The following is a 57,671-nucleotide window of genomic DNA, read 5'->3' as shown; positions in this document are numbered from 1 at the left end:
TGCACCGGTTCCTCATTGGTTAGAATCATGGGGAGATTTAAATCCGGCAACAGGGGTTTACTTATTATCACAACCAACCATCCAAAGAATTTTTGATACTCGTCAATTTCAAGATTCATTATTGGTTTGGAGGAATGCAGGATTACAAACAAATGCGGTTAAAGAAAATACCACAGTTGCTCCCGTTGGTTCGACTCCATCGGTTGATTCTTTAGCTACACAATCTAAAAAAGATACGGTTCAAGATGCAACCACTCCGTTTAATTCTACCTATACTACGACAGCAACGCCCCAGCAAACCAATGCTTATTATAATTATTTAAAACAATATTGGCAAACGCAGTTAGGAACTAAATTAGGTTATAGTTTTAATCAGGCTTTATATAATGGATACAATGAAACATCTGAAATTACAGAATTAAATGTAATCGGAGGAAATGCGGAACAGGCATTATCTAACTTAGCAGTTATTAAAGCGGGAACTTTTGAATTAAACTTATATCTTAAAACAGCTATTGGAGACGGAGTTCAAGCGAATAATCCTTGGTTGCAAGAGTTGCCGGACCCTATCTCTCGTCTAGCATGGGATAACTATATTACAATTTCATTAGAAGATGCTAAACAATTAGGAATTAAGAATGAGACCAATGGCAGAATGCAATTAAATGGTTCCTTAGTAGATTTAACGGTTAATGGAAAAGTAATAAAAAGTGTTCCTGCATTAATTCAACCGGGACAAGCTAAAGGATCAATTGGATTAGCCTTAGGATACGGCCAATCAAAATCAGGAAAAGTAGGTCAAACCGGAATAAATGCCTATCCTTTTTATCTTAACTCTAATTTAATTCAATATAACATAACTATTAAACCGACTCAAGGAATGCATGAATTTGCGTCAATGCAAATGCAAGGCACCTTAATGGGCAGGTATGAAATAGCAAGAGAGGTTTCCTTAGATACTTTCTTAAACGAGGATCCTAAAAAATGGAATGAGCCGTTAAAAATGGATTCATACGTAGGAGAAGTTCCTATGAATAAAGTAGATCTATGGAGAGATTATGACAGTACAGACGGTCCACATTTTAACCTTTCGGTTGATTTAAATGCATGTACCGGATGTGGTGCTTGTATTATAGCATGTCAAGCCGAAAATAATGTTCCCGTAGTTGGAAAAGAAGAAATAAGGATGTCAAGAGACATGTATTGGTTACGGATAGACAGATATTATTCTTCTAAAAAGCAAATAGAGCAAAAAGAAGAAATCTTGGAAAATTTGGATCAAGTTCCTATGTATAAGGAATTAATTGAACCGAATCCAACTAATCCGGATGTAATTTTCCAACCGGTGATGTGTCAACATTGTAATCATGCACCTTGTGAAACGGTTTGCCCGGTAGCGGCTACTTCTCATGGAAAACAAGGACAAAATCATATGGCTTATAATCGATGTGTAGGAACCCGTTATTGTGCCAATAACTGTCCGTATAAAGTACGTCGTTTCAATTGGTTCAACTACGCGCTTAACAATAAGTTTGACTATAATATGAATAATGATTTAGGAAGAATGGTATTAAATCCTGATGTCGTTGTTCGTTCCAGAGGAGTCATGGAAAAATGTTCCATGTGTATACAAATGACTCAGGCTACCATTTTAGAGGCTAAAAAACAAGGCAGAAAAGTGGAAGATGGAGAATTTCAGGTAGCATGTTCACTGGCTTGTTCTAGTGGAGCAATTAAATTTGGAGATATTAATGATTCTTCATCAGAAATTGCAAGGCTATCAAAAGATAAAAGGAAATATGTATTGTTAGAAGAAGTAGGGACAAAACCTAATGTATTCTATCAGCACAAAATTAGGAATAGAAAAGAATCATAAAAATTTTAAGAAAGTTACTATGTCAGGACATTACGAAGCACCTATTCGCGAGCCGTTAATTTTAGGGGATAAAACCTATCATGACATTACGGAAGATATAGCCCGTCCTATTGAAACCAAAGCCGGGAAACTTTGGTGGTTTGCTTTTTATATTGCTTTAGTAGCCTTTATCTATGGAGTAGGGTGTATCGCTTATACGATAGGTACCGGAATAGGGGTATGGGGACTAAACAGAACGATAAATTGGGGATGGGATATTACTAATTTCGTTTGGTGGGTAGGAATAGGTCATGCAGGAACATTGATTTCTGCTGTATTATTGCTTTTCCGTCAAAAATGGAGACTTTCCATAAACCGTTCGGCGGAAGCCATGACTATTTTTGCGGTGGTTCAGGCAGCCATGTTCCCATGTATTCATATGGGACGTATATGGTTAGCTTATTTTGTATTTCCTATAACTAACCAGTTCGGAACTTTATGGCCCAATTTCAACTCCCCCTTATTATGGGACGTATTTGCCATCAGTACCTATTTTTCGGTATCTGTGGTTTTTTGGTATATCGGACTAATTCCTGATTTTGCCATGGTTAGAGATCGAGCGGTTAAACCGGTAACTAAAAAGATTTATACTATATTGAGTTTTGGGTGGGGAGGCAAAGCAAAGCATTGGCAACGATTTGAGGAAGTGTCATTAGTTTTGGCAGGTCTTGCAACTCCTTTAGTTTTTTCTGTTCATACCATTGTTTCCTTTGACTTTGCAACTTCAGTTATTAAAGGATGGCATTCAACAGTATATCCGCCGTATTTTGTTGCGGGTGCTATATTTTCCGGTTTTGCTATGGTTCAAACCTTGCTTAGCGTGGTTAGAAAAGTATGTCATTTAGAGGATTATATCACTCAAAAGCATATCGAATATATGAATATTGTAATAGTTGTGACAGGAGGAATGGTAACAGTAGCTTATATTACGGAATTCTTTATCGGATGGTATTCAGGAAGCAGATATGAAGATTTTACTTATTTCTCAGTTGGAGCTGCCACAGGACCATATTGGTGGGCATTTTGGTTATTAATTCTTTGTAATGTATTAATTCCTGCCTCTCTTTGGATAAAAAAATTAAGAAGAAACTTTCTATGGACCTTCATTGTTTCCATTGTTATAAATATCGGTATGTGGTTTGAAAGATTTGATATTATTGTTATCAATCTGTCACGAGATTATTTACCAAGTTCATGGACAATGTTCCAACCTTCTTTTGTAGACGTTGGAATATTCATCGGAACGATAGGTTTCTTTTCAGTATTATATCTGTTGTATGCTAGAACTTTCCCGGTTATAGCTCAGGCAGAATTGAAGACAATTATAAAAACATCAAGTGAAGGGTATAAAAAACATCATTTAGAAAATGAGCACCACTAAGACAATTATTTACGGTTTATACGGAGATGATGATCTTCTTATAGATGGGGTTAAGCAACTTCGTGATAGAGGAATTGAAATTAATGAAGTTTATACACCTTTTCCGGTACATGGATTAGATAAGGCAATGGGATTAAAAGAATCGAGAATGTCTGAATTTGCTTTTTTCTATGGAGCTATGGGGTTAGCTGTTGCTTCTGTGCTTACTTGGTATACGATGAATTATGATTGGCAGCAAAATATAGGAGGAAAACCGAGTTTTACTTGGACAGAAAATATGCCGGCTTTTATTCCAATTATGTTTGAGCTGACTGTATTTTTTGCCGCTCACCTCATGTCCATTACATACCTTATTTTAAACAAGCATTATCCGGGACAAAAAGCTCAAAATCCTGATCCAAGGACTACCGATGATAAATTTTTAGTTGAAATTTATAATCAAAATTACGACCAAGTAAAGGAAATTTTGATAGCTACAGGTGTTGAGGAAATAACTGTAAAAATAATTGAAGATGAAAAAAATAACTAAATATATTCTTTTTGCTATAACAGGAAGTTTGTTTATAATTTCTTGTAGTAAGAAAAAACCCAGTTTGGTTTATTTTCCAGATATGTACTATCCGGTAGCCTATGATCCTTATCAAGAGGCAGTAATTGCTTATGGAGAACAAGGAACGACGGTTCCTTTATTTTCAAAGCAAGGAGGAGCAACCGCGTTAGCGCCTGTACCCGGAACCATAGCTCAAAATCCCGAAGGAATTTTACCTATGGATTTACCAAATACCCCTGAAGGATATGATGCTTCTAAAAAAATAACGGTTTCACCGCTAAACCCTTTAAACAAAGATAAGGACTTAGCCAGAGGAAAAGATTTATATATAAAAACATGTTCGGCTTGTCATGGTACAGCCGGAGACGGACAAGGTGATATTGTTCAATCCGGAGCATTTTCGGGAGTACCTAATTATAAAGATAGGGATATAACAGTCGGATCTGTACATTATGTTATGGAACATGGAAGAAATGCCATGGGATCTTATGCGGGGCAACTTTTACCCGGAGATATGTGGAGAGTTGCAGAATATGTAATTAACGAATTTAAACCTTCTGCAACATCAAACTCTGCAGAACAGACACAAACAACAGAACAATAATACAGCTATGAGATATACATTTTCATCAAGTCTTAAATTAACGTCCATAGTATTAATCGTAGTAGGATTGATAGCCTTTGGTATAGGGTATTATCAGAATTCACGTATAGATGAACATGCTGTTAAGGAAATTTTACATCATAATGAAGAATTAGCGGGAGCTCAACCCATGAATTCAGTTTATAAAGGAGATGTTGCGCACTCTAAAGAACATATTGAACATGCTGAACATCAAATTCATAACAGGCCGTGGTCTGCATTTTTTGTGTCTTTGATGTTATTTTTCGGTATTTCAGCTACCGCCTTGTTTTTTGCTGCTGTCCAACATGCAGGTAATGCCGGTTGGTCTATTGTTGTTATCAGAGTAATGGAAGGTATTGCTTCGTTTCTACCTGTAGGCGGCTTATTAATGGTTGTATTTATTTTTCTTTCATCATATGGTGGTGAACACGGAGGACTGAATCATTTATATCATTGGATGGATCCCTCTTTAACCGATCCTAATTCTTCGCATTTCGATTTACTTATAAAATCTAAGGAACCGTTTTTAAATAGACCGTTTTTTGTTATTAGAACGCTGATTTATGTGGCCGGATGTATTTTCTTTTTATGGAAAATAAAATCTCTAACGAGAAAGTTGGATGAAACTAAAGATGTTTCCGATTATAAAAAAGTTTATAACTGGAGCGTAGGTGCTATTGTTTTCTTTGCTTTAGCATCCGCTTGCTGGGCATGGGATTGGTTAATGTCCATTGATCCTCATTGGTATTCCACTTTATATATGTGGTATGTATTAATCAGCTGTTTGGTTTCTTCCGTTGGAGTGATGTTGATTATTTCCATATATCTGAAAAAGAAAGGTTTTTTACCGGCATTTAACGATAACCATATGCATGATCTTGCTAAATTTTTGTTTGGGTTTAGCCTTTTATGGTCTTACCTGTGGTTTGCGCAATTCATGTTGTATTGGTATGCTGATATTCCTGAGGAAACGGTATATTTCTTTGGAAGATACAAGTTATATGGACCTACTTACTTTACCATGTTGATCCCGAATTTAGTTTTACCGTTTTTGATATTAGTTAGCAGTAAAGTGAAGAGGAATTATGTCATTGTTCCTATTATGGCTTGTGTAGTACTATTCGGTCATTATTTGGATATGTTTAATATTATTATGCCGGGAACTGTTGGTGCTTTCTGGGGTATAGGATTATTAGAAATCGGGGCTTTTATTTTTATGTTGGGACTATTTATATTTACTGTAATGTATTCTATAAGTAAGCTTAATTTAGAAGCTAAAGGTAATCCATACTATCATGAAAGTGAATTATTTGAATATCCTTTCTAATCATTAAAAGAATTTATTATAAAAAAAAGCATCTCTATCATGAGATGCTTTTTATTTATTATGGAATTTATTTTTGTCTGAAATATATTTCAATCGGAACACCTGTCAATTCAAAATTTTGACGTAATTTATTTTCAATAAATCGTTTATAGGGTTCTTTGATATATTGCGGTAAATTTGCAAAAAATGCAAATTGTGGAGTTCTGGTGGGAAGCTGAGTACAGTATTTAATTTTTATATATTTACCTTTAATACTTGGCGGGGGTGTAGATTCAATTATAGGAAGCATGACTTCATTTAATTTACTGGTTTTGATCCTGCGTGAACGATTTTCATAAACTTTCATGGCAGTTTCTACCGTTTTATACACACGCTGTTTAGTAATAGCCGAGGTGAAAATGATGGGTACATCCGTAAATGGAGCAATCTTTTCTTTTATAAAATTTTCAAATTGTTTTAACGTATTGGTTTCTTTTTCAACTAAATCCCATTTGTTAACGACGATAACAACACCTTTTCGGTATTTTTGGGCTAAAAATAAGATGTTCATATCTTGTTTTTCCCAACCTAAGGTTGCATCTATCATTAAGATTACAACATCTGAATCCTCAATTGAACGTATGGAACGCATTACGGAATAAAACTCAAGGTTTTCATTTACTTTAGTTTTTTTCCGCATACCGGCAGTGTCTATCAATACAAACTTATATCCGAATTTTTCATATAAGGTTTCTATACTGTCTCTGGTAGTACCGGCTATATCTGTAACGATGTTACGCTCGTTTTCCAATAAGGCATTGGTAAATGTTGATTTTCCCACATTAGGTCTTCCTGCAATGGTTATTCTCGGCAAGCCTTCAAAAGGGGCTACGTAATCTTCTTCTTTAAATGTGGCAACTATATCATCCAGCAGATCTCCTGTACCGCTACCTGTCATTCCTGATATAGTATAATATTTCTCCATTCCCAATGAATAAAACTCCATGGCTTCCGTTTCCAACATAGCATTGTCCACTTTGTTAACAACTAAAAAGACTGGTTTGTCAGTCTTTCTTAAAAGATTGGAAACCTCTTTATCCATGTCGGTGATGCCTTCTGTTACGTCAACTAAAAATATAATCGCAGAAGCTTCATCTACGGCAAGTTCAACTTGTTTTCTTATTTCTTCTTCGAAAATATCTTCTGATCCAACAACATAACCTCCGGTATCAATAACAGTAAAATCGACTCCGTTCCAGTCACTTTTTCCATAATGCCGATCACGAGTAACCCCGGCCACACTATCAACAATTGCTTCCCTCTTTTGTAGTAATCGATTAAAAAGAGTAGATTTTCCTACATTAGGCCTTCCTACAAGCGCTATAATATTTGACATATCATATTTTTTGCAAAGGTAAATAAAAATAAGTAGCAGATTTATATTTGGTGTATGTAAACGTTATCGTAGCTATTATAATTGTTTTAAATGTTTGTATTCAATAAATTATGCTCTAAATATAAAATTATTTGTATTCTTTGTGAGAATTATAAATTTTGTTATATTTTTGATTTTTAAATTTTAATAATTAAAGGCGTTTTTTGATTTTGGAAAAAAGAATTAATGTAACTAAGGTATTTTTACCTCCTTTATCTGAATATAATACATATTTAGATAAAGTTTGGGAAAACCAATGGCTGACCAATAGAGGTGAATTAGTTTTAAAACTTGAAGAGAAACTCAAGAAGTATTTAAATATTACTAATATATTAGTTACTAATAACGGTACCGTCCCTATTCAAATAGCATTGAAAAATATTGCTGAGGGAGGAGAAGTTATTACTACACCTTTTAGCTTTGTGGCCACTACTTCCGCCATTATATGGGAAAGCTGTAAACCGGTGTTTGTGGATATTGATCCGGATCATCTGACTATAGATGAAAATAAGATTGAAGAAGCAATTACAGATAAAACTACGGCAATATTAGCAACCCATGTGTTTGGTAATCCTTGCAATGTGAAAATAATAGAAAAAATTGCAAAGAAATATCAGATAAAGGTTATTTATGATGCAGCGCATTGTTTTGGAGTGGAGCATGACAGCAAATCCATATTTGAATATGGTGATATAAGTACCTGTAGTTTTCATGCTACCAAATTATTTCATACGGGAGAAGGAGGAGCTTTATTTTGCAAAGATTCCGAACTGATGAAAAGGTTAAATTATAGTCATAATTTTGGTTACACTGAAACCAATGATATTTGTGGTGTAGGAATTAATGCTAAAATATCTGAACTACAAGCTGCGATGGGCTTGTCTGTATTACATTATATTGATTATATAATTGCTGAAAGGAAAAAAGTAGTAGATTTTTACAATGAATCGCTAGATTTTAGTAAATTAAAATCACTCCAAATAAGAGAAAATACTAAGTGGAATTACAGCTACTATCCCATTATATTTAATTCTGAAAAGATACTTCTAAAGGTACAACAAAAATTAGCAGAACAAAATATTGTCCCCAGACGATATTTTCACCCTTCTTTAAATACAATAAATTATGTTAAAGGTTGTAAAATGCCAGTATCAGAATACATATCAGAAAAAATTTTATGTCTGCCATTATATGTAGGTTTAGAAAATAGTGATTTAAATAAGATTGTCAGTATTATTAATACATATAATGTGTAATAAATTTTTTTAACTTCTATAAAAAATTTTAATAATTATTTATAATTGGTAACTTTTTTTTATTATTGTAGAAAAAATGATTTTATTTAATAATTAGAAAAATAAATCATAAAATTTACAAAATGAAAATTAAAGAACCGGAATCTACATATAGAGTAAGATTTGCAGATTGTGATCCTATAGGTCATCTTTCTAATCTTCGATATTTTGATTATATGCTTAATGCAAGAGAAGATCATTGTTTAGATAATTATCAATTGGATAATTTTGAACAGTCTAAAAAAACGGGATGTCTATGGGTTGCTTTGCAAAATCAAATTGCTTATATAAAAGAAGTAAGATATAATAAAGACATTGTAATTACAAGTAAAATTATAAAATATACAGATAGAACTAATACTGTAGAAGTACTAATGTTGAGTAAGGATAAGAGTATAACACATGCTTCCTTATGGGTAACTTTAATATATTTTAATTTAGCAACTCGAAAATCTGAAGTTCAGCCTGAACAATTTATGAAATTATTTGAAGAAATTTGTGTAACTATACCTGAAAATTTATTTGAAGAGAGAGTTGAAATTTTGAGAAAGAAAAATAAAAAAATTATTTAAAAAAATAAATGATTGTAACTGAAACCAAACTCAAAGGATGTTATGTTGTTGAACCAAAGGTTTTTGAGGATTCTCGTGGTTATTTTATGGAAACGTATAATTTTAAACAATTTGAAAAACAATTAGGTTATAAACCTAATTTTGTTCAAGATAACGTTTCAATGTCTTCTTATGGGGTTATAAGAGGTTTACATCAACAACTACCTCCGTTTGCCCAAGCTAAACTGGTATACGTTTTACAAGGGAAAGTAATCGATGTGGCAGTGGATACACGAAAAAATTCTCCAACTTTCGGGCAATATGTTTCTGTTGAATTATCTTCAAAAAATAAAAAACAATTATTTATTCCCCAAGGATTCTTACATGGTTTTTCTGTTTTATCAGAAACAGTATTATTTGCATATAAATGTGAAGGATATTATAATAAAAAAAACGAAATTAATGTTAATCCCTTGGATAAAGATTTAAACATCGATTGGGGAATTGAGAACGGCAAAGAAATTCTTTCTAATAAAGATTTAAATGGTATTTCATTTAAAGATTTTAAACCAATTGAAATATAAATTATGAAAAAAATTTTAATTACTGGAGGGGATGGGCAATTAGGGAGATCGTTAAAGCAACGAATAAAAGATAAACCTCTTGTTAATTATAGTTTTGTTTTTACAGATATTCAGGAATTGGATGTGTTGGATGAAATGTTTGTAAAAACATATTTTTTTTCAAATAGATTTGATTATGTCATTAATTGTGCGGCCTACACGGCGGTCGATAAAGCAGAATCGGATATTGAGATGGCCGAAAAATTAAATGCAGATGCAGTAAAATATTTGGCTAGAGCTAGTGCATCGCAAAAAGCAACTTTTATACATATTTCTACTGATTATGTATTTTCAGGAGAAGAATCTACACCACGCAAAGAAGATGATCCGGTAGCTCCATTAGGTATATATGGTCAAACAAAATTGAATGGTGAAGTGTTTGCACAATATTATAATCCTAAAACATATATTATAAGAACTTCATGGTTATATTCTCCCTATGGAGTTAATTTCGTGAAAACGATGTTAAAATTATTTAAGGAAAAAGATGAAATAAATGTCATAAAAGATCAGATAGGATCGCCTACGAACGCTTTGGATTTAGCAGATGCTATCCTAACTATTATTGAAAATGATATAGGGGCTTATGGTATTTATAATTACTCTAATGAAGGAGAATGTTCATGGTATCAATTCAGTGAAGAGATAAAAAAAATAAATAAATCTAAAATAAAAATCAATCCTATACTAACTACGGATTATCTAACTTCGGCAAAACGTCCTAGATACAGTTTATTAGATAAAACTAAAATTAAAAATACATTTGGTATTTCCATTCCTGATTGGAAAGATAGTTTAAAAGGGATGTTTATTCATTAATTTATATTATTATTTGATCGCTCATTTTATTTAATTTATTATTTGAAATTTATGTTATTTATTTATTTCATTTAATAAATTATAATTTAATTTTTCTTAGAAAAGAATATTATATAGGGTTAAATATAAAATCTCTCAAAAAATTATCTTATCATATAATAAATAAGGAGTAATATTAGTAAATAAAATAATTATAATTGTTGTTTAATTTATCTTAAATGAATATTTTTGCGTATTATGTCTATTCATAAAATATTTAAAAATATAAAGCGATGAACAATATAAATTTGATTTTAATTAATCTTAAATTAGAAATTGATTATAAAGATAGAGTTACAAATTTTGTTACTATTTTTAATATCTAACTTTTGGCAAATATAAATATTAATTATATTAGTTTTGATTAACAAAATCTGTTAAAATGATGATATTTTAGGTTATTTTTTTATATAATCATAATAAATTTAAGTGACGATCACCTTAATTACTAAAAAATAACATGAAAATTATTATAAAATACTTACTTCATCAGTTGAAAATTTTTTATTTGAATTTATGGTATAAAATATTTATTGATATTGATATTATTTTAATTCTTTAATAAATTATTTTTTTATGTTTTTAAAAGTATTATAGAAATGAATATTAATAATTTAACATTAATTTTTTATAATCTGGAAAAGGAACATTTGGGTAAAGATGTATTTCTGGTACCTTATTATTTAGGGAAAAAATTAAAATGCGAAACAACAATAGTTTATCAAAATAAATTCACAAATAGATTCTTTAAAGATAAATTTAGAAATATCAATTTAATTCCGCTTAAAAATATTTTCTTACTAAAAGGTATTGAAAAAATCTCTTTTTTTATATCATCTTTGTTTTATGTGATTTTTAAAGGAAAAAAAATTGATTTATTGATGACTTTTCATTTTCGTACGACAAGTGCCATTTTGTGTATGTTATATAAACTTGTTAATCCAAATGGTAAGTTTTATTTAAAAGTTGATGGAGGAAAAGATATAATAGAAGTAAGAAAAAATGCCTCTTTCGTTAAAAATAGGATTTACAATATCTTACTTAAACAAAGTGATTATATTTCATTGGAAACTGATTTAGCATATCAATTATGGAAAAAGAATTTAAATATACCTGAAAAAATTTTTTTTATTGAAAATGGTTTTGATGAAGAAGAATTAAATAAAATGTCATTAAAAATTAGGTCTTTTAATGAGAAAGAGGATATATTTATAACAGTTGGGCGTTTAGGAGCATTTGAAAAAAACTCACAAATGTTTTTATCTGCTATAGATAAATTGTCTAATGTAAATAATTGGTTATTTTATTTTATAGGGCCTTACGATGATGATTTTAAAAAAGAGATAAAACAATTTTTTGCAATTAACACTCATTTAAAAGATAAAGTAATTTTTACAGGTCCTATTTATGATAAGAGTGTTTTATGGGAATATTATAATCGGGCTAAAGTTTTTGTGCTAACTTCTAGAAGTGAAGGCTATCCAATAGTTTTTTCTGAAGCTTATAGATTTCAAAATTATATAATAACAACACGAATTGGTGGTGCGGAAGATATTCTTCTTAAAAATAATAATTTTGGAAAAATAATTGATCAAGATAATAGTGAGCAATTAAAATCCGTTATAGAAAAAATAATTTCTGATAATAATTATTTTATTAAATATCAGAATAGCAATTACACAGATAATTCTTGGAATAAGAATTTAAGTTCTTTAACAAAAAATATTAGATTAAGTTGATATATAAGATTTCTATTGTAAATCATAATAGATATTCAGATACATTGGAATGTTTGGAGTCTATACTTAAATCAACTGAACAAAATTTTCAGTTGTTCGTCGTGGATAATTCTACTAGAGAAAAGGACTATGAAATGTTTAAAAAATGGAGTTTAAACGTTCCTTTGAATTTAAATACAAAATTTCCAGATCTTGTTTATCCAATTTCTTATAAAAATAATAATGATATATTATTTATTAATGAAGATGAAATTGAAATTAAGAAAATAATTGAACAAAAAATTGTATTTATAAAAGCAAAAGAAAATAAAGGATTCTCAGCGGCAAATAATATAGTTTTAAAGTTTCTTAAAAAGCAGGATAAATATGACTATATTTGGATTCTAAATAATGATACGGTAATTCCTACTGATTTTTTACGCAATATCTCTATTAAAATGAGTAAAGAAAAAAATAATGTTGGAATAGTTGGTAATTCATTGTGTTATTATGATTTTCCTAAAAAATTACAGTGTGTTGGTAATAAATTTAATCCTTGGCTAGCTCATACCTTTCCTTTATATGAAAATAAGCTATATTCTGATATCTCAAAATCCGATATAAATAACCTAATACCAGTCGGTGCTTCTATGTTTATAAAAAAAGAATGTTTTAATGATGTAGGTTTTTTAGATGAAGATTACTTTTTATATTTTGAAGAATGGGATTATACAAGCAGAGCAAAGAAGAGAAAGTGGAAATCGCTAATCATAACAAAATTTCATATTTATCATAAGCATGGAACTACTATAAATTGTGGAAAAAATGGAAAAAAAAGAAAAACATTATTTGCAGATTATTATTTTTTAAAAAATAAAATATTATTTGCTAAGAAAAATTTAAAATTTTATAACTTGCCGATAATATATTTAAGTTTTATACCTATAATAATAAATAGAATAAAGCATAGGCAATGGGATAGGTTAGCTTTGATACTTAAGATAATGTTGAGATAAATTTAAAAATATGAAAAATAAAATAATGATTTTGTCTTTCGGGAGAACAGGAAGTTTACCGTTATATTCAGATAGTATAGTTTTACATTTTCCTAAAGAGTCTTATGATTATTATAAATCTAAATATGCTATAGAAGGTATTTCAATATCTAATCAAAAATCATTAGTAACCTATAAATCAGCTTTTTCATTTATTTTAAATACTCTTTTTATACTCCCATTTTATAGTATAGTTCTTTTACCCAAAATAGTGAAAAATTATAGAATACTATATTTACCATATTTTCATTTATGGAATTTACCTTTTATTTTGCTCTTTAGAATATTAGGGCGCGAGGTAATATTGACTGTACATGATGGTGTTTTACATAAAGGAGAAAATGGTTTTTTGATTCAGCAATATTCTAATTTAAATATTAGATTAAGTTCTAAATTAATTTTTTTGACAAACTACGTTAAAGATAATGTAGAGAAAAAATTAAAACTAATTAAACCAAGTATTATAGTTCCTCATGGATTAATTGAAACAATATCGTTAGTGGATTCTCCATCGAAAATAAATAGGGGGAAAAATATACTTTTTATAGGTAGGATTAGTCCTTATAAAGGTGTAGAGCTTTTAGCTGAAGTTATTGAAGATATAGGGGATAAGATAGATAAATGTATAATTGCTGGAAAAAGCATTTATGAATTAAAAATTAATGATACAGAAAAATTAAAGATACAGGATAAATATCTATCAGATGTAGAAGTAGGTAAACTTTTAAATTGGGCTGATATTTTAGTATTACCATATTTGGAAGCGACACAATCGGGAGTTATTACTCTTGGGATTAGTTCAGCATTACCTATGGTTTGTACCAATGTTGGTGGTTTTCATGAACAATTAGATCAAGATGAATGTATTTGGGTTGAGCCTAATAAAGATTCATTAAAGAAAGGTTTAGTATATCTAATTGAAAATCAATTTCAAAGAGATTATTTAATTAAACAAATGCATAAAAAGAAAACATCTCTTAATTGGAGTAGTATTTCATTACAAATATTTAAATTTTTAAATACTAATGAATAATCTAACCATTACAAAAAGTAAATTCATATTTTTCAGTTTTGCTTTTTTAGGATTAATAACTGCAATTTGCAGTAGCTATGTATTACCTAAAAAATATTTTTCAGATGCATTAACGATCATTCATAATCCATGGAATTTAAAAGGGATAGTAGGAAGTTTCCAGCTTTCAATTTTTTTTTATTCCGTTACAGGTATGAGATGGATGCCTTTTCCTATGGTAGCTATATTACAATATCCTATTATCATTTATATATTGGTTAAAATGGGAATTCCTTCCAATTTTGATAAAATAAGAGTTAATAACTGTCTTATGTATTTTGCCTTTTTCCTTTTAGGAATTTATATATCTATGCAAACTAAGGAATTTATAACATTTTTATTCTGTACCTTAATTGTTCTAATATGTAAAATGAAAAATCATATTATAACAAACAGAATTATTGTTTGCATACTCCTTATAATTTTTTCTTTGATATTTAGATCTTATTATTTTTTGGTATTAATCATAACACTTTTATTTAGTGTTTTACATCTAATAAGAATAACTAATAATGTATATATTCTTTTTTTATATGGTTTATTATTAATAATCCTTATTAGTCTAGCGTATGGATATGTAAAAGGAGACTACATGTCATACCAAACAAGAACAGAATTAAATCAAGTACGTCTTGATGATCCAAAAATTAGAGAAGAAGCGAAATCGGTTATAATGTCTCCTGTCTCCTCTGATACATGGTATGGAGAAGCAGTATCAATATTATATGGGTTTATGGTAGTAAATATACCATTTAACTCCATTTTTTCTTTGGCACCACAAGTTGTAGTATTTGCAATATGGCAGATATTTTTATTTTGTTGTTTATCATTGAGGTTTAAAAAAAGGTTGAAATTAAAGAAGACTGATAACATTAGGTGGATTTATTATATCGTGTTTTCTTTTTTCATAGTTCAAGGTTTGTTTGAACCAGATTTAGGGTCTTCTATAAGACATAAAGCTGGAATTTTTCCTCTTATTTATTTTATTTTATTTGATGATGTTTACAAATCAAAAGCTTGAAAAAATAAATTTTATATTTATTTTATTAATATTAAGTAGTATTATATTTAGATCAGTATGTTCAATTTTGATTTTAATTTATTTTCTATTCTTAGTATTTAGTTTTTTTAAATTAAAATATAAAATTAAATTTCATTTTTTGATAATATTGATATCTATTCCATTTCTAATTGAAATATTATTTTTTTGGAATAATGATAGTTTTTATTATGGTATAAAATCATTAGAAAAAAAAATGATATATTTATTTTTTCCTTTTTTTACTTTAACTTCTCCATTTAAAATAGAAATATTCAGAATAATTAATTATTGGACAAAAATTATGTGTTTAACACTAATTTTTTTCTTAGTAAGATATATTGTACTATTTAGGGAAAATGTTGTAAAATATTTAAATGGAATAGACGTGTGGGATATGGGGTATAGTTTTTCAAGGAGTATTGATAATAATCACGCACCTGCGCTTAATTTAATTGTTTCATTTTGCTGTATATGTGCATTATATACTTATTATAATAATATTCATAAAAATCGTTTAATCCGTATATTTAATTTGATTATATATATAATATTATTGAATTTAGTTTTTATAATAAATACGAGAATAGCTGTATGTTGTGCAATATTAGGATCTATTTATTTAACTATACATAAATATAAATCCATTTTTACATTAAAAAAAACTGTTTTAATAACAACTTTATTAGCAATATTTATATTTCTATTTATAAATTTTTTCCCCTATATAATAAAAAAATATACTACAGTTTCTTTTAATAATCTGGATAAAGTAGGAAAGCTAGATGAATTTAAAGATCCTGAAAGTGAGATTTATAATTCAATGGTTACGAGATTGACTATTTGGAAATCCACAATAGACCTATCCAAAAGAAACTTATGGATAGGTGTAGGCTCATCTGATGGAAAAAGAAAATTATTTGAATATTATCGTGAAACTAATCAAAAATTTTTGTTTAAGCATAAATTTCCTGTTCATAATCAATATTTAGACTATTTATTAAGATTTGGAGTAATGGGATTAATCTTATTAATTCTATTTATGCTCATACCTTTTTATATAGGATGTAAATTGCACAATTCTTTAATAATTTATTTTTCATTATTTTTCATAATATCAAATATGACTGATGACTTTTTAATTCGTTTTGATGGTATAGTTTTTAGCTGTATATTTTTTAGTTTGTTTGGTTATTTTTATTTAAACAGTTTAAATAAATATTCTTCAAATTATTAAAGTTATTCTTTAAATTGAATACTTCTTTACAGCGAGTAAGTCCATTTTTACCCATTTCTTCTCGAATGTCTTTATCTTTTAAAATTTCTACATATTGTTGGATATCGTTTTCATTATGAAATAAGAATCCGGTTTTTCCATGAACTACAATATCCTTATTTCCCATAATATTCGTAGCAAGAACTGGTTTTTGAAAAGTCATTGCCTCAAGAGGCGCTATAGGTAGCCCTTCCCACAATGATGTTTGTATATAAATATCTAATTGATTTAAATAGTAAAATATATTATCATGATTTAACCAACCGGTTATAGTTATATTTTGAGAAGTAATTTCATCTCGTAATTCACCATCTCCGATCCATAAAAAATCTATATCGGGGTTATTCTTAGCAATATTATTAAATAACCATGGATTTTTAATATATGATATTCTACCGATAATACCTATAACTAACCGTTTATTATTAATTTTTTCTAATTTATATTTATCTGATATAGTTTCAATATTAATCCCATTTCTCACCAATAATGTTTTGCCGAATTTTTTTCCATATTCATATTCACTATCTCCGCATGCAATTGTCGTTCCCCCAAAAATTTTGGATGTATACTTTTCTATGTAATAATAAAATTCTTTTTTTAAATAAGAAATATCTTTACGTAAAAAAGAATAAGCATGAGGAGTATAAAATACAACCGCTTTTTTGTAAAATAAAGATACAAATCTGCCAATTACTCCCGCTTTAGATGAATGAAGATGTATAATGTCAGGTTTTAATAATTTACATATATTTAATAATTCATATATACTTTTAAAATCTTTTAAAGAAATTTCTTTATTAATATCTAATTCAATTAATGAAACCCCGTTAGATAATTCCTTTTTAATATTTATATTAGCAACTTCACGACGTTTTCCACTATATGCAATAGTAGTATCAAACAAGTTAGATTGTTTGCCAAAAAAAATCGTTAAGTCTTTGATATATGTATAAATACCTCCACCAAGGGCCTCAACAACATGTAAAACTTTTATTTTATCCATAATTTTGAGAAATTAATAATTTTTATGTAAATATTATGTTCATATTAAATCAGATTAAAATACTAAAATAAAAAAAAATATTTTAGAAAATTTATTTTTTATTGAATATTAATTTATTATTTATAAATATAATAATGTATGAAATATACTCGATATTTAAAGAATAGTTTTTTCTTCAATTAATACTTGATTAAGTTATAATTTTATCTTTTTTTATTTTATAAATTCAAATATTATAATTTAGATATTTACTTTATACATGTAAAAGATTTATTCCATTCCCATTATAAAGTTCTGATATTCTTATTCATGAGATAGTGTTTTATTTCATAAAAAAAATCGATTGTATGTCGTAGATAGAGTTACTAATATTATATCAATATTTGAAAATAATTTTTATCAAATAATATTATTTAGCATAATAATATTCTCTATATCGGATTAAAAAAAGATGATTTATTTTCAAATAAAGTAACAATTTCTTTTTTAATTTATCTGTTTATATTAACCTTTATAATTAGAGCTTTTTTATTTTTGAAAATTTATAGAAGTTTAGGTGGAAATTACATAAGGGCCATTTTTATAGATGAGAATAAAAACACTCATTCTTTTATTAATTTTCTATCTATAAGAAAAGATTATGGATATATTATTTGTGGTACTTTTTTTTATCAAGTGTAAATGATAATAAAAAAAGAATTTGTATCAATTTGATTTATCTAGGTTAAAATATTATATAGTTGATGAGAAAATCCAAATCATATTTTTTTTATTAAATGGAAAACTTTCAAACAAAGTGCATGATGAACTGATAATTCTAGCACAAAAACTTCATTTAGAAATTAGATTTATTCCAAGCACAGTATATGATTCATTTTATAGTTTAAATTTAAAATATTATGATGCATTTCCAATACTGTTATTTAAAAAATTTCCTTTAGATGATTTTTGGAATCAATTTATCAAAAGGCTATTTGATATTCTATTTTCATTGTTTGTTATAATTTTTATTTTAAGTTGGCTATATCCGCTTATTGCAATAGCAATTTTACTAGAATCTGGCAAACCTGTAATCTATGCTCAAAAAAGAGTGGGATTAGGAGGGAATATATTTTATTGCTATAAATTCAGAACGATGAAAAACAGTAAAGATAATGACATTAAAGCCACTGTAAAAGGTGATTCAAGAGTGACTAAATTAGGTCGTATATTGCGTAAGTCAAGTTTGGATGAAATGCCTCAGTTTTTCAATGTGTTAAAAGGAAATATGTCTGTTGTAGGGCCTAGGCCACATATGGTTCTTCAAGATAATTATTATAATGATCTATTAATAAAATATAGCCTAAGACAGTATGTTAAACCTGGTATTACCGGATTAGCTCAAGTAAAAGGTTTCAGAGGAGAAATAAATTCCAGGGAAGATATGCAAAAAAGAATAATTGCAGACATTTATTATGTTAGAAAATGGTCTTTCCTATTAGATATGGTCATAATTTTAGGTACCGTATTTAAAACGGTTGGAGGAGATAAGAAAGCAATTTAGAGTTATTGTTGTAAAATAATATATAAAATATTTAATTTATTTTAATAAAATATATATTTTTGTAATGTTTGAAAATAATAAGTAAAATATTCATATATTTTGCTACGTTACTAATTGTAGCACATTCCTTTGTTCCTCATCAACACAAGGTTAAATTTGAAATTGTTCTTCACGAATGTTTTTTATCTGAGGCTAAAAATAATCATTCTGTAAACTTATTCGAGAAACTCGAAGATATAATCAAACATATAAATTTAGGAGAAAAAAATTTAGACGATTTTAAATTATCTATCTCTAATTATGAATTTTCTCAACAACTCATTTATATTATACCGGATTCTTTTTTTGGGGTTAATTTTCAATTAATAAATTCTTCGAATAAAGATTTTAATTTCTACTATTCATATACAAAAACCACTTCTAAAAAATTTTTAGGAAGAGGTTTGAGAGCTCCCCCATTTTTAAATTCTTAAAATTCCAATTGATTTAAGTAATCGGAGATAATAAATATATAATTGATTCTTATTCTCCGTAACTAAAGTTTCTATTCAAAAAATTAAGTAACAGTTAATTTTAACATAAAAAATAGTATAAATGAATTACAACTCATTATTTAAACTATTGTTTAAATAATGAGAATAATGATCCATTTCAATTCATAATTCAAACAATTTAATCATGTTTCAAACCATAATTGATTTATCAATAAAATATAAATTATTGGTTGCTTTAGGAGTAGTAGCATTAATGGTATGGGGTCTTTATTCTCTTAAACATATACCCATAGATGCTACTCCTGACATAACCAATAATCAAGTGCAGGTAGTAACTACCTCACCTACCTTAGCTCCACAAGAAGTGGAACAATTATTAACCATACCCCTTGAATCAGAATTAAGAAATATTCCCGGAGCTATAGAAGTACGATCTATTTCAAGATTTGGTTTATCCATAATTACCGTTGTATTTAAAGAAGACATTCCCATAATACAAGCCAGACAGCTGGTTAAAGAACAAATAGATATCGCTATAAGTGAAATTCCCGATGGAATAGGAGAACCGCAATTAATGCCTATTACTACAGGATTAGGAGAAATTTGCCAATATATAATTAAAGTTAATCCCGGATATGAATCTACTTATAATCTTGAAGAGTTAAGGACCATTCAAGAGTGGATTATTAAAAAGCAACTCAACGGAATCGAAGGAATAATAGAAATCTCAAGTTTTGGAGGAAAAGTAAAAGAATATGAAGTAGCTATAGATCCTATCTTATTACAAAGTTACAATATCACTTTAGAAGAAGTTAATAATGCACTAGAGAAAAATAATCAAAATTCCGGATCCGGTTACATTCAACAAAAGCATAATTTGTTCTACATACGAACAGAAGGGAGACTAAAAAATTTTCAAGATATTGAAAATACGGTTATAACAGTAAAAGATCAAGTACCCATTAAAATTTCAGATATAGCGATAGTAAAATATGCTTCTGCCCAAAGATTTGGAGCCATGACAATGGATGGAAAGGGAGAAGTGGTTGGAGGAATCACGTTGATGTTAAAAGGAGAAAACTCTTATAAAACAGTTAATAAGGTAAAAGAAAGAATCAATCAAATTAAAAAAACATTACCCGAAGGCTTAGATATTTATATTTATTTAGATAGAGCAAATCTTATAGAAAAGACTATTTCAACCGTTAAAAAAAATTTACTAGAAGGTGGAATAATAGTAATGTTAGTTGTAATTATCTTAATAGGCGATATAAGAGCGGGGCTAATTGTAGCATCCATTATTCCACTTTCATTATTATTTGCTCTGATACTGATGAATTTATTCGGAGTTTCAGCAAATTTACTTTCCTTAGGAGCTATAGATTTTGGAATAGTTGTAGACGGGGCAATTATAATTATAGAATCGGTCATTTCAGTTTTACATGCAAACTATTTAGGAAAAAAGCTTACTCAAAAAGTATTAGATAACGTAGTATCTAAAACAGCAGGAGAAATATATAAATCAGCAGCTTTCGGAATTCTTATTATCATTTTAGTGTTTATTCCCATTATGACTTTACAGGGAATAGAGGGTAAAATGTTTAGGCCCATGGCCTTCACTGTTAGTTTTGCCATAGTTGGAGCTTTTATATTATCATTAACCTATGTACCCGTATTGTCAACATTTGTCCTTAAAAAAAATATTGAAAACAAAGTAACCTTTGCAGATAAAATCATGAATAAATTAAAATCAATTTATTTGCCTGTTTTAGAAAAAGTGTTGCAATTACCCTATATTCTCATAGGTAGCATTTTTGTAATCTGGCTTTTTTTTCTCTTGGTTTTCGCTAATATGGGAGCCGAATTTGTTCCCACCTTACAAGAAGGAAATATAGCGATGCAAATGAGCATACAGCCCGGAAGTTCATTAGAAGAGAGTATACGCACTACTTCAAAAGTTGAAAAGATAATTAAAGACAATTTTCCGGAGGTAGTACATGTAATTTCAAAAATAGGAACGGCCGAAATACCAACGGATCCAATGGGTATAGAAGATTCAGATATTATGATTGTTTTAAAAGAAAAAAAACAATGGGTTTCAGCCAAAACACAAGATGAATTAGTGGAAAAAATAAAAGAAAAGCTGTCGACAATATTAGGAGCTTCTTTTGAATTTTCTCAACCAATACAATTAAGATTTAATGAGCTTATGACAGGAGCAAAATCAGACATAGTAATTAAAATTTATGGAGAGGATGCAAGAGAATTAAAAAAGGTGGCAGATCAAACGGCTCAGATTATAAATAAAATAGAAGGAGCAGCCGATGTAAAAGTAGAACAAACCGAAGGACTAAAACAAATGAAAATAAGTTATGATAGAAATAAATTAGCACAATATGGATTGGATATAACTACCTTAAATGAAGTTATCCGATCTTGGGTAGCAGGAGTAAAATCAGGAGTTATAATGGAAGGAGAACGGCGTTTTGATTTAGTAATGCGACTGGATGAAAAATATAGAAAAGATTTAAATTTAGATCAATTACCAATACGTACAGCTACCCAAAATTTAATTCCCGTTTCCGAAGTGGCAACCGTGAATTATGAATCCGGACCTATGATGATTTCAAGGGAACAAGCGCAAAGAAAAATTAATATAGGAGTAAATGTGCGTAATTCCGATATAAATTCCCTAGTACAAAAAATTCAATCAAGAGTAGAAGAAAACATCAAATTACCACCGGGATATTCCATTGAATATGGTGGAGCATTTAAAAATTTACAAGAAGCAACTTCGAGACTGAGCATTGCTATTCCCATAGCTTTAGTAATCATACTTATATTATTGTATACAACCTTTAAAAGCTTTAAAGATGCAATATTAATTTTTACATCCGTACCCCTGGCTTCCATAGGAGGAATTATAGCTTTATGGATACGTGAATTGCCGTTCAGCATTTCAGCAGGAATAGGTTTTATCGCCCTTTTTGGAGTTGCTGTCTTAAATGGAATCGTGTTAGTAAGTGAATTAAATAGACTGAAAAATTCAGGCAACTATATTTCTCTCAAAGAAATAATTAAAAAAGGAGGACTAAACCGTCTGCGTCCAGTGGTTATAACGGCAATGGTTGCAACCTTAGGCTTTATTCCAATGGCCATGTCAACATCAAACGGAGCAGAGGTACAAAGACCCTTGGCTACTGTAGTTATTGGAGGATTAGTAACCTCAACTTTATTAACCTTACTCGTTATTCCGGCTTTAAATTATGTTTTTGAAAATAAAAATTTTCAAAAGAATATAAATGTAAAAAAAATGCTAACTATACTAGTTTTTTTAGGCAGTATTGGCTCAGTGAGTGCTCAAAAAAAAGTTTCTCTTTCCTACCTTGTAGAAAGAGCTTATAAAGAAAATAGAGAGCTTAAATCCAGTCAATTGCAAATACAGAAAGAAAAAATTGAAAAAAAATATGCCTATACATTCAATTCTACTTCAATGACTATCGGTTTTGGACAATTCAACAGTAAAGATGCTGATTATCAATGGGAAGTGTCACAAGATTTAGGAAATCTATTTTCACAAACTAAAAAAAAGAGCCTCATTGATAGCCGGTTAGAATGGTTAACGGCTAAATCTAACTTACAAAAACATATAATAACCTATCAATTAGAACAATTATATAATAAATGGATTTATATCTTAGAAAAGAATAATTTATTTACCCGAATAGATTCCATATATAGAGAAGGATTAAAGAAAGCTGAATTAAAATATGTAAAAGGAGAGACGGATTATATGGAAAAACAATTTTTTAAGGCAGAATTAGAACAAGTAATTCAGCAAAAGACTATAAATGAGCAAGAAAATATGGAAGTTGAAAATAAGATATATTCATTATGTGGAATAAGTGCTGATGAAAATATAGTACCTCTTGAATCATTTAAAAAATTAGAAAATAATCCCTTGACGGATAGTTTGAATAATCTATACTTGGATGAATTAGATAAAGAGCTGCATGTTAATAACAAAACATTGATTCTGGAAAAAGCCAAAAAATTACCTGAATTTTCAATTGGCGGATTAATGCAAAGCATTGAACACAAAACCAGTTATTTTGCGGGTGTGGTTAATATAAGCATTCCCTTATTTAACAATGTTTATAAAAAAATTAAAGAACAGACTCTTCTTGAAAATAACAATGTTGAATTTAAAAAAAAGGAGATAACACGAAATTTAAATTTAAGAATCAGGCAATTAAAAAAGCAGCAAAAATATTTAGATAAGGAATTAAGCATATTTGGAACTTCACATTCAGAAGAACTACAAAAAATGATAAAAATAGCGACGATTAAATACCAATATGGTGAAATAGACTATTTGCAATATTGCAGTATATTAAAATCTTCTATAGATGCTCAAACCACCTATTTAGATTTATTGAACAACTACAATCAAACCTTAATTGAGCTAAACTATTTAACACAATCCAATTAATTTATCCATCATGAAAATAATAACTCATATAATACTATTTTTTATTTCAATATTGCTTAGTTATTCCTGTTCATCCAAAAATAAAGAAAACTCTATCGAAAATGAATCCCGTGTACATTCAGGAATTACCTTGAGCGAAGAACAGATTAAAACCAATGATATAAAATTCGGTACTGCAGAATTACGTCCCATTGAATCCAAAATTATGGTTACCGGTGTCATACATGCCTTGCCTCAAAATAAGGCATCTATACATAGTAAAGTAGATGGATTTATTGGAAAAATAAACTTCATAACCGGTGATTTCGTTCGTAAGGGGCAAGAATTGGCAACGGTAAATAATCCTTCATTCATCTCTTTGCAAAAACAATTTCTAGAGAGTTATTATACAATGAACTTAGCTTATAAGGATTATCAGCGAAAAAATGCCCTATTAGAAAGTGATGCAATTAGCAGAAAATTGTATGAACAATCTTTAGCAACATATCAAGTTTCAACTGCAGAATATGAAAGTCTGAAATCTGAATTACAATTACTGGGATTTTCTCCTGCCACTATAATTAAAACAGGAAAAATTAATCCGGAATTAAAAATTATAAGTCCTTTAAGCGGATTTATTCAAGCAAAGGAAATTTCTCCCGGTAAACAAATAACAACTACAGAAGAATTATTCTTAATAATAAATCAGGAAAAATTACATGTAGAATTAAATGTTCCCGCAAAATATGCTTCAACTCTTTTTGTAGGACAAAAAATTGAATTCACTTTGCCTGAAATTTCAGATACCTTACAAGGAACAATTCACATCATAGGAAAAGTAACAAGTACCGAAAACAACACCATACAGGTTCATGCAGATATTCAAACAAAATTGCCTGACACAAATTTCTATGAAAATCGATTTGTAAATGCATATATAATTAATAAAAGTAAAGAAGTGCTAACTGTACCTAAAGAGGCAGTATATGAAGAAGAAGGTAAAAATTATGTATTTATTAGAAAAAATAATCAAATAGAACAAAAAGAAGTACTAATTGGAAATTCAAATAATAATTTTGTGGAAGTGATTAATTTAGATCCTCATCAAGAACTTGTAATTTCAGGGGTTTATTATCTACAATCCGGAGAAATGGAATCCGGACATAATCACTGATTAAAAAATTACTAAACTTATTGAATAAATAATAAAAATCAATCATTTGGTTATGGCAAGTTAATAAACACAACTTGGCATAATTAAATGATCAATAACATCCAATTATGAAAATAGTTTTTTTTAATGGCTAAATTTAAAAAAACTAAATAAAAAATTTATCTTAAGTAGTTGTTAATTAAATATTTAAGTTTCTTTTATGATTTAATATTTCCTTAAAAATAGCAGTATTTGTAATTTTGTTATATATGAATGAACAAATTATCAATAAACTCGCAACTTTAGCAGAATCAGCTAAATATGATGTTTCTTGTTCCTCAAGTGGAGTTGGAAGAAAGAGTAAAGTCGGAGGTATAGGCTCAACTTCATCTTCAGGAATTTGTCATACATTTACTGAAGATGGACGATGTGTTTCCTTATTAAAAATTATGATGACCAATTATTGCATGTACGATTGTGCCTACTGCATTAGTCGTAAAAGCAATGATATAAAAAGAGCTTCGTTTAGCGTTAAGGAATTGGTGGAATTAACCCTTGAATTTTATAAAAGGAATTACATAGAAGGCTTATTCTTAAGTTCAGGAGTGGTTAAAAGTCCGGATCATACAATGGAGAGAATGGTGCGGGTAATTAAAGAACTCCGAACGGTTCATAAATACAATGGATATATCCATATGAAAAGCATCCCTGGCGCCAGTAAAGAATTAGTTACACAAGCCGGATTGTATGCAGACAGGCTCAGCGTAAATATTGAAATACCCACAGAAAAAAATCTCAAATTTTTAGCTCCCGAAAAAGACCATAAAAGTGTCTTTGCTCCTATGAAGTACATTCAAAACGGGGTATTAGAATATAAAGAAGAAAAGAAAAAATATAAATCTATTCCTAAATTCACCCCTGCCGGGCAGAGTACACAAATGATTATCGGAGCAACTAATGAAACCGATCAGGATATATTGAAAGTTTCTTCACTTTTATATATGCAATCAAGCATGAGAAGAGTGTATTATTCGGGATTCATACCGGTCAATCCTCATGATAACAGACTTCCTGCTTTACAACAAGCGCCTTTAGTAAGAGAAAATCGATTATATCAGGCGGATTGGTTAATGAGATTTTATCATTTCACGGCTGATGAAATAATTGATGATACAAACCCAAACCTTGATTTGGAAGTAGATCCAAAATTATCCTGGGCTCTTCGTCATCCCGAAATGTTTCCTGTTGATGTAAATACAGCAGAATACAGGCAAATAGTACGAGTGCCCGGCATCGGAATTAAATCGGCTAAATTGATTATAGCCTCCCGTAAGTTTGGTAAATTAGATAGGTATCAACTAAAAAAAATAGGTGTTATCATAAAAAGAGCCCAATATTTTATTACCTGTAGAGATTCGTCAGGAACAACAATTAATGAATTAAAGCCTGAATTCGTAAAAAAAATACTTGTAAATAAAAAACATACTTCCCAAAACACCAATCAAATATCTTTGATTTTCCCTTAAAAAAAGCTATTAAAATTATGATAATATTCTCTTACGATAAATCGTTGGATGGACTTTTATGTGTAATTTATGAAGCATACGAAAGAAAAATTTTTCCTGAACTATTAATTCAATCAGGAGAAATACCCCCGTTGTTCGTTGATCAATTACTTGAAATACAAACGCGAGATGAAATTGTTAGTAAAACTTGGGCATATTTAGAGAAAAAGATGTCTAAAGAATCCCTCAATATGATGCAAGCTGTATGGTTGTCAGAACAAGACGATAGAGATTGGCTGCTATACAAATTTATTAAAAAAGCTATTGATACAAAATTTACTGGACATACTGATTTTGGGGATGAAGTTATTATAATTATTCATAATTTGGCTAAAAAAGTATATAAAGAAGGTTATAATTGGAAACAATTTGTAAGATTTAAAAAGTCGAAAGACGGAATTTATTTTGCTCCCGTATATCCAATTTATAATAGTTTACCATTGGCGATTCCTCATTTTAAAGATCGATTTTCTTCACAGTCTTGGATTATTTATGATTTAAACCGCAATTATGGATTTTATTATGATGGAAAAGTAGTGATTGAAATGACTTTGGAAAATGATAATGAATATTTTAATTCAGATCAACCTAACGAAAAATTATTAGATTCAAAAGAAATTTTATTTCAAGAATCGTGGAAAAAATACTTTCAAGCTTTATCTATAAAAGAAAGAATTAATTTGAAACTACAAAAACAACATATGCCTAAAAGGTATTGGAAATATCTCACAGAAATGCAATAAATATAAAAAGGTATTTGAACTCTAATTTTTTAGGTCATATATAAATTGAAAAAGAGAAAGCATTCTATTTTAAGAATAACACATATATTCAATTTCATTTCAGAAAATGTAAACAAGTTTTTAATAGACAGATGAAGAATTACGTAATACATACGGAATTTTAAACCTGGCAAAAGTGGTATAAGTCATAAGTTAATTTTCAAAAAATTATCAAACCTATTTATATCATATTGAATTATTAAGAAATAAAAATCTTTTTTAAACAAAAAACTACCTGCAAAGCAGGTAGTTTTTATAGTGTAATTAAAAATTATTTTATGAAAAAATTAGAAATTATATGAAAGTTGAAGTTTAAAATTTCTAGGATCGATTTGATTAATATAACCTCCTCTATAATAAGAAGTATAACCAATTTTGTCGAATATATTATTAAAGAAGAATTTCAAACCAACTTTTTTATACGTGTATCCCAATTGAGCATTAACAGTTGTATAATCCGGCATGTTGAAAGGTTTAATGCCCGGTGTTGAACCGTGTCCATCTGCTCTTAAATTTGAACTGTAGTCATTAATTGGGCGATCTCCCACATAATAAACACCTACACCCAAAACAAGATTTTTTAATGTTCCTCGGTTAAATAAATATTGTACCCATCCGTTAGCGGTAGAATAAGGAGCATTCATTGGTCTGGAACCGTTTACATAAGCAACGCTGTTTTTATATTGAACATCTGAATAAGAATATCCTAAAATTACTTGTAAATTTTCCAAAATATGCCCGTTTGCCTCAATTTCAACACCGTTTCTTCGTAAATCACCTGCTTTAGAGTAAAAGCCTGTTCCCACTCCATTTTCGTATATCTGATATGAAATATCATTATTCTTAATAAAGTAATAGGTTACATTGAAATCTAATTTTTTATTAAACCAATCAGATTTTACTCCAACTTCAAATTGGTTGGTAACTGAAGATCCAATAGTCCCTCCATCTTTAGTAGGATTACTTGCTGAACGCAAATTGGTTGTAGTAGCATAATTACCAAAAAGACTTATATTTTTTACCGGACTAACCATAATTCCTACAAAAGGATCCCATGCTTCATTAGCAGCTCCTATATTGGGTTTTTTAGCATCTTGACTATAACGTAATCCAACATTGGCTCTTATATATTCATTGATTTCAACAGCATCTTGAATCATAATACCATAAACTTCAGATTCGCTGGAGCTGGTAGAAGCTATGGCATCAAAAGATGATTTATTGAATCCCTTAGGTAATACGTTAGGTATTTTGTCAAATATATTAATAACGTCTACTTCAATGGATCTGTCAATAAGAGGCAAACCGGTTTTTGGATCTAATATAACTTTACCGTCTTTATCTTTTCTGTATTTTCCGTGAGTGGTAGAATTCGTATTATTGATCTTATAATCAAATCCTGTCTGAAAAGTATGTTTTACCTTACCGGTATATAAATTTTTTCCAATTAAATCAATCTGAATCACTTTGTTTTTATCTTCACTTTCAGACCAAGTTAGATTTCTTGTACGTCTTAAAAAATCCGAAACTTTTTTACCGGTAGCTTTATCAGTAAAAGTATAAGGACTAGCTAAAGAACCTAATCCATAGGTTTCTTCGTTATTTATAGAGGCCGCATATAAGGCACGTAAACTTAATACTTCATTTAATTTTCGTACAATTTTGGCGCTATAGGTAGTAGTCCTAGTATTTTGATTATCCGTTGTCCAACCAAAAAATTTATGGGTAGTATCTAATAAATTATTTTTATCGGCATCAGTTGAATTTACAGTACCTCTGTCTGGAGTTATATTGTTATTGATATAATCCATTTCTAAAGTAACAGTCGTTCTATCATCCGGTCTCCATTCAAAAGAAGGATTTATATAAACTCTATTATTGTCAACTCTTGGTTTATAGCTGTCCGCTCTTTGATATGCACCATTTAAACGAAATGCAGCAGTACCTTTTTTGTCCAAAATGGTTTGATAATCAAAAGTTGGTCGAAATAACCCCCAGCTTCCGGTTTCAATAGCAACATTTCCTCCGGTTAAAAATAATGGTGTCTTAGTAACTACATTAATTACACCCCCCGGACTTCCTAATCCGTTACCAATACCTTGAGTTATAGCCGCTGATCCACGTAAAACTTGAATGCTTGATACCCCTTGCATATCTGTCAACAAAGACGCAGAACGAAAATCAGAATCAACCTGAACTCCGTTTTTCAACACAGGAGTTCCACGATATCCTCTGATAGACATACTTTCCGAAGAGCCTCCATAAGTACCGAATAAGTTAACCCCCGGAACATTTCTAACTGCATCGGTTATAGTAAGAGCACCCTGTTCGTTAATAATTTCACTGGAAATTACGGAGATATTTTGTGGTAATTCTCTCGGAGCAACCGGTAAACGAGTTATCATGTCTAAACCATGTATTTGTTTAGTTCCGTATATAGTAACATCATCAATATCTCCTTTACCGTATAATGTTATATTAATTTCTTTTACCTCATCAGGGTTGAGAATAAAGGATTCGTTATAATCATTGAATTTAGGAGAAGAAATGGTCAATTTATGAAATCCATCACTTAATCCCGATATTTCAAAAAAACCGGTTTGATTGTCGATCTCAGAAATTTTTTCACCGTCAATGTAGAGAGTTGCTTTTTTTATCGGTTTATCTTCTACATCAAATAAATATCCTTTGATCCCTGATGTATATTGCGCTAATAGAAGCTGCCCTAAACATAAAAGAACAAAAGCTATGTATGTTTTTTTCATAATAATTTTTATTTTTAGGCAAATATAATTTTAATTTAGACCAATTACAAATAAAAAGGATGTTTTATATTATCTTTTTTTGTAAACAGTTAAAATATAATAAGATATATGTTTTTTTAAGGGTTTTTTAATATGAATAAAATAAGGACTAATTAGGTGATGTTTACAGGTTTAAATAGAGATCAACTCTAAAAAATATATTAACTTTGCAATCTAAATTAGAAAGTATAATAAATTAGAAAGGATGAGTTTACCTATAGATTATGTTCCGGTACTTATACAGGTTGCAGTTGCTTTGGGTTTCAGTGTGATAGCGCTGGTCGGTTCAGCAATGTTAGGTTCGAGAGTACACGGTAAAGTTAAGGATGATACCTTTGAATGCGGGATTGCTTATGAAGGTGATGCCCGTTCGCCTTTTTCAGTTAAATATTTTTTAACAGCAATATTATTTGTACTATTTGATATTGAAATTATCTTCTTTTATCCTTATGCGTTGAACATCAGAGATTTTGGGGTTGAAGGCTTTTTAGCAGTATTAACCTTTATCTCGGTTTTTCTTTTAGGATTCGTATATGTAGTTAAAAAAGGAGCATTAGACTGGGAAAAATAGGAATAAAATATCTATTTTAAATATTTTTTAAAAAAGACATGGCAGAAAAAAAAGTTAAGATTGTTGATGCTCCTGAAGGAGTAAGTGGGCCCGGATATTTTGCCGGAAGTTTTGATAAAATTATAGGATTGGCAAGGTCATATTCTTTATGGCCGTTACCGTTTGCTACCTCTTGTTGTGGAATTGAGTTTATGGCTATACAAGCTGCCAATTATGATTTATCGCGTTTTGGGGCAGAAAACATGTGTTTTTCGCCAAGACAGGCAGACCTTTTAATGGTTTGCGGAACGATATCCAAAAAATTAGCTCCGGTTTTAAAACGTGTATACACTCAAATGGCAGAACCTAAATGGGTAATGGCTGTCGGAGCTTGTGCTTCCAGCGGTGGAATTTTTGATACCTATTCTGTATTGCAAGGAATAGATAAAGTTATACCTGTTGATGTATACGTACCCGGTTGTCCTCCAAGACCCGAACAAATTATAGAAGGTTTTATGCAGATACAAGAAATAGCTAGAAATGAAAGCTTACGAAGAAGAGAATCTGCTGAATATAAAGAGTTGTTAAAATCCTATGAAATATCGTAATCATGGAAGGAAAAATTATAGATAATCAATTGGTATTGCAACTCATATCTGATGAGTTTGGTGATGGTATTATAAGGGCATACGAGCCGGATGGAATTTTAACCATTGAAATAAAAAAAGATATTGTGCTTTCCTTACTAACATTTATTAAAAATCATGAGATAAAAATTGATTTTTTAACTGATGTGTGTGGAATACATTATCCCGATAATAAAGGATCGGAATTAGGAGTTATTTACCATCTTCATAGTTTCATAAACAACTTTAGAATACGAATTAAAGCATTCTTTTCTATTGAGAATCCTGAAATTGATTCGGTTACCTCAATTTATTCTGCAGCTAACTGGCAGGAAAGAGAGACTTTTGATTTTTACGGAATAGTATTTAAAGGACATCCTAATTTAACAAGGATTTTAAACAGGGATGATATGGACTATCATCCGCTTTTAAAACAATATACGCTGGAAGATACTACCCGTACGGATAAGAATGATGCCATGTTCGGCAGATAATTAGTAAATTAAAAAAGTTAGAATTAAAAAATGTCTAAACAAAAAAATATAAGTGATTTGGTCGATTTATCCAATACAGTAGACAAATACATTGTGAAGGAACAAGTCGATGGAGAATTACAAAAAATAAATTTAGGACCAACACACCCATCTACCCATGGTATTTTTGAAAATAAAATATTAATGGATGGGGAAAGGATTGTTTCAGCAAAATCAACCGTTGGATATATTCACCGTGCATTTGAAAAAATCTCTGAAAGAAGAACATATTCTCAAATAACCACCTTAACCGATAGACTTAATTATTGCTCTTCTCCCATAAATAATATGGGATGGCATATGACCATGGAAAAATTTTTGGGCGTGAAAGTATCCAAAAAGATTGATTATATGCGTATCATTATTATGGAGTTGGCAAGAATTGCGGACCATTTGGTTTGCGATTCAGTAATGGGAGTTGATACAGGTGCTTTAACCGGATTTACTTATGTATTTCAGGATAGAGAAAAGATATATGACCTCTATGAACAGGTTTGCGGAGCTCGAATGACTACCAATATTGGAAGAATTGGAGGGTTTGAGCGTGATTTTAGTCCAAAATTCCATCAATTAATAAAAGAATTTATTGCAGAATTTCCAAAAAGATTGGAAGAATTCGCTAAATTATTGGAAAGAAATCGAATCTTTATGGACCGTACGATCGGGGTAGGAGGTATTTCAGCTGAAAGAGCTTTGAATTATGGATTTACCGGTCCGAACTTACGAGCAGCAGGGGTAGATTATGATGTGAGAGTCATGAGCCCTTATTCTTCATATGATGACTTTGATTTTATTATTCCTATAGGGACTTCAGGAGATGCTTACGATCGTTTCATGGTTCGTTTGCAAGAAATGAGGGAAAGTTTCAAATTGGTTAAAAATGCTTATGAAAATTTACCTGAAGGTAATTATCATGTAGAGGTTCCCGAATATTATCTACCGGATAAGCCGGATGTTTATACCAGTATGGAAGCTCTTATCTATCATTTTAAAATTATCATGGGAGAAACAGATATTCCAACCGGTGAAGTTTTTCATTCAGTTGAAGGAGGAAATGGTGAATTAGGATTTTATATGGTTAGTGACGGAGGGAGAAGTCCTTATAGATTACATTTTAGAAGACCTTGCTTTATTTACTATCAAGCCTATCCTGAATTAATTAAAGATCAAATGCTGTCTGATGCTATCATTACGTTAGGAAGTTTAAACGTGATTGCGGGTGAACTAGATGCATAAAAGTTACTTAACACAAAATTAAATTAATATAAATTATTGAAACTCTCATTTTTGAGAGTTTTTTTATGTAATTATACTAATATAATAATATTTAAAATTTATTTGTAGACGATTTTGTAAAAATAATTATAAAATAGTAATATTTTTAAAATTTTATATTTTTCAAATAATTATAAAAAATATATGGTTTAATATATAAGATAGAGAAATAAGAGAGTTAGATTAAAATTTAATATTTTTGTTAGATAAATATTTTGTAAGTAAAACAAATATGAAAATTTCTATCTACTCAAATTTTTTTAATTGGAGCATAATAATCTTATTTATAGCATCGCTTATCCCTCTTTTAATATTAAGTTTCTATACAGAACCAATTCTCGATGATTATGTATATGCGTTAAAGCTAAGACATAAAAGTTTTTTAGAGGTACAAATTAATGATTATATGAATTGGGGGAGTAGATATACATCTACTGGTTTACTTATTACTGATCCAATTTATTTTGGATGGTTTGATGGATATCGTATTATTTCTTTTTTAATGATATTTCTTTTTGTTATCGGTTCTTATTTCATGTTTTATCAAATTACACTAAATAAAAAATTTACTTTAATTTTATTATCTACTTTTTGTTTTACTTATTTTTTTATGTTGCCAGAAATTACTTCTGCATTCTATTGGTTAGCAGGTTCAGCAACATATCATTTGGGAAATATTTTATCTTTATTTTTTATTGGAATTATAATAAAACTTTATAGAAATCATAATTTAATTTACAAAATATTATCATTTTTAATAATATTTTTAATTATTGGATGTAATGAAATTTCCATGATATATTTGGATATTTTTATATTTTTATTAATTTCATGTAGTTATTACAATAGTAAAAAAATTAATTCATTTTATTTAAGTTTACTAATATTCGCTGGGATTTTAACCATGTATATTTTGGTATCTCCAGGAAACAAATTCAGATCTTCAACTACTGCTCAATATCATTTGTCTTTAGTTAATTGTATAATAAGCATGTTATGGAAGACTACTGTAATAATTATAAGATATTTTATAATAGTATTTTCAATTCATCTATTAGTGCTTTATAATTTAAGAAATTGGCTTAAAAATATTGATCTACCTTTTTTAAAATTTTCAAATATATTTTATATTATTACCTTTTTGATATTTATGTTTTTAGGTTCTTTTCCTAGTTTATGGTCGGTAGGATTTTTTCCACCGTTACGAACCGTAAATGTGATTTTCTTTGCTATGAATATATTGTCTATGCTCATTGCCTATAAAATTGTAACCTTACCTTTTTTTAACACCATCAAATTTTCACCTTATACCTTATTAGCAATTTTATTATTAATAGTCTTTAGTTATACATTTACTATACGAGATAAGAATATTTACAATTTTTCTAATAATCTTTATAATTCATATAAGGATGTATTAACTGGAAATATGATAAAGTATAAAGAAGAGATGAAAGAAAGATACGAAACCATTAGTAGTTCTAAAAAAGATACTGTTTTTGTTAAACCAATTAAAAATATACCTAAAACAATTTTAAGAAGTGATCTTAAAGAAACAAACAACCACTTTTACAATCAAAATATGGCCATTTTTTTTGGTAAAAAAGCTATAATATTACGAAGAACTAATGCTGATAATTAATAATTTAACATAAAAATAGTATTAAACGATATTCCTAAAGAATAATAAGATAATATAATTAATAGGTTTTATTTTTGTGAATATTCCTAAAATATATTATAAAAATTCCATAATTAAATCAATCATTATATTACAATTTAAACGTATTCAGTTTAGGAAAAATTTCTAGCCTAATGAGATAAGATAATTGTTAAATTAATAACAATTACTTACGAATACAATAGATCTATTTTAATTAAATACGTTTTTAAATAAAAAGACTAATATAATTGATTTTATATAGTATTACCCTTATTTTTGATGTTTATATAAATAAAATATTTATGAAGGCACCGGTAGCAAAAAAAAATCCTAAAAAATTAATTACTCATAACGATATTCGAATTGATAATTATTATTGGCTTAACGATAGAGAAAACCCTGAAGTAATAAAATATTTGGAGGAAGAAAATGCTTATACAAAAGAGCAGATGAAATCTACCGATTTATTGCAAAAAAAATTATTTGAGGAAATGAAGTACAGGATAAAAGAAGATGATGAGTCCGTTCCCTATAAATTCAATCAATATTGGTATACCACCAAATACATAAAAGGGGGAGAATATCCTCTCTATATAAGAAAAAAGGACTCTTTAGAAGCCAAAGAAGAAATCATGTTTGATGTCAATGAGATGGCCAAAGGATATAAATTTTACCAAATTGGAAGTGTTAACGTTAGTCCGGATAATACCATGGCTTGTTATTCAGTTGATACAGTGAGTCGAAGAATATATACCATTCAAATAAAAAATTTGGTAACCGGCAAAATACTTTCCGATGAATTAAAAGATACCACAGGAAATGTAGTATGGGCCAATGATAACCGAACCATTTTTTATTCCGTACAAGACCCTAAAACTTTACGTTCATCTAAAATATATAAACATATTTTAGGAACTTCTCAAGAGGAAGACCTTTTGGTCTTTGAAGAACATGACGAAACATTTAATGTCTATGTAACCAAAACTAAATCCTTACAATATATTGTAATAGCCTCCGGAAGTACCTTAACAGATGAATATAGATTTATTCCTGCCGATCATCCCGAAGCTGAATGGAAAATATTTCAAGAAAGGATTAGGGGAGTGGAATATTCCTTTGATCATTATGAAGGATTTTTTTATATTCTTACGAACAAAGACGGGGCAACTAATTTTAAATTAATGAAGACCCCAATAACAGATACTTCAATTGAAAATTGGATTGAAGTAATACCACACAATAAGGAAATTTTATTGGAGGGGTTTGAACTATTCAAAAATTATTTAGTAACTGAAGAACGAGAAAGAGGGTTAACTCATATAAAAATTAAGAGTTGGGATAATTTAATTAATTATGAGATACCTTTCGAAGAAGAAGTTTATACAGTAGGAACTTCTGTAAACAGAGATTTCGATACGGATATTATCAGATATCGTTATACTTCAATGACCACCCCGTGGAGCGATATTGATTTTAATATGCGCACCAAAGAAAAAAAGGTTTTAAAAGAGCAAGAAGTTTTGGGTAATTTTAATAAAGATAACTATGTTACTAAAAGAATTTGGGCTCAAGCTCGAGACGGAGTACAAATCCCTTTATCTTTAGTAATGAAGAAAGACACTCAGCCATCTAAAAATACCCCTTTGTTATTATATGCTTATGGATCCTATGGATATTCAATGGATGCAACATTTAGCTCCATACGGTTATCCTTGTTAGATCGGGGCTTTATTTATGTAATTGCTCACGTGAGAGGTGGAGAAGATTTAGGAAGGCCTTGGTATGAAAATGGAAAAATGTTAAAAAAGAAAAACACATTTTACGATTTTATAGACTGTGCTGAATATTTAATCAAAAAAGAATATACATCGTCTAATCATTTATATGCCAATGGAGGTAGTGCCGGTGGATTATTAATAGGAGCAGTTATTAACTATGCCCCCAAACTATTTCATGGAGTAGTGGCAGATGTACCGTTTGTAGATGTAGTTACAACTATGTTAGATGACAGTATTCCCTTAACGACAGGAGAATACGATGAATGGGGAAATCCGAATCAACTAGAATACTATAATTATATGAAATCGTATTCACCCTATGATAATGTTGAAAATAAAGAATATCCCAATATGTTGGTAACAACCGGCTTACATGATTCTCAAGTACAATACTGGGAACCGGCCAAATGGGTGGCAAAACTCAGAGATATGAAAACAGATTCTAACCTTTTATTACTTCAAACTAATATGGATGCAGGGCATGGAGGATCTAGCGGACGTTTTGAATCCTTAAAAGAAGTAGCCTTAGAATATGCCTTTTATTTATATTTAGAAAATAAATTAAACTAGTAAATGACTTTAGGAAATTTGAAAAATGATTTAATTATTTTTTAAATTTCCTTACCTAATTCCAATATAATTTTTTTATAGATATTTATATATAGGCGAGTGGTAAATATAAGTTTACTTATAGGTAAAAAATAATTAATAAATAATTTTTTGGATTTTACTAATATGAAAATAATTGCAAATTGAAGAAATAAGTAGAGGTAATTTAGTGTTTTCTTTCAATAACGTATTTAAGCATCAATTCCAACGAATCTCTATTTTCATTTTTTGGAAAATTAACTAAAATATCGAGCGCTTTTTGCTTATATTCATTCATCTTATCAATCGTATAATTAATCCCCCCGTTTTCCTTTACAAATTTGATTATTTCAGCAACTCTTTTTTTATCTTTATTGTGATTTTTAATGGAATTTATCAACCATTTTTTATTCTCTTTACTTGCGTTGTTAAGCACATAAATTAATGGAAGCGTCATTTTTCTTTCTTGAATATCAATACCGACCGGTTTTCCAATTAAGTTAGTACTTGTATAATCAAACAAATCATCTTTTATTTGAAACGCAATTCCGGTATATTCTCCAAAAAGGCGAAGTTTTTCGGAATTTTCATCCGAAGCATAGGTAGAACGTGCTCCGGATTCACAACACGCAGATATTAATACAGCCGTTTTTTGACGTATAATTTCAAAATAGACCTCTTCCGTAATATCAAGTTTTCTACTTTTTTCCAGTTGCAGCAGTTCTCCCTCAGACATCTCTCGTATAGTTCTGGAAATAATAGATAATAAATCAAAATCTTGATTATCAGTAGCTAATAATACACTTTTTGATAGAAGATAATCGCCCACTAAAACAGCAATTTTATTTTTCCATAAAGCATTTATTGAAAAAAAACCTCGTCTCATGTAGCTTTCATCTACTACATCGTCATGAACAAGAGTGGCTGTATGGATAAGTTCGATCAATGAAGCTGCTCGATATGTTTTATCCGTTACATTACCGGTAAGCTTAGCAGTTAAAAAAACAAACATGGGGCGCATTTGCTTACCTTTTCTTCTAACTATAAACTGGGTGATTCTATCCAATAAGGGAACTTTACTTTTCATGGATTCATAGAACCTTTTTTCGAAAAGCTTCATTTCATCAGCTATTGGAATTTTAATTTGTTCAGTAACTTTGGACATTAGGTTTCAAAAATAATCAAATTTTACATATTTTAATTTGAAATTTCCATTTTATTTTATAAAGAAGAGGTAAAAAGATAATTAAAATAAAGGTTATATACTAAAAATAAGTTAATAACAAAATAAAGAGTATAAACATAAAAAGAATTATTATCTTTGTTGCTTGAGAAGATACATAATATTGCAGAGGATAATGCAACAAAATGACTTTATTTCACGTTTAAAGCAATTATGCAATTACGTGAAATAATATTAAATTAAAATGAAAAAAGTTTTCTTACTGGTTATTCTGATTTGTACTTGTTGTTTAATGCATATAAAAGCTCAACGTAATGAAGTAGGAATATCTATTGGAAGAGCCAATATAATTGGTGATATAGGTAAAACCGATTATATTGAAATATTTCCTATGGATAGGTATAGAATTCCAATTTCTCTAGGAGTACTTTATAGGTATAATTTAGATAATAGACAAAGTTTACGTTTAAATTTAATTTATAACAGAGTCTATTTTGACGATGAGAAAGCAAGTGAAGATTATAGATTTAAAAGAAAAATATCAGGAAGTAATACCATTTTTGAAACCTCAGTTTTATTTGAATATTATTTCTTTGATATTAATGATATAAAATATTCAGGTTCTTCTCCATATATATTTGCCGGAGTGGGCGGATATGGGTTTTATGATAGGAAATATACAATCAATCATACGAGAGCTAAAAATTATGATGGTTCTTACAGGGATCCTTTAAATTTTCAAGATTTTGTAACAGAAGAAAATTATAAGAAATCTATGAAATTCGATTTTAATATTCCTTTTGGCGTGGGATATAAATTTAAAATTAAATACGATTGGTTATTATCTCTTGAAATAGGAGCAAGATATACATTCCAGGATAATCTTGATTATAGTTCTATAAAAAACAAAAATATAACTATAAACATAGATCCTCAATTAAATAATATAAGTACTGTAGACCCTAAGCTTAAAGATGAGATAAATAGAAGAAATGCTAAAATCATAGGAAAACATCAAACAGGTAATACATATAAAAGTAACGATTGGTATTTAATATGGGGGATAAATCTTACTTACACATTTGGAAGACCTCCATGTTATTGTTATTAAATTATAATTATTAATGTCTAAAAAAGATATATTTATAGAAGAAAATAAAATGCCTAAACACGTTGCCATTATTATGGATGGTAATGGAAGATGGGCTAAAAAAAGAGGTATGATTCGTAGTCTTGGCCATCAAAATGCTATTAAAGCAGTTCGAGAGGCGATTGAATTTTGTGAAGAAGCAAATATTCCTTACCTTACCTTATATGCTTTTTCAACAGAAAATTGGAATAGACCCATTTTAGAAGTGAATTCTTTGATGAGTCTATTGATTAACACTATAAAAAAAGAAACAAAAAAATTAAAAGAAAAAGGCATTAGAGTTAAAGTTATCGGCAATATTGATAAATTTCCAACTAACGTCCGAGAGGAATTAATCCTGCTTACCACAGATACATGCAATAATCAAAGGGGCACATTGACATTGGCATTAAGTTATGGGGCTAAAAATGAAATTCTCGATGCTGCCAAAAAAATTGCTCTGGATTATTCAAATAACGAAATATCTTTGGAACAATTAAATGAAGATACCTTTAATCAATATTTATATACAAACGATCTACCGGATGTAGATCTTCTCATTAGAACGAGTGGAGAGCAAAGAATAAGTAATTTTTTACTTTGGCAAATAGCATATGCAGAATTATATTTTACAGATACATTATGGCCTGATTTTAATAAAGAAGAATTTTTAAAAGCATTAGATTTTTATCAGAGCAGAGAAAGAAGATTCGGGAAAATAAGTGAACAATTAAAAGTAAAGTAAAAGAAGTAAAAAGTGTACATGAAGAAATTATTAGCGGCCGTTTTATTCTCAGTAAACATATTTATATTTGGTCAGGTTGCAGACAGTGTTCAAATATCACCACAAGAACCAAAGGCTGATGTTCAAAAAGATATAGACCCTATTAAAAAAGACGATTCTGCTTTACGTATTAAAGAAATCAAAATTACCGGAACCGATAAATATTCTAAGAATCAAATCATGAGGTATACGGGGTTGTATGAAGGAGATTTTGTGGAAATACCGGGAATGCAAATTAACACGGCAGTCAAAAAACTTTGGGATTCTAAGCTTTTCGCTAACGTAGAAATTTTTTTAACTAAAGTAATCAACAATGAGGTGTACCTTCGTATAAATTTGGTAGCACTTCCGGATTTAGGTACTGTAAAATTTCATGGAATTAGTAAATCTAAAGGCGAAAAGTTGATAAAAGACAATGGTCTTAAAACAAAGGCTAAAATTACCGATGATCTGCGTTCTAAACTTCAAAACTCCATAAGAAATGAATATACAGATAAAGGATTTCCGGATGCCAAAGCAATAATAAAAGAATCGACCAATCCAACAGATCCTAACTTAGTCAATTGGAATGTAACTATAGATAAAGGTCCTAGAGTTAAAGTTAAAACAATTAAAATAGAAGGAACTAAAGTATTAAAAGCTTCAACCGTCAGATCACGAGCTTTCAAAAATACTAAACAAAAAAGATTTTATCGCTTTTGGAAGAAATCAAAATATGTTCCTGAAAAATACCTGGAAGATTTAAATAGAGTTGTTGAAACTTTTCAATCGTATGGATTTAGAGACGCAAAAATAACTTCAGATACTGTACTCAGAGCCAATAAAAAGAATTTTGATATAGATGTTCATGTATCAGAAGGAAAAAGATATTATCTGGGAAATGTAACTTTCTCCGGAAATTCTGCATATTCTAGTGAGACACTTTCAAAAGTTATCGGATATAAAAAAGGAGAACCCTATGATGCAGTAGGTTTCAATAAAAAAGTATCAGGATCAGAAAAAAACGATGATATTTCAACACTATATTATAATAACGGGTATGTTTTTGCCAATGTAGTTCCCATTGAAAAAGCAGTTAGAAATGATACGATAGATATTGAAATTAAAATAAGAGAAGGAGAACAGGCTTATTGGGACAAAGTTACTTTCTCAGGAAATACCAAAACTCACGATCACGTGATCCAACGCTCATTGAGCACAAGACCCGGAGATCTTTTCTCAAAAGAAGATATACAAAGAACCATTATGGAATTAGCCCAAATGGGATACTTTGAAGCACAGACTTTGCGCCCTATTATTACACCGAATGTTGAAACTCGTACGGTAGACGTTAATTATAAATTAGAAGAAAAGGGAACAAACAGTCAAATAGAATTACAAGGAGGTTATGGAGGAAATCGTTTTATTGGAACTTTAGGTTTAACTTTTGGTAATTTCTCATTTAATGATTTTTTCAAGAAAAAAGCTTGGAAACCTATTCCTTCCGGTGATGGACAAAGTATATCTTTAAGAGCCCAAGCAGGAAGTAATTATCAGAATTACAGCATTTCATTCACAGAACCATGGATTACAGGTAAAAGGCCTACTTCCATGACTGTTTCTCTTTACAGCACGATATTGAATTACAATAACTATTATGCAGAAGGAAGAAACAAACTAAATATATATGGAGGTCAAGTGGGATTAACCACTCGTTTAAATTGGCCGGATAATTATTTCAGGCTTTCCTATGGTATCAATTATCAATTATACTCTTTTAGAAATTATCCGTTTAATATAGCAGATGAAAATGCCTTAGGATATACAACATGGGATAATGGAGAAAGTAACAATTTCAGTTTTTATGCAAGTTTAGGTAGATATTCAGCAGGATTTGATCCTATATTCCCTACAATGGGTTCTGAATTTGAGCTTTCAGTGAAATTTACTCCTCCATATTCCGCATTTAACAATGAAGATTACAGCAAAAAAACCGATAAGGAAAAATACAAATGGCTGGAATATTATAAAATAAAGATGAAAGCCTATTGGTATCAGGAATTAGTAGGTAAATTTGTTTTAAAAGCAGGAGGAGAATTCGGATTTTTAAGTAATTATAATTCTAAAGTAGGAATTCCTCCTTTTGAAAGATTCTATTTAGGAGGAACCGGGCTATATGGAAATAGATTTGATGGTAGAGAAATTATCCCTTTACGTGGGTATAGAGATGCTACATCCTTCGGAGGAGTTTCCGGTGAAGACATTACCCCATTAGGAGGGGGTACCTCATATTCAAGGTTTATGTTGGAATTGCGTTATCCGGTTTTATTAGGAGGAGCTACGAAAATTTATGCGTTAACATTTGCGGAAGGAGGAAATACTTGGAGCAATAATAAATCATTTAATCCGTTTGAGCTAAAAAGATCTGCCGGTTTTGGTATTAGAATTTTTATGCCACAATTCGGAATGTTAGGTTTTGATTTTGCTAAAGGATTTGATTCAACCATTAATTCAAACAGTGCCAACGGATGGGAAACCCATTTCATATTTGGTCAACAATTTTAGATGATTTTTGCTTATATTGAATTATAATAATATATTTATAGCAAAATAAAGTTTATAAAAACTTGGTATGATTTTAGAAAAGCCTTATATATAGTTACCATGAAGAAAACATTGACATATGCTCTGCTCTTGCTTTTTAGTTTTGGCATTGCTCAAAAAATGGCTTACGTAGATACGCAGTATATTTTAAAACAATTGCCGCAATATCAACAATCAGAACAAAGACTTGACCATGAAGTTAAAAAATGGCAGGAAGAGATTGTTAATAGACAATCCATGTTAGAAAAACTTCGTATTGAGTATGAGAACGAAAAAGTTTTATTAACAGAGGATCAGCAAAAGTCAAGGTTGATGTCAATTGATAGTACAGATAAGGCGCTCCATGAATTTATTGAAAAAAAATTCGGATCAAAAGGAGAATCAGTCAATCTAAGAATTAATTTGGTTAAACCTATACAAGATCAAATTTGGAATGCAATAAATGCCATAGCTATAAAAGATAAATATAATTTAATCTTAGACAAATCGTCAGATTTAATTATGGTTTATACAGATTCCAAATATGACATCACAGATAAAGTGTTGAAACAATTAGGAATTGCAACCAAAAAGAAAGAGGATAAAAATGGTAAATCATCTTCTATGATATCCAATTCAGATGAAGTTGATGACAAAGAAGTTAAAATTAAAAATGTTAAGAATTCTGATGAAACAGCAATAGATAAAAAAGATAAAGAGTCTACTAAAAAGCAACAAAAATCAGGATGGGGAAGAAAGTATGTTCCTAAAAACAAACAAACTAAAAAGGAACAAATTCAAAAAGAAGAAGTAAATGAAGTTTCTTCTGAAAAAGTAGATGAAGTTTCAGAGGTAAAAAATATAAATAACGTAAAAAGTAAAGATTATCCTAAGGAGGAAGATGTAGATGAAATAACTGCACCGGCTCCTAAGAATAAAGAAAGTAAAACAGTAAATAATAAAGAGTCTAAAACTACCATTAAATCGCAACCAAAATCAGGATATGGTAGTAAATATATACCTAAGAAAAAAACTCAAAATAATAATCAAACTAATGATAAAACAAGTAAATAATAAAATTAGAATAAAAATGAAGAAAATCACATTAGTATTCCTCTTAACTGCATTTGTTGGAGCTTTTCAATTAGTTAAAGCTCAAAATATAGCTCATGTTAATTCAATGGAATTATTAAGCCTGATGCCGGAAAAAAAAGCAGCTGATGATCAATTAAAAACATTAGCAGACCAAAAAAAGGCAGAAATTAAAAAACAAGAAGACAGTTTTTCTGCTAAGTATGAAAAAATTCAAAAAGATTTGCAAGGAAAATCACAAGCTGATCTTGAAAAAATGAAAGATCAACTTCAAAAATACGAAGAAGATTTCCAAAAAGATCAACAAAGTCTAGTAGCTTTACGAGAAGAAGCAGCAAAAGCTTTAGATAAAAAACAAGCAGATTTATATGAGCCTATTATGAAAAAAGCACAAGATGCAATTGATAGTGTTGCTAAATCTAAAGGTTACCTTTATGTTTTTGATACTTCTCAACCTTCTCTTTTATATGCTGAAGGACCAAATATTCTAAATGATGTTAAAGCTAAATTAGGAATAAAATAAGAATTAAGATAGAACAAAATAAAAGAGGCTTAATAGCCTCTTTTTTTATATATAAAAACAAAAAATTAGATTAAAACTTTAACATTTATGGTAAAGAATTTATGATGTAATAAACACCTTATATGATAATAATTTACCCAAGAAATTACACCTAAATAATTTTAAGGTAAAAAATCGATGAGTCTTTCTAAAGCCATGGCGCGAGAACCTTTCAATAAAATATTTTGCGTTGGTAGGGTATGGTTTTTAAGATATTCTCTCATGTCATTAGTTGTATGAAATTTTTGAACTCTGGTAGTCTTCGTGTTGGTAGAATAAAAATTTTCACCAACTAAATAAATAAAATCAAAATTTAACTTTTCTGCAAGATTTACAATCTTTTGATGTTCTAAAACCGATTCGCTGCCCAATTCATACATATCTCCAATAATTATAGATTTAGTTCCTTTGAAATGAGAAAAATTTTCTAAGGAGACTTCCATACTGCTCGGATTAGCATTATAGGTGTCTAATACTAAAACTACATTTTCCTTTTCTACAACTTGTGAACGTTGATTTTGAGGGGAATAATTTTCTATTCCTTTTTTAATCGTATTTATATCTATACCAAAATAAAGCCCTAAGGAAAAAGCGGCGCAAATATTTGTAAAATTGTATTGACCGGTAAGTTGAGAATTAATTACAAGGTCTTTATATTGAATGCTAACCCGATGGTTATTTTCTAATAAAGAAAATGTATATGAGCCATGAGAACCGAAAGTTATTTTTTCTATTCCTTGACTCAAAGAAACTTGTAAAGGATCGTCGGTATTTATCAGAGCCGTTTTTTTATATTCTCTCAAGAAAGCATAAAGTTCTGATTTTCCTTTAATTACTCCTTCTTTGCCTCCAAAACCTTCTAAATGAGCTTTACCAAAATTTGTTATATAGCCAATAGTTGGTTGAGAAATACCGCTTAATAATTCAATTTCTTTACGATGATTGGCACCCATTTCAATAATAGCAATTTCATGCTCGGGATTTATAGATAAGATGGTAAGCGGCACTCCAATATGGTTATTTAGATTACCCTGTGTGTATAAAACATTAAATTTTTCACTTAAAACGGAAGCTATTAGTTCTTTAGAAGTAGTTTTACCATTACTTCCGGTTAAACCAATAACAGGTATGTTTATTTGATTTCTGTGATATCTTGCTAAATTTTGTAAAGCAACTAAAGAATTTTCAAAATAGAAAATGCCTTTTTCAGGATTTGATACATCAATATCATCTACAACGGCAGCTAAAGCACCATTCTGTATTGCTTGTTCAGCAAATCTATTTCCATCAAAATTATTTCCTTTTAAAGCAAAAAATAAATTGCCTTTTTCAATTTTTCTGGTGTCCGTTGCAATTCCTGAAGATTGCAAAAAAATGGAATATAATTCAATAATTGTCATATATAATCTTCCTGGTTTATTTTGAAATTTACTATACAAAAATAAATAATTGTTAGCTACATAGATCAATAATCATTCTTTAATAATTCAATCATATAAATATAATCAGAACAAACAAAAGTCGTTTTTGATATATGTTTTATTTAAAAAAAATCAAAAATTTCAAATAAATAAATTTATGAAGTTAACGAACGGTTAATTAGATTGAAATTATTTCTTCTGATATGTAGTAGAGAAACTGATTATAATATAGATGTTAAATTTATATGATAAAAAAAAACAGCTTACTAATAAGCTGTTTTAAATTTATTTAGTTTTTACAACTTTATAGAACCTTCATTTCGTATAAAACATTATTCATATTCCTTACCGCATCAGCTGAAGCTTTAAATTTAGCTTTTTCAGTGTCATTGAGTTCCAGTTCAACAATTTTTTCAATACCGTTTTTACCTAAAACTACAGGTACTCCAATACAAATATCGGTTTCACCATATTCACCGTCTAGGTAAACGGAACAAGGAATTACTTTTTTCTCGTCTCTAATAATAGATTCAACCACTGCAGCTCCGGCAGCCCCGGGAGCATACCATGCTGAAGTTCCTAATAGTTTAGTTAATGTAGCACCACCAACCATTGTATCGGAAGCAACTTTTTCTAATTTATCTGCAGATAATATTTTTGAAAAAGGTACCCCTTGGCAAGAAGCAAAACGAGTTAAAGGAATCATCGTTGTATCTCCGTGTCCTCCTATAACAGTAGCTTGAATATCGTTTTGAGAAGCTCCACTAGCTAAAGATAAGTAGGTTTTGAATCGAGATGAATCCAATGCCCCTCCCATACCAATAACTCTAGATTTAGGTAATCCTAAAGATTTAAGAGCTAAATAGGTCATAGTATCCATAGGATTCGAAATAATTACCAATATAGCTTCCGGAGAATATTTTAATATGTTAGTTGCAACGTCTTTAACAATTCCTGCATTAGTACCAATAAGATCTTCACGACTCATTCCCGGTTTTCTGGGAATACCTGAAGTAATCACGGCAACGTGAGATCCGGCAGTTTTAGAATAATCGTTAGTACTTCCCGTAATAGTAGTGTCAAATCCTAAAAGTGATGTGGTTTGTGTTAAATCTAAAGCTTTACCTTCGGCAAAACCTTCTTTTATATCAACGATTACTAGTTCGTCAACTATTTCTTTCCTTGCAATGTTATCAGCACAAGTAGCCCCTACGGCTCCAGCGCCTACTACAGTTACTTTCATATTTTTATACTTAATTTATTGTTAATAATCTTCTCAAAGGTATAATAAGTTTAATTATAATAAAATGTCGTTTATCATCTTTTAAAACATAACTCTCCAATTTTAAATTCACTATTTTTTTAATAAATTTGATAATTATTTTACATCCCACATACATGGAATATGAATTAACGGTAATCATACCGGTTTTTAATGAAGAAGATAATCTTGAACGAGTTAAAGAAGAAATGTTGGCATTTCTACATGCTGCTAAGAAAAAGTCAAAAGTACTTTTTGTTAATGACGGTTCTAAAGATTCAAGTCTTTCGGTAATTCAAAAAATTTGCAACGAAAATCAAGAATTCTTTTATATATCATTCGATAAAAATTATGGGTTAAGCGCCGCAATTAAGGCAGGATTTGATTATGCCGATACACAATGGGTTGGATATATTGATGCAGATCTTCAAACATCTCCCATGGATTTCAACATTCTTTTAGATTATGCGGATCAATACCAATTGGTTACAGGAGTTCGATCCAACAGGAAAGACAGTAAAGTTAAGAATCTTTCATCGAAAATTGCGAATGGAATCCGACGTGCTTTTACTCATGACGGGATGGATGATACGGGGTGTCCTTTAAAAATTATTCAAACTGAATATGCGAAAAAAATTCCGATGTTTAAAGGATTGCATCGTTTTCTACCGGCAATGATATTACTTCAAAACGGGAAAATTAAACAACTTCCGGTTCAGCATTTCGAAAGAATAGCCGGTAAATCCAAATTTCATTTATGGAATCGTCTGATTGGGCCTCTAAGTGATTGCTTTGCTTACATTTGGATGAAAAATAAATATATCAATTATAAAGTAGCTGAGAAAAAAATATGAAAAATATCTTAGCTGAGAATCTTTTTTTTAATGATCTATTTGCAAAGTATTTTACCTTAAGTTTAGGTTTTCTTGCACAAATACTTTTTTCAAGTAGAATGATAATTCAATGGATTTCAGCAGAAAAAAATAAAAAGGTTACTTCTGATCTCATCTTTTGGCAGGTAAGTCTTGTTGCTTCCTTTTTTTTATTCGTTTACGGATATTTGAGACATGATTTTTCAATCATGTTAGGGCAATTGATAACTTATTACATTTACATTAGGAATATTCAGCTTCATGATGCCTGGATGAAATATCATGTAGTTTTTAGATATATCTTATATTTATTTCCTGTTGTGGCAATTATATTTAGCCTTTGGAACAGTGCTTTTGATTTACATAAACTTTTTAGCAGGCAAAATATACCCTTATGGTTACTAATATGGGGAAGCCTCGGACAAGTTTTATTTACCATGCGATTTATCTATCAATGGATTTATTCGGAAAAAATTAAGAAATCGGAATTACCTATGGGCTTTTGGATTTTAAGCCTTACCGGATCATTGATGATCTTTATTTATTCAATTATCAGAAAAGACCCTGTATTATTTGCCGGGCATATTATAGGAATTATTGTTTATACAAGAAACATAATTATCCTGAAGAAAAGTGATAGTTAAATAAAATAGTTAATAAAATATATTTGACTATTTTTCGATTATATAGTAATGAAAATTTTTTATTTAAAAATATCATTTTAAATAAAATAAAATATGCATGAAAAATAATAACACTAAGCATATAATAGTATTGTTTTGCACTTCTCTGATTATATTAGGGGTAAACTTAGGAGTCATGCCGGTTAATATAATGGAGGCACGAAACTTTATCACTGCAAGAGAAATGGTACAAGACGGACATTGGTTTTTGACTACATTAAACGGAGAACCTAGGTATGAAAAACCGCCTCTTCCAACTTGGATGACTGCTTTTTTTGGGTATTTATTCGGATTTCATTCTGTGGCAATTTTACGTATATCCGTAGTTCTTGTGACTATGGTCCTCGTATTTTATATCTATAAATTTTCATTGAAATTAGGGCTTACGGGACAAACCGGTTTTCAAAACGGATTAATTCTATTAACTTCTTTTTACGTTTATTTTGCAGGTAGAGATAATCAATGGGATATTTATTGTCACAGTTTTATGATTGTTTCAATATTTTATCTATGGAATTTATTACGTTTGAAAAACGGTACAATAAAAAATTCAATACTGGGAGGAATTTTTCTTGCTTTTTCTATGCTTAGTAAAGGTCCTGTTTCATTATATGCTTTGCTGCTTCCGTTTTTAATTTCTTATGGGTTTATTTATAAATTTAATTTTAAAAATAAAAAAATTTTAAAACCACTATGTATTTATATACTTATTGGTCTTATAGGAGGCCTTTCTTGGTCGGCTTATGTACATTGGATGGATCCTGAACATTTGAATTCAATGGCAAAAAAAGAAACAGCCCGTTGGATTAATGATTATAACTCGAAATCCTTTTTTTATTATTGGAGTTTTTTTACTCAATCCGGAGTATGGACGATATCTTCCTTAGTAGCTCTCTTTTATCCTTATATGAAAAATAAGGTTTCCAACCTTAAAGCCTATCAATTTACCTTACTGTGGACACTATTTTCCTTGCTTTTACTCAGTGTAATTCCGGAAAAAAAAGTACGGTATATTTTACCCACCTTAATTCCTCTTGCTTTGAATACAGGATTCTATATAGAATTCATTCTTAAGGGAATTAAAAATAAAAAAGATTCTGTGTTGATTAAGATAAACTTTGGGTTATTAGGTTTAGTAGGTATTGTTTATCCTTTGGTACTATATTTATTTTTTAAAGAAAAAATTACGCGACAATCCGATTGGGCTTTATACTCATCCCTGGTTTTATTTATAGTAGGAATTAGTATTATGTATTTCCTTATTAAAAAATCTTGGCACCGTGTATTTAATTCTATTATACTATTACAATGTGTGGTTATCATTTTTGTTTTCCCTCTAGCCAAAAGTTTTTTGTATAATCCCAATTACAAATCTGTAAAAGATTTGCATAGATTTACTACGAATAAAATGACCTTGTATGATTATAAATACATGTCACCCGAAATTGTTTGGGATTACGAAGATAAGATTCCACCTATTGACAAGGTAGGAATTAGAGATCAATTGGAATTAAAAAATAAAAATTATGTCGGAGTCCTTTGCTTTCAAAAAGATACGGAAAATTTAATTAAAGAATTAAGCTCAATTTATAACGTTAAAAAAGTTTCGTATGTTGATTTAAATACTGTGGCTCCTTCCGGCAAATCATACAAAGAGAGATTAGCTCGTGACTTCCTAATTATTTATAAAAAATCAAATTCAAATCAAGAATAAATGATAGCTATTTAAATATTTTTTTTAAAAAACGTTTAAATTTTGCTTTAGATTCAATTTTACGATTAAATTCTTTTTGATAATGAGCAATTTTAGATTTTACTTCATGTAAAGGATATCCGGAAACCTTAGAATATTCTTCAATTAATAGGTCTAAATAGGGTTGCTCTTTAATATTATTTGATAAACTTTTCATCTTAATATCAAAAGATAACTCTTCATGAAATTCCATTCTGTTTAAATCTACCAAATACATTTCGTAATCGTTATTTTTACGGATAATAAGAGTATTTCCGGGTGTATTATCTTTAATATAAACCCCTTTAGTATGAACATAGTAGGAAAACCGAGCAAAGGCTTTCACACATTCAAAACCATCCGGTTGATCGTATAATTCTCGCAAGGTAAAATCATAGGAAACGTATTTTGATATGTAATAACTGGAAGTTAAACCCATGATATCAAAATTTTCAATATAAGCCAAAGGTTCAGGATTTAATATATCTAATTCCAAAAGTTTTGTTCCGTGTTCAAAAGATCTTCTAGCTTTGGATTTTCTAAAATATCGGTATACAAATTTATTTATTAAGTGAGGTTTTTTAAAACTTTTAATCGTAATATAATCTCCCTTAAAAGGAACTTTTTTTATAACATTTCTTTCCGGGTTTCCAAGTATTTCATCATAACTATCAAAATTATTGATAATGTTTAATAATTCATCTTTGCTTTCCTGATATTTTTCGTTTAGAATGTATTTGCGCATTTAATATAAAAATTATAATTGTTTTTAATAACAAATTTAGCTTATATTTAAGGTTTTATAAGATAAGAGATAATAAGTGAAATAGTAGGCATTTAAAAACAACAAATTTAATAAATTTTCGTTTTTTTATTAGCTTTGTCAATTATAAGAAATAAATGAAGAAAATTATATATTCAATTCTGATTTTAAGCCTTTTGGGAGGCTGCTCAACCAAAAAAAACGGGATAACTCATCGTACGTATCATCGGATTACTACTTGGAACAATACTTTATTCAACGGGCAAGAAGCATTAAATGAAGAATTGAAATCAAGAAACTCAAGATACAGGGATAATTTTTCTGCCATTTTACCAGTAGAACTGGGTAATCCTTTTGTGGAGGAAAAAGAAAATTCTCTTGATAATTTCTTAGCAAGTTCAGATAATAACACTGCAAATCTATCAGGAGAACTAAAAGATAATTTAAAAAATTTAGATGCCCAAGGAGCCATAAATTCCTTATCTGACGCTTTTGGAAAGATGTTAGGTGCAGGTAATGATTCAAAAGCGCAAGGTTATGACAAAGCTATAGAAAAAGGAAAGAAAGCCGTTGAAAAACATTCAATGCTTATAAAAGGAAAAGAATATAATTCCATGATGAGTGAGGCTTATCTTTTATTAGCCAGAGCTTATTATTATAAAAGAGATCCGTTTGAATCTCTTAACTATTTGAATTATATGAATTCAACTTTAGTAAAAAATACAAAAAAAGCTCAAGTTGAAGGTTATATGGCCTTAGCACAAGCGCAATCAGGAAATTCTTTTCAAGCAAATGAGATTTATGAAAAACTCATCAATCAAAAATTAAAAAAAAGAGATGCAAAATTTATCTCTAAAATATATTCTCAATTTTTAATTGATGAAAAAAGATATTCAGAAGCTGTTAAAGCTTTAGACGTTGCAAAAAAATATAATAAATGCAATACAAACCAAGCTCGTTTTAGTTTTATTCAAGGTCAATTGTCAGAAAAATTGAACGAAAAGGATTTGGCAAGAAACTATTATAATTTAGCTTTTAAGAAAAAATCTACTCCCGAGTTGGAGATTAAATCACAAATAGCTTTATCTAGATTGTATAAAAAAGAGGATAGCTTAGCCTATACGAATAGAATTAAATTTTTAAAAGGGTTAACCAAAAAAGGATTATATCAATCCAGAAAAAATGAAATATACTATGCAATGGGTCTAACTTCCCTAAAAGAAGAAAGAAATAAAGATGCGATGAACTATTTTTTTGCCTCTTTAAAAGAGGAAGAGAGTGATCCTCAAATACGAGCATTAGTTTATCAAGAAATAGGAGATAATTATTTTTCAAAACCTGACTATGTCTATGCAAGTGCCTATTATGATAGCGCAATTTCAAGATTTGTTGATCCGGCAATGAAAAGAAAATTAACAGCTAAAAATAAAGTTTTAGAAGAAGTAACCAAAAAATATTACTTAGTAAAAAAGAATGATAGTATTATTATGGTTGCTAAAATGTTACCCGAGCAAAGAAATAATTATTATCAAAAATATATAAATCAACTAAAAGAAAAAGAAGAAAAAGAAAGATTACAACAAGAAAAGAATCAAAGAAGAGAAAATAATACCGAGTTTGCTACCGAATCGTTTGAAAATACAACATCTGCATTTACGATGATTACACCCAATACCAAAGGAAAATGGTATTTTTATAATAATAACATGAAGCAAGTAGGTCAATCAGAATTTAGAAAACAATGGGGGGATAGAATGTTGGAGGATAACTGGCGAATAAGCAATAAGATTTCAAATTTAGATGATGTTAAAACGCAATTATCGGGTCAGTCGGATTCTAAGAATCCTAGACGATTTGAAGTTGAATATTATACAGAAAATTTACCTAAAAGTCAATCAGAAATAGATGTTTTAAAAAATCAGAGAGATTCTGTGGAATTATCATTAGGAATTTTAAATTACGATCAGTTACATGATGTAAAATCAGCTACCTCTACTTTAGAACATTTATTATCAACTCAACCTTACAATGAGGAAATAAAAGTTTTGGCAATGTATAACTTGTATCGTTTTAATCAAGGAGAAAATCAAGTGTTAGCAAAAAAATACTCAGATATAATAACTGCCCAATATCCTGATACTAAATATGCTTACGCTATTTTGCATCCTCAAGTTAATGAGTTAAAAACTAATTCTTCAGATGCAATCTTGTTTTATGAAAATGCCTATCAAAAATATAAAAACGGTAACTATTCAGAAGTAAAAGACATGGCAAGTCAGGCACTTTCCAAATATCCCAAAGATGAGATAATAGCTAAATTTGCCTTACTTTCCGCTTTTTGTGATGCAAAATTAGGAAATAAAGAAGAGTTTGAACAATCGTTAGAACATATTGCTGTCTTATATAAAGATAAAGAAGAGGGAAAGAAGGCTGCAGATTTATTAAAATTCTTTAAAGATAAAGAAAAGGAAAACAACAATAAATCTGTAATAACCAATGATCCTGAAATCAAAGCTAATTTCCCGGTATTAGAAACAAACTCAATGAATTTGCCTACATTAGAAAATTGGCAAAACAATGACGTGGATATCGATAGTATAGATTAAACGGATTCGCTAAACTTAGTAAGTATAACTTTTAAAAAGATGTATTTAGCTAACTAAATGCTATCTATTAGATTATATGATTTAAATCATATAATTATTTAAAATCATTCTAAATAAAAAACATAACTTTGAATTGATAAATGAAAAATTTACTTTATATAAATAAAGTAAAGGAGTAATTTTCACTGTGTGTTCTCACAAAATTGGTTTTATTTTATTTAGTTTATAAAGCAAAATTTTTGGTTACAAAAATTTTGCTTTTTATTTTTACTAGGGATATTATAAGAATTGATTTATTCTTTGGTTATTTTTAAGTTTAATTCCTCTAGTTGTTGCTCATGAATATAGGAAGGAGCATCTATCATAACATCTCTTCCCGAATTATTTTTGGGAAAAGCAATATAATCTCGGATTACTTCTTGTCCTCCTAAAATAGCTACAAAACGATCAAAGCCAAAAGCTATACCGCCATGAGGAGGAGCACCAAATTTAAAAGCATTCATTAAAAAACCAAATTGAGCTTCGGCTTCTTCTTGAGAAAATCCTAATAAAGAAAGCATTTTTCCTTGTAATTCTTTATTATAGATACGAACAGAACCTCCTCCAATTTCATTACCGTTTAAAACGAGGTCATAAGCATTGGCTCTAACTTCTCCGGGGTGGGTATCCAAAAGAGAAATATCTTCAGGTTTTGGAGAGGTAAACGGATGATGCATGGCAACATACCTGTTTTCTTCCTCATCCCATTCAAGTAACGGAAAATCGACAACCCATAAAGGAGCATAAACCTCAGGATTTCGTAAGCCTAAACGTTCAGCCAATTCCATACGTAGCGCACTTAATTGAGGGCGCACTTTATGAGCTTGCCCCGATAAAATTAAGATCAAATCACCGGGTTGAGCATTTGCTTTTTGTATGACTGCTTTTAGTTTTTCTTCAGAATAAAACTTATCTACAGAAGATTTAATACTTCCGTCTTCATTGTAACGTATATAAACCAATCCCGATGCACCTATTTGAGGTCTTTTTACCCAATCGGTCAATTCATCCAGCTGTTTTCTAGTATAAACAGCACATTTTTCAACATTAATACCAACCATTAATTCCGCTTCATCAAATACTTTAAAACCGCTGTTCTGTAATTCTTCATTGAATTCAATAAATTCCATTCCAAATCGAATGTCCGGCTTATCATTACCGTATTTCTTCATTGCTTCCGCATAAGTCATTCTAGGGAATTTATCAAAAGAAAGATTTTTCAGCTCTTTTAAAAGATGTTTGGTCAGACCTTCAAATATTCTGAGAATATCTTCTTGTTCAACAAAAGACATTTCGCAATCAATTTGAGTGAATTCGGGTTGGCGGTCAGCACGTAAATCTTCATCACGAAAACACTTAACTAATTGAAAATATTTATCTAGGCCTCCAACCATAAGTAATTGTTTAAAAGTTTGAGGCGATTGAGGTAAGGCATAAAATTGTCCGGGATTCATACGAGACGGAACCACGAAGTCTCGTGCTCCTTCAGGTGTAGATTTTATTAAGACAGGGGTTTCCACTTCAATAAAACCTTCTTGAGATAAATAATTTCTTACCAGTTGAGCAACCTTACTTCTGAAAATTAATTTTTCTTTCACAGGATTACGTCTTATATCCAAATATCTGTATTTCATACGTAATTCTTCGCCTCCGTCCGTCTCATCTTCAATTGTAAATGGTGGAACCAACGATGGATTAAGTATGGATAATTCTTCAACTAAAATTTCAATAGCACCTGTAGGCAAATTAGGATTTTTACTGGATCTTTCAATTACTGTTCCTGAGGCTTGAATAACAAATTCACGACCTAATTTTTTTGCTTTATCAATTAAATCCTTATCGGTTCGTTGTTCATCAAAAACAAGTTGAGTGATTCCATATCGATCGCGTAAATCTATCCAGGTAAGGAAACCTTTATCACGAATAGTTTGGATCCATCCGGCAAGAATTACTTTTTGTCCTATATTTGATTCATTAAGTTCTCCGCAGGTGTTGGTTCTATACATGTTGACAATTTTTATACAAAAATAATTATAATCTGTTGAATACGAATTAGAAATTTTACGTTAATGTAAAATTTAAAAGTCACTTGATTTATCAACAATTTTTTTTTGATTAAGTAGTCTTTTCAATTATTTACTAGGAGAAATATTTAGTTTAGATTTAACCTATAGAAAATTAAAAGAATAACTTTTCATAGTTATTTGACTCGTTAGCATTAAAATCCTCTTGTATTATTTTATCTTATAGATAAAAAAGTATCTAAAAACTTTAAAAGACTATAAAAATAGTTAAAAGTAAAATTTCACAAATTGAAAATTGGTTTGAAATTGTAGTACTTAAGTCAATTTAATTGAAATTTTTTGAAAAAAGTTTTAAAGCCATTTTTTTTTCTTCAACCAATAATAAATAATCAGGGTAATAATAAACATAATCAATAATATGATCGGATACCCCAATTTAAATTCCAGTTCAGGCATATAATGAAAATTCATCCCGTAAATACCCGCAATAAATGTCAAGGGCATAAAGAATATTGAGAAAATGGTAAGAGTTTTCATTATCTCATTGGTCTTTTGTGAAGATAAGGAAATATATAAATTGAGTAAATTATTGAGGTCGTCTATAACTTGCTCATAAAGAGTTGTTAACTTTAGATATAAATCTTTAGCATCTTGATGGGCAGCCTTTTCTTGCTTAGAGGGTTTAATAGAATTAATCACCTCATCCGAAAGAATTAAAAGTTTAGTACAAAGATTGGTTTTTCTTTTTAAAGAATAAATGCTTTGCAAAACTTTGGAAGAGGGATCTTTTAAAAAAAGTTTATTTTCATAAGATTCCAATCTATTAATAATGTGTAATATGGAATCATTATAAGTTTGTAATACACTTTTTAAAATTTTTATAATAACCATATTTGTCGAGAAAGTTTGTCCCATACTTTGACATTTGTTGGCAATATCATCGATAAAGGGCATTTCAATACGGTGTATAGTAATTAGTAAAGAATCATTAAAAAAAACGGCAATTTTGTTGGAAAGACTTTCAATATTGGTGTCTTTTTTATCGCCTTTATGTACTACTCTTAATATTAGGAAATTAATGCCATTTTCAGTTTCAAATTTTGGTAAATGATTAGGCTCTAAACTATCTGCAAGATTATAGAAATTAAGATTGCATTTTTCCGCAATTTTTTGCATTTCTTCTTTCGTAGGATTGAGTAGGTCTATCCATTCATAATTAGATTGATTAATTATTTTTACTGCCATTAAATACCTTTTTTGTAAAAGTACTACTTTTAGAAATAAGAATATTCAAAAAATAAATTAAATCATTGCAATTTTAAAAGAATTTTATAAAATAAATTACTAAATAGATAAAACTAAAATACATTATTTACATTTATCTTAATTTTTGATAATTTGTAAAACAGATTTATATGAAGTTAATTA

44 protein-coding genes (1 of these 44 only partly in view) are annotated in these 57,671 nt (G+C 29.4%); 35 read left to right on the top strand and 9 right to left on the bottom strand.

Going from position 1 to position 57,671, the window contains the following annotated elements; genetic code table 11:
• The 5 genes in view from GYM72_RS08085 to GYM72_RS08065 are tightly spaced (at most 19 nt apart) and all read left to right on the top strand, a layout consistent with a single transcriptional unit that may run on beyond the window.
• Positions 1-1,876 carry the 3' portion of a TAT-variant-translocated molybdopterin oxidoreductase gene (locus GYM72_RS08085; protein ID WP_220264043.1) on the top strand. It extends 1,316 nt beyond the left edge of the window, so only the last 1,876 of its 3,192 coding nucleotides appear in the window; its start codon lies off the left edge, out of view; its stop codon occupies positions 1,874-1,876.
• 19 nt (positions 1,877-1,895) lie between these two features.
• Positions 1,896-3,296 carry an NrfD/PsrC family molybdoenzyme membrane anchor subunit gene (gene nrfD, locus GYM72_RS08080; RefSeq protein ID WP_160557295.1) on the top strand — a complete coding sequence of 467 codons (1,401 nt, stop codon included), beginning with the start codon at positions 1,896-1,898 and terminating at the stop codon, positions 3,294-3,296.
• Positions 3,283-3,825 carry a DUF3341 domain-containing protein gene (locus GYM72_RS08075; RefSeq protein WP_220264042.1) on the top strand — a complete coding sequence of 181 codons (543 nt, stop codon included), beginning with the start codon at positions 3,283-3,285 and terminating at the stop codon, positions 3,823-3,825. Before nrfD ends, GYM72_RS08075 begins: the two co-directional genes overlap by 14 nt.
• Positions 3,809-4,450: a cytochrome c gene (locus tag GYM72_RS08070; RefSeq protein ID WP_105296733.1), complete on the top strand. Its 642-nt coding sequence runs from the start codon at positions 3,809-3,811 to the stop codon at positions 4,448-4,450. Before GYM72_RS08075 ends, GYM72_RS08070 begins: the two co-directional genes overlap by 17 nt.
• A 7-nt stretch (positions 4,451-4,457) precedes the next feature.
• The gene (locus GYM72_RS08065; protein ID WP_160541744.1) at positions 4,458-5,798 is read left to right on the top strand and encodes a quinol:cytochrome C oxidoreductase; all 1,341 of its coding nucleotides are present in this window, start codon (positions 4,458-4,460) and stop codon (positions 5,796-5,798) included.
• Positions 5,799-5,865: 67 nt separating this feature from the next.
• Here GYM72_RS08065 and der read toward each other — a convergent pair whose 3' ends face one another.
• Positions 5,866-7,173, bottom strand: coding sequence for a ribosome biogenesis GTPase Der (gene der, locus GYM72_RS08060; RefSeq protein ID WP_220264041.1), 1,308 nt, complete (start codon positions 7,171-7,173; stop codon positions 5,866-5,868).
• A gap of 203 nt (positions 7,174-7,376) precedes the next feature.
• Between der and GYM72_RS08055 the strand changes: the two genes are divergently transcribed.
• The 9 genes from GYM72_RS08055 to GYM72_RS09990 all read left to right on the top strand — a co-directional run bounded on the left by GYM72_RS08055 (position 7,377) and on the right by GYM72_RS09990 (position 16,660).
• Positions 7,377-8,468, top strand: coding sequence for a DegT/DnrJ/EryC1/StrS aminotransferase family protein (locus GYM72_RS08055; protein WP_220264040.1), 1,092 nt, complete (start codon positions 7,377-7,379; stop codon positions 8,466-8,468).
• A 122-nt stretch (positions 8,469-8,590) separates the two neighbouring features.
• On the top strand, positions 8,591-9,079 hold the full coding sequence (locus tag GYM72_RS08050) for a thioesterase family protein (protein ID WP_160556969.1): 489 nt from the start codon (positions 8,591-8,593) through the stop codon (positions 9,077-9,079).
• A gap of 8 nt (positions 9,080-9,087) precedes the next feature.
• The gene (rfbC, locus tag GYM72_RS08045; RefSeq protein WP_220264039.1) at positions 9,088-9,642 is read left to right on the top strand and encodes a dTDP-4-dehydrorhamnose 3,5-epimerase; all 555 of its coding nucleotides are present in this window, start codon (positions 9,088-9,090) and stop codon (positions 9,640-9,642) included.
• A gap of 3 nt (positions 9,643-9,645) precedes the next feature.
• Positions 9,646-10,500, top strand: a complete 855-nt coding sequence (gene rfbD / locus GYM72_RS08040; RefSeq protein WP_220264038.1) for a dTDP-4-dehydrorhamnose reductase — start codon at positions 9,646-9,648, stop codon at positions 10,498-10,500.
• Positions 10,501-11,138: 638 nt separating this feature from the next.
• Positions 11,139-12,278 (top strand): glycosyltransferase family 4 protein, encoded by a 1,140-nt coding sequence (locus tag GYM72_RS08035; protein WP_220264037.1) that lies wholly within the window; start codon positions 11,139-11,141, stop codon positions 12,276-12,278.
• On the top strand, positions 12,275-13,273 hold the full coding sequence (locus GYM72_RS08030; protein WP_220264036.1) for a glycosyltransferase family 2 protein: 999 nt from the start codon (positions 12,275-12,277) through the stop codon (positions 13,271-13,273). The genes GYM72_RS08035 and GYM72_RS08030 overlap by 4 nt, the downstream gene beginning before the upstream one ends.
• Positions 13,274-13,283: 10 nt before the next feature.
• A complete protein-coding gene (locus GYM72_RS08025) occupies positions 13,284-14,345 on the top strand; it encodes a glycosyltransferase family 4 protein (RefSeq protein WP_220264035.1) in 1,062 nt (353 codons plus the stop codon).
• Positions 14,338-15,405, top strand: a complete 1,068-nt coding sequence (locus GYM72_RS08020; RefSeq protein WP_220264034.1) for a hypothetical protein — start codon at positions 14,338-14,340, stop codon at positions 15,403-15,405. The genes GYM72_RS08025 and GYM72_RS08020 overlap by 8 nt, the downstream gene beginning before the upstream one ends.
• A complete protein-coding gene (locus tag GYM72_RS09990; RefSeq protein WP_370626036.1) occupies positions 15,380-16,660 on the top strand; it encodes an O-antigen ligase family protein in 1,281 nt (426 codons plus the stop codon). The genes GYM72_RS08020 and GYM72_RS09990 overlap by 26 nt, the downstream gene beginning before the upstream one ends.
• Here GYM72_RS09990 and GYM72_RS08010 read toward each other — a convergent pair.
• Positions 16,602-17,705 carry a glycosyltransferase gene (locus tag GYM72_RS08010; RefSeq protein ID WP_255571485.1) on the bottom strand — a complete coding sequence of 368 codons (1,104 nt, stop codon included), beginning with the start codon at positions 17,703-17,705 and terminating at the stop codon, positions 16,602-16,604. The two genes, GYM72_RS09990 and GYM72_RS08010, sit on opposite strands and share 59 nt — an antisense overlap.
• Before the next feature lie 700 nt (positions 17,706-18,405).
• Here GYM72_RS08010 and GYM72_RS08005 point away from each other — a divergent pair.
• The 6 genes from GYM72_RS08005 (at position 18,406) to GYM72_RS07980 (ending at position 27,674) form a co-directional block, all read left to right on the top strand.
• The gene (locus GYM72_RS08005) at positions 18,406-19,248 is read left to right on the top strand and encodes an exopolysaccharide biosynthesis polyprenyl glycosylphosphotransferase (RefSeq protein WP_220264032.1); all 843 of its coding nucleotides are present in this window, start codon (positions 18,406-18,408) and stop codon (positions 19,246-19,248) included.
• A 68-nt stretch (positions 19,249-19,316) separates the two neighbouring features.
• Positions 19,317-19,721 carry a hypothetical protein gene (locus tag GYM72_RS08000; RefSeq protein ID WP_220264031.1) on the top strand — a complete coding sequence of 135 codons (405 nt, stop codon included), beginning with the start codon at positions 19,317-19,319 and terminating at the stop codon, positions 19,719-19,721.
• Positions 19,722-19,926: 205 nt separating this feature from the next.
• Positions 19,927-24,234 (top strand): CusA/CzcA family heavy metal efflux RND transporter, encoded by a 4,308-nt coding sequence (locus GYM72_RS07995; RefSeq protein ID WP_220264030.1) that lies wholly within the window; start codon positions 19,927-19,929, stop codon positions 24,232-24,234.
• A gap of 10 nt (positions 24,235-24,244) precedes the next feature.
• Entirely contained in the window at positions 24,245-25,387 is a 1,143-nt protein-coding gene (locus tag GYM72_RS07990; protein WP_220264029.1) for an efflux RND transporter periplasmic adaptor subunit, read from the top strand.
• 248 nt (positions 25,388-25,635) lie between these two features.
• Positions 25,636-26,892 (top strand): putative DNA modification/repair radical SAM protein, encoded by a 1,257-nt coding sequence (locus tag GYM72_RS07985; RefSeq protein ID WP_105296715.1) that lies wholly within the window; start codon positions 25,636-25,638, stop codon positions 26,890-26,892.
• Positions 26,893-26,909: 17 nt separating this feature from the next.
• Positions 26,910-27,674 carry a TIGR03915 family putative DNA repair protein gene (locus GYM72_RS07980; RefSeq protein ID WP_220264028.1) on the top strand — a complete coding sequence of 255 codons (765 nt, stop codon included), beginning with the start codon at positions 26,910-26,912 and terminating at the stop codon, positions 27,672-27,674.
• 326 nt (positions 27,675-28,000) lie between these two features.
• Here GYM72_RS07980 and GYM72_RS07975 read toward each other — a convergent pair whose 3' ends face one another.
• The gene (locus GYM72_RS07975; RefSeq protein WP_255571480.1) at positions 28,001-30,478 is read right to left on the bottom strand and encodes a TonB-dependent siderophore receptor; all 2,478 of its coding nucleotides are present in this window, start codon (positions 30,476-30,478) and stop codon (positions 28,001-28,003) included.
• Between the two features lie 244 nt (positions 30,479-30,722).
• On the opposite strand from GYM72_RS07975, the gene GYM72_RS07970 reads away from it, so the two are divergent.
• The 6 genes from GYM72_RS07970 to GYM72_RS07945 all read left to right on the top strand — a co-directional run bounded on the left by GYM72_RS07970 (position 30,723) and on the right by GYM72_RS07945 (position 37,512).
• Entirely contained in the window at positions 30,723-31,088 is a 366-nt protein-coding gene (locus GYM72_RS07970; RefSeq protein ID WP_105296712.1) for an NADH-quinone oxidoreductase subunit A, read from the top strand.
• Between the two features lie 38 nt (positions 31,089-31,126).
• Positions 31,127-31,675, top strand: a complete 549-nt coding sequence (locus tag GYM72_RS07965; RefSeq protein WP_055424507.1) for an NADH-quinone oxidoreductase subunit B — start codon at positions 31,127-31,129, stop codon at positions 31,673-31,675.
• Positions 31,676-31,692: 17 nt separating this feature from the next.
• Positions 31,693-32,187 (top strand): NADH-quinone oxidoreductase subunit C, encoded by a 495-nt coding sequence (locus tag GYM72_RS07960; protein WP_160557297.1) that lies wholly within the window; start codon positions 31,693-31,695, stop codon positions 32,185-32,187.
• 30 nt (positions 32,188-32,217) lie between these two features.
• Positions 32,218-33,462 (top strand): NADH-quinone oxidoreductase subunit D, encoded by a 1,245-nt coding sequence (locus GYM72_RS07955; protein ID WP_160541763.1) that lies wholly within the window; start codon positions 32,218-32,220, stop codon positions 33,460-33,462.
• 271 nt (positions 33,463-33,733) lie between these two features.
• Entirely contained in the window at positions 33,734-35,143 is a 1,410-nt protein-coding gene (locus tag GYM72_RS07950) for a DUF6056 family protein (RefSeq protein WP_220264027.1), read from the top strand.
• Positions 35,144-35,466: 323 nt separating this feature from the next.
• On the top strand, positions 35,467-37,512 hold the full coding sequence (locus GYM72_RS07945; RefSeq protein ID WP_220264026.1) for a S9 family peptidase: 2,046 nt from the start codon (positions 35,467-35,469) through the stop codon (positions 37,510-37,512).
• A 205-nt stretch (positions 37,513-37,717) separates the two neighbouring features.
• Here GYM72_RS07945 and GYM72_RS07940 read toward each other — a convergent pair whose 3' ends face one another.
• Positions 37,718-38,695, bottom strand: coding sequence for a polyprenyl synthetase family protein (locus GYM72_RS07940; RefSeq protein WP_220264025.1), 978 nt, complete (start codon positions 38,693-38,695; stop codon positions 37,718-37,720).
• A gap of 262 nt (positions 38,696-38,957) precedes the next feature.
• Here GYM72_RS07940 and GYM72_RS07935 point away from each other — a divergent pair, with 262 nt between their 5' ends.
• From GYM72_RS07935 to GYM72_RS07915, 5 genes are all read left to right on the top strand, one after another.
• Positions 38,958-39,824 (top strand): DUF6089 family protein, encoded by an 867-nt coding sequence (locus GYM72_RS07935; protein WP_160541768.1) that lies wholly within the window; start codon positions 38,958-38,960, stop codon positions 39,822-39,824.
• Between the two features lie 13 nt (positions 39,825-39,837).
• Positions 39,838-40,587, top strand: coding sequence for an isoprenyl transferase (locus GYM72_RS07930; RefSeq protein ID WP_220264024.1), 750 nt, complete (start codon positions 39,838-39,840; stop codon positions 40,585-40,587).
• An 18-nt stretch (positions 40,588-40,605) separates the two neighbouring features.
• Positions 40,606-43,170: an outer membrane protein assembly factor BamA gene (gene bamA, locus GYM72_RS07925; RefSeq protein WP_220264023.1), complete on the top strand. Its 2,565-nt coding sequence runs from the start codon at positions 40,606-40,608 to the stop codon at positions 43,168-43,170.
• 99 nt (positions 43,171-43,269) lie between these two features.
• Entirely contained in the window at positions 43,270-44,262 is a 993-nt protein-coding gene (locus GYM72_RS07920) for an OmpH family outer membrane protein (RefSeq protein ID WP_220264022.1), read from the top strand.
• A gap of 16 nt (positions 44,263-44,278) precedes the next feature.
• On the top strand, positions 44,279-44,803 hold the full coding sequence (locus GYM72_RS07915; protein WP_160541772.1) for an OmpH family outer membrane protein: 525 nt from the start codon (positions 44,279-44,281) through the stop codon (positions 44,801-44,803).
• A gap of 161 nt (positions 44,804-44,964) precedes the next feature.
• Here GYM72_RS07915 and murF read toward each other — a convergent pair whose 3' ends face one another.
• Both murF and mdh read right to left on the bottom strand, forming a co-directional pair.
• Entirely contained in the window at positions 44,965-46,242 is a 1,278-nt protein-coding gene (gene murF, locus GYM72_RS07910) for a UDP-N-acetylmuramoyl-tripeptide--D-alanyl-D-alanine ligase (protein ID WP_220264021.1), read from the bottom strand.
• Positions 46,243-46,567: 325 nt separating this feature from the next.
• Positions 46,568-47,506 carry a malate dehydrogenase gene (mdh, locus tag GYM72_RS07905; RefSeq protein ID WP_105296699.1) on the bottom strand — a complete coding sequence of 313 codons (939 nt, stop codon included), beginning with the start codon at positions 47,504-47,506 and terminating at the stop codon, positions 46,568-46,570.
• Positions 47,507-47,661: 155 nt separating this feature from the next.
• Here mdh and GYM72_RS07900 point away from each other — a divergent pair, with 155 nt between their 5' ends.
• The 3 genes from GYM72_RS07900 (at position 47,662) to GYM72_RS07890 (ending at position 50,793) form a co-directional block, all read left to right on the top strand.
• The gene (locus GYM72_RS07900) at positions 47,662-48,378 is read left to right on the top strand and encodes a glycosyltransferase (RefSeq protein ID WP_166005799.1); all 717 of its coding nucleotides are present in this window, start codon (positions 47,662-47,664) and stop codon (positions 48,376-48,378) included.
• Positions 48,375-49,040 carry a lipid-A-disaccharide synthase N-terminal domain-containing protein gene (locus GYM72_RS07895; protein ID WP_160541776.1) on the top strand — a complete coding sequence of 222 codons (666 nt, stop codon included), beginning with the start codon at positions 48,375-48,377 and terminating at the stop codon, positions 49,038-49,040. Before GYM72_RS07900 ends, GYM72_RS07895 begins: the two co-directional genes overlap by 4 nt.
• A 97-nt stretch (positions 49,041-49,137) precedes the next feature.
• Positions 49,138-50,793, top strand: a complete 1,656-nt coding sequence (locus GYM72_RS07890) for a glycosyltransferase family 39 protein (protein ID WP_220264020.1) — start codon at positions 49,138-49,140, stop codon at positions 50,791-50,793.
• A 7-nt stretch (positions 50,794-50,800) separates the two neighbouring features.
• Here the strand turns inward: GYM72_RS07890 and GYM72_RS07885 are convergent, their stop codons facing one another.
• On the bottom strand, positions 50,801-51,556 hold the full coding sequence (locus tag GYM72_RS07885; RefSeq protein WP_220264019.1) for a Kdo domain containing protein: 756 nt from the start codon (positions 51,554-51,556) through the stop codon (positions 50,801-50,803).
• A gap of 155 nt (positions 51,557-51,711) precedes the next feature.
• On the opposite strand from GYM72_RS07885, the gene GYM72_RS07880 reads away from it, so the two are divergent.
• Positions 51,712-54,180 (top strand): hypothetical protein, encoded by a 2,469-nt coding sequence (locus GYM72_RS07880; protein ID WP_220264018.1) that lies wholly within the window; start codon positions 51,712-51,714, stop codon positions 54,178-54,180.
• Positions 54,181-54,473: 293 nt separating this feature from the next.
• On the opposite strand, the gene aspS is transcribed toward GYM72_RS07880, so the two are convergent.
• Together aspS and GYM72_RS07870 are read right to left on the bottom strand one after the other, a co-directional pair.
• Complete coding sequence (gene aspS, locus GYM72_RS07875) at positions 54,474-56,225, bottom strand: aspartate--tRNA ligase (protein WP_220264017.1); 1,752 nt, start codon at positions 56,223-56,225, stop codon at positions 54,474-54,476.
• 369 nt (positions 56,226-56,594) lie between these two features.
• Positions 56,595-57,488, bottom strand: a complete 894-nt coding sequence (locus GYM72_RS07870; RefSeq protein WP_160564539.1) for a CorA family divalent cation transporter — start codon at positions 57,486-57,488, stop codon at positions 56,595-56,597.
• Positions 57,489-57,671: the final 183 nt, after the last annotated feature.

The sequence above is a fragment of the Apibacter sp. ESL0404 genome (genome assembly GCF_019469245.1).
Classification (GTDB): Bacteria; Bacteroidota; Bacteroidia; order Flavobacteriales; family Weeksellaceae; genus Apibacter.
The sequence above is the reverse complement of the archived record's forward strand: the minus strand, read 5'-3'. Positions and strand labels throughout refer to the sequence as shown.

What these genes read in the sequence shown, in the direction of transcription:
- nrfD (WP_160557295.1), top strand. Translation starts at nt 1,896, where the DNA reads ATGTCAGGACATTACGAAGCACCTATTCGCGAGCCGTTAATTTTAGGG.
- GYM72_RS08075 (WP_220264042.1), top strand. Translation starts at nt 3,283, where the DNA reads ATGAGCACCACTAAGACAATTATTTACGGTTTATACGGAGATGATGAT.
- GYM72_RS08070 (WP_105296733.1), top strand. Translation starts at nt 3,809, where the DNA reads ATGAAAAAAATAACTAAATATATTCTTTTTGCTATAACAGGAAGTTTG.
- GYM72_RS08065 (WP_160541744.1), top strand. Translation starts at nt 4,458, where the DNA reads ATGAGATATACATTTTCATCAAGTCTTAAATTAACGTCCATAGTATTA.
- der (WP_220264041.1), bottom strand. Translation starts at nt 7,173, where the DNA reads ATGTCAAATATTATAGCGCTTGTAGGAAGGCCTAATGTAGGAAAATCT.
- GYM72_RS08050 (WP_160556969.1), top strand. Translation starts at nt 8,591, where the DNA reads ATGAAAATTAAAGAACCGGAATCTACATATAGAGTAAGATTTGCAGAT.
- rfbC (WP_220264039.1), top strand. Translation starts at nt 9,088, where the DNA reads ATGATTGTAACTGAAACCAAACTCAAAGGATGTTATGTTGTTGAACCA.
- rfbD (WP_220264038.1), top strand. Translation starts at nt 9,646, where the DNA reads ATGAAAAAAATTTTAATTACTGGAGGGGATGGGCAATTAGGGAGATCG.
- GYM72_RS08035 (WP_220264037.1), top strand. Translation starts at nt 11,139, where the DNA reads ATGAATATTAATAATTTAACATTAATTTTTTATAATCTGGAAAAGGAA.
- GYM72_RS08025 (WP_220264035.1), top strand. Translation starts at nt 13,284, where the DNA reads ATGAAAAATAAAATAATGATTTTGTCTTTCGGGAGAACAGGAAGTTTA.
- GYM72_RS08020 (WP_220264034.1), top strand. Translation starts at nt 14,338, where the DNA reads ATGAATAATCTAACCATTACAAAAAGTAAATTCATATTTTTCAGTTTT.
- GYM72_RS09990 (WP_370626036.1), top strand. Translation starts at nt 15,380, where the DNA reads ATGATGTTTACAAATCAAAAGCTTGAAAAAATAAATTTTATATTTATT.
- GYM72_RS08010 (WP_255571485.1), bottom strand. Translation starts at nt 17,705, where the DNA reads ATGGATAAAATAAAAGTTTTACATGTTGTTGAGGCCCTTGGTGGAGGT.
- GYM72_RS07995 (WP_220264030.1), top strand. Translation starts at nt 19,927, where the DNA reads ATGTTTCAAACCATAATTGATTTATCAATAAAATATAAATTATTGGTT.
- GYM72_RS07990 (WP_220264029.1), top strand. Translation starts at nt 24,245, where the DNA reads ATGAAAATAATAACTCATATAATACTATTTTTTATTTCAATATTGCTT.
- GYM72_RS07985 (WP_105296715.1), top strand. Translation starts at nt 25,636, where the DNA reads ATGAATGAACAAATTATCAATAAACTCGCAACTTTAGCAGAATCAGCT.
- GYM72_RS07980 (WP_220264028.1), top strand. Translation starts at nt 26,910, where the DNA reads ATGATAATATTCTCTTACGATAAATCGTTGGATGGACTTTTATGTGTA.
- GYM72_RS07975 (WP_255571480.1), bottom strand. Translation starts at nt 30,478, where the DNA reads ATGAAAAAAACATACATAGCTTTTGTTCTTTTATGTTTAGGGCAGCTT.
- GYM72_RS07970 (WP_105296712.1), top strand. Translation starts at nt 30,723, where the DNA reads ATGAGTTTACCTATAGATTATGTTCCGGTACTTATACAGGTTGCAGTT.
- GYM72_RS07965 (WP_055424507.1), top strand. Translation starts at nt 31,127, where the DNA reads ATGGCAGAAAAAAAAGTTAAGATTGTTGATGCTCCTGAAGGAGTAAGT.
- GYM72_RS07955 (WP_160541763.1), top strand. Translation starts at nt 32,218, where the DNA reads ATGTCTAAACAAAAAAATATAAGTGATTTGGTCGATTTATCCAATACA.
- GYM72_RS07950 (WP_220264027.1), top strand. Translation starts at nt 33,734, where the DNA reads ATGAAAATTTCTATCTACTCAAATTTTTTTAATTGGAGCATAATAATC.
- GYM72_RS07945 (WP_220264026.1), top strand. Translation starts at nt 35,467, where the DNA reads ATGAAGGCACCGGTAGCAAAAAAAAATCCTAAAAAATTAATTACTCAT.
- GYM72_RS07940 (WP_220264025.1), bottom strand. Translation starts at nt 38,695, where the DNA reads ATGTCCAAAGTTACTGAACAAATTAAAATTCCAATAGCTGATGAAATG.
- GYM72_RS07935 (WP_160541768.1), top strand. Translation starts at nt 38,958, where the DNA reads ATGAAAAAAGTTTTCTTACTGGTTATTCTGATTTGTACTTGTTGTTTA.
- GYM72_RS07930 (WP_220264024.1), top strand. Translation starts at nt 39,838, where the DNA reads ATGTCTAAAAAAGATATATTTATAGAAGAAAATAAAATGCCTAAACAC.
- bamA (WP_220264023.1), top strand. Translation starts at nt 40,606, where the DNA reads ATGAAGAAATTATTAGCGGCCGTTTTATTCTCAGTAAACATATTTATA.
- GYM72_RS07920 (WP_220264022.1), top strand. Translation starts at nt 43,270, where the DNA reads ATGAAGAAAACATTGACATATGCTCTGCTCTTGCTTTTTAGTTTTGGC.
- GYM72_RS07915 (WP_160541772.1), top strand. Translation starts at nt 44,279, where the DNA reads ATGAAGAAAATCACATTAGTATTCCTCTTAACTGCATTTGTTGGAGCT.
- murF (WP_220264021.1), bottom strand. Translation starts at nt 46,242, where the DNA reads ATGACAATTATTGAATTATATTCCATTTTTTTGCAATCTTCAGGAATT.
- mdh (WP_105296699.1), bottom strand. Translation starts at nt 47,506, where the DNA reads ATGAAAGTAACTGTAGTAGGCGCTGGAGCCGTAGGGGCTACTTGTGCT.
- GYM72_RS07900 (WP_166005799.1), top strand. Translation starts at nt 47,662, where the DNA reads ATGGAATATGAATTAACGGTAATCATACCGGTTTTTAATGAAGAAGAT.
- GYM72_RS07895 (WP_160541776.1), top strand. Translation starts at nt 48,375, where the DNA reads ATGAAAAATATCTTAGCTGAGAATCTTTTTTTTAATGATCTATTTGCA.
- GYM72_RS07890 (WP_220264020.1), top strand. Translation starts at nt 49,138, where the DNA reads ATGAAAAATAATAACACTAAGCATATAATAGTATTGTTTTGCACTTCT.
- GYM72_RS07885 (WP_220264019.1), bottom strand. Translation starts at nt 51,556, where the DNA reads ATGCGCAAATACATTCTAAACGAAAAATATCAGGAAAGCAAAGATGAA.
- GYM72_RS07880 (WP_220264018.1), top strand. Translation starts at nt 51,712, where the DNA reads ATGAAGAAAATTATATATTCAATTCTGATTTTAAGCCTTTTGGGAGGC.
- aspS (WP_220264017.1), bottom strand. Translation starts at nt 56,225, where the DNA reads ATGTATAGAACCAACACCTGCGGAGAACTTAATGAATCAAATATAGGA.
- GYM72_RS07870 (WP_160564539.1), bottom strand. Translation starts at nt 57,488, where the DNA reads ATGGCAGTAAAAATAATTAATCAATCTAATTATGAATGGATAGACCTA.